The organism is Rhizobium sp. R693, from assembly GCF_002211315.1.
Taxonomy (GTDB): domain Bacteria; phylum Pseudomonadota; class Alphaproteobacteria; order Rhizobiales; family Rhizobiaceae; genus Rhizobium.
This window is the reverse complement of sequence record NZ_LOKY01000001.1, coordinates 55479-113149: the sequence shown is the minus strand read 5'-3', so window position 1 is coordinate 113149 and position 57671 is coordinate 55479. Positions and strand designations below refer to the sequence as shown.

Below are 57671 nucleotides of genomic sequence, written 5' to 3'. Positions count from 1 at the left end.
TGCCTGGGCTGATCCGGCCGGACTGGTGAACCGTTCGACCTATGAGGGGCTGCGCGACGAGATACTGGATCAGCTCAAAGCCGCGATGCCGGTCGATGCCGTCGTCCTCGGCCTGCATGGCGCCATGGTTGCGGCCGGCTACGAGGATACGGAAGGCGATGTGTTGGCGCGCGTGCGCGAGGTCGTCGGACCCGACATCCTCGTCTGCGCCGAGCTTGATCCGCATAGCCACCTGACGGCCAAGCGGCTCAAAGCCGCCGATTTCTTCGTCTATTTCAAGGAGTTCCCGCACACGGACTTCGTCGATCGAGCCGAGGATCTCTGGCGGATTGCGGTCGAGACACTGGAGGGCCGGCTGCGCCCGGTCATGTCCGTCTTCGATTGCCGGATGATCGACGTCTATCCGACGTCGCGCGATCCGATGCGCTCCTTTGTCGACAAGATCATGCGCCAGGAGAAGGAAGACGCTGACATCGTGTCAATCTCCGTCATCCATGGCTTCATGGCAGGCGACGTACCGGAAATGGGCACCAAGATGCTTGTCGTCACCAACGACAAGCCGGACAAGGGCGAGGCTTTGGCGCGTGAACTCGGGCTCGAGCTCTTTGCCAAACGCGGCACCTTCATCATGCCGCAAATTGACGAAGTCGAGGCCGTGACGCAGGCGGTTGCCGCGACCTCCTGGCCTGTCGTCATCGCCGACGTCTGGGACAATCCGGGCGGCGGCACGGCGGGCGATGCCACCGTCCTTCTGCGGGAGCTTCTGGATCGGAAGGTCAGTGGTGCTGCAATCGGCACGATCTGGGATCCAATGGCGGTGAAGATCTGCATGGCGGCGGGTGAGGGTGCTGAGATTCCATTGCGCTTCGGCGCAAAGTCTGCCCCAGGCACCGGCAACCCGATCGATGGCATCGTCAAGGTGGTGACGCTCGTCGAGAACGCAGAGATGCGGTTCGGCGAGAGCTTTGCGCCGTTCGGCGATGCCGTGCACATCACGCTCAACGGCATCGATATCATCCTGAATTCGACGCGCGCCCAGAGTTTCGATCCAAGCCTTTTTTCCGTCATGGGGATCGATCCGACGTCCAAGAAGATCCTGGTCATCAAATCGACCAATCATTTTTATGCGTCCTTCTCGAAAATCGCTGCCGAAATCATTTACTGCTCGGCTGGAACGCCTTATCCCAACAATCCAGCCAAGACACCCTACCGTCGGGCGCCGAACAATATCTGGCCGATGGTCGCCAACCCTCACGGCCGCTAACGCGGAGCAGCGTCACATGCAGGAAAATCCCTTCGCCGTCGTCGCCAAGCCGGGTGACAGGGTCGCTGATCTCTCGACACCGCGCCCGATCATCGATGAGGATCGGCTGGCGGCAAACATCGCCCGGACGCAGGCCTATATGGATCAGCATGGGTTGAACTTTCGGCCGCATATCAAGACGCACAAGATTCCTGCGCTTGCAGCCGAGCAGATCGCGGCCGGCGCCAAGGGCATCAATTGCCAGAAGATCAGCGAGGCGGAAGCCTTCGCTGCGGCCGGCTTTGAAGACATCCTCATTACCTTCAACATCCTCGGCCCACAAAAGCTCGAGCGGCTCGGCGCGCTGAACGAGCGGATCTCCAGTCTCAAGGTGGTCGCCGACAGCGCGGTGACGATCGATGGCCTGTCGTCTCACTTCGCATCCTTAAAACCATTGACCGTTCTCGTCGAGTGCGACACCGGCGGCGGGCGCTGCGGTGTCCAGACGCCTGAAGAAGCGCGACGCCTGGCAGGACGGATCAGCGACGCACCGGGGTTGACCTTCGGCGGTCTTCTCAACTACCCAAGACCCGGCTCCGCCGCGGCGGTTCAAGCGTTCTTCGAAAATGCACTTTCGCTCATCGAAAATGATGGGATTTCGTGTCCGGTCGTCAGTAATGGTGGCACGCCAAGCCTTTTTGAGGCGCATCTCGTCACTGCCGCGACCGAGCATCGCGCTGGGACATATATCTATAACGATCGCTCGATGGTGCGCGCCGGCCATTGCAGCGAAGCTGACTGTGCCATGCATGTGCTGGCAACCGTGGTGTCCCGTCCGACCGCCGATCGCGCGGTCATTGACGCCGGATCAAAGGCGCTGACCTCCGACCTGCTCGGTTTTGCCGATTTCGGAACCGTGGTCGGCTATCCCGAGGCGGTGATTACAGGACTGTCCGAGGAACACGGCGTCATCGACCTATCGAGATGCAAAGACAGCCGCCCCGAGATCGGCGAGAAGATCCGCATCATCCCCAACCACACCTGCGTCGTCTCCAATCTGTTCGACACGATGGTCTTTCATCGTGACGGCGTGGTAACGCGCGTCGAGGAGGTGGCCGCCCGCGGCCTCGTCTGGTAGGCAGCCAAGGGCGCTGCCCACTTTGAAAGCTCCGTCCCGCATTGTGTGAAGGTTTGCTCGCCGCAACCACCTTGTGGTGCGCCGATCGAGTGGCGCCCACGCCCTTCAATCTGGCGGCGAAAATGAAGATGTGCAATACTCGTATTGGACGACCGCAATCTTTGAGGCGGGCTCGTCGGCACGAGTGTTACATCGTCGCCACCGACCTCTTCGCTGGCGCGACAGCCATCGCCGCCTTACGGCGTCATTCGAGCAGCATTGACTTCCAACAAGCCCACGCCGGTGGGCATGCCACGCGAACCCTTGGATTTTATCCCGAGAGGCCGCCTCTTGCGTTGGGCGTCAATGAAGATTGAGGCAGATCAACGGAGGGTACATGCCATGAATAGCATGAGAAATCTTTGCTTTGGTCTATTGGCTTCCGCACTGACATCCGCGCTGGCTGGACCAACAGTTGCGCAGCAACAGCAGCCCAAACCCAATATCCTTGTAATCATGGGTGACGACATCGGCTGGTTCAACCTTGGTGCCTATCACCGGGGAATCATGTCCGGGAAGACGCCCAACCTCGACAAACTGGCATCCGAAGGCATGATGTTCACTGACTACTATGCAGAGGCGAGTTGCACAGCGGGCCGGGCGAGTTTTATCACCGGGGAAATTCCGCTGCGTACAGGCTTGACGACCGTTGGTCAGGCGGGAGCAGACGTTGGGATGCCCGACAAGGCAGCTACGCTCGCTGCCGTGCTCAAGGATGAGGGGTACACCACTGGTCAGTTCGGCAAGAACCATCTTGGTGATCTGAACAAGTATCTACCGACACTGCATGGGTTCGATGAGTTCTTCGGTTATCTCTATCATCTCGATGCGATGTCAGATCCCTACTGGTACTCGTTTCCGAATGACCAGTCGTACCGCGATAAGGTCGGGCCGCGGAATTTGGTCCACAGCTTTGCAACGGATACGGATGACACGAGCGAAGAGCCGCGTTGGGGTAAAATCGGCAAGCAGAGGATCGTGGACGAGGGCCCGCTGGCGCCATATCCAGATATGTCCAATGTGCCGAACATGCACGACGTGATGCCCAAGGCCAAGTACGATATGGGCACCTTCGACGAAGTGCTGGTCAAGGCTTCGTGCGACTTCATGGACAAAGCCAAGACCAACGGCAAACCGTTCTTCGTCTGGCACAACACGACGCGCATGCACGTCTGGACTTTTCTGTCGCCGAAATACCAGGCTCTCATGAACAGCGACAGCAACTTTGGTCTTGAAGAGGCCGGCGTGGCACAGCTCGATGACAGTGTCGGCGCGCTGCTGAAATGCGTGGAGGATTCCGGCGAGACCGGCAACACCATCGTTATCTTTACGACCGACAATGGGGCCGAAGTGTTCACCTGGCCCGACGGTGGGATGACCCCGTTCAAGGGCACTAAGGGTACGGCGATGGAAGGCGGCTTCCGCGCGCCAGCCATCATCCGTTGGCCGGGCAAGGTTAGACCGGGCACCGTCGAGAACGGCATATTTTCCGCTCTGGATTGGTTCCCGACACTGGCAGCAGCTGCTGGCAACACCGAGGTCATTGACCAGTTACTCAAAGGTGTGAAACTGGGCGACAGGACCTACAAGAACCATCTTGATGGCTACAACCAGATGGATCTTCTGCTCGGAAAATCGCCGTCCGCACGGCATGAATTCTTCTACTTCGCCGGCCCTGCTCTCGGGGCAATTCGCATCGATAACTTCAAGTTCCAGTTCCTGCAGCAGCCGCAAGGCTGGCCCGGTGCGAAGGTTACAACCGACATGCCGACCATGGTCAATATCCGCCAGGATCCATTCGAACGGACACCGTCAATTGGTCAGCAGAGCCTCAATGACCTCGGTGGCGGCTATATGAACGACTTCTTTGCTCGCGAGTTCTGGCGCTTTGTCAGCGTCCAGCAGGAAGTCGCAAAGCTTGCACTCACGGCGGTCGATTACCCGCCGATGCAGGACCCGGCCTCCTTCAATCTGGATGCGGTCAAGAGGCAGATCGACGCTGCGATCAAGAACAAGCCGGGCAATTGACAACCCGTGCTGAAGCTAGGGGCAGCCCCTGCAGGGGCTGCCCCAGCACCTTATGCCTTTGAGCCATCTGCCAGGTCAGTGTTGCCTGAGACGAGGCACAGTTCTCACCGGTTGCAATTCAAGACGTTAAGCAAGATGCCACGTCGCAATCGCACCGAGCGCCTTCCTTTGATGTAGGGCCCTTGACCTTACGCAATTGAAAAATATCTTCTTTTGCGCGGGCATTTGGCGCGCGGGGAGGTGACGTCGATGAGAATCTCGGTTGCATTGGGAGTAGCAGCAAGTCTGTTGGCGATCTCGGCGGCTGAATCGCCGGGGCAATGGCAGACCTATCATGGTGTGCGGATGGATTCCGATCCTGTGCTTTTGGCGCGGTTCGATAGGGTGTATCGCTATTGCGAGCCCGAAGCCGTCCGCCGCGGCTCGCCCTATCCGGCGAATGCTTGGCACGTGACGGCACTCAGGAGTTGCATGTACCGCTTCGGGGTCGTGGACCGGGGGGCCTATGCCTACCCAGCCAACAGGCTGTTTTATCCCTTGTATTGAAGAGGCGAGGCCGCTGGGTCGTGACCGGTCATGCGGCCGTCGGGTTGAGCAGGTTCATGTCGATGTCCGTCAGTTCCACACGACGCTCGAACGATATGCCCGCCGCGTCGAACAGATGGCAGTCTGCAACATTTATCCCGGCTGCCAACGGCTGATCGGGGCGAACTGCGGCGCTCCCAGGAAGCGTTGCGCAGAAATTCTCGCCTTCGCCGTTAAGCGCTGCATAGGCCACCGTCTGTGCCCCAAGCCGCTCGATGACCGTTGGCGTAACAGTCAGCGTGATGTCACCCTTCCCGACCTGGATATGCTCGGGGCGCACACCCAATACAAGCGGATTACCAACAACACCCTGGCGCGGCGTAACCGGGATCATTGCCGTCTGCCCCTTGTATTCAACTTCGACGCCGGTGTCGCTGACGCCCGTGCAGGTGACGGGCAGGAAGTTCATTTTCGGATTGCCGATGAAGCCGGCGACGAAGATATTGGCCGGCTTGTGGTAAAGCTCCAAGGGTGCACCGGTCTGAGCGATCTCGCCGGCATTCAGAACGACAATCCGGTCCGCCATGGTCATCGCCTCGATCTGGTCGTGCGTGACGTAAATCATCGTCGCCTTCAGCTGGCGATGCAGTTTTGCAAGCTCGATGCGCATGTCGGCGCGAAGGGCCGCGTCGAGGTTGGACAGTGGCTCGTCGAAGAGAAAGATTTTCGGCTCGCGCACAATCGCGCGGCCGATTGCGACGCGCTGACGCTGGCCACCAGAAAGCATCCCGGGCTTTTGCTGCAGGCGCTGATCCAGGTGAAGGATACGCGCGGCATGCTCTACCTTGGCTTTCAACTTCTCTTCTTCCATCTTCTCCACGCGCAGTGGGAAGGCGATGTTTTCGAAAACGCTCATATGCGGGTAAAGCGCATAGGACTGGAAGACCATGGCAATACCGCGCTTGACCGGGGGGAGGTCGTTCACTCTCAGACCGTCGATGACGATGTCACCCGCCGTCGTGGCATCGAGGCCGGCAATCATGCGCAGCAACGTCGACTTGCCGCAGCCGGACGGCCCGACGAAGACCACGAACTCGCCGTTCTTAACCTCAAGCTTGACGCTCTTTAAAACCTCGTAGTCGCCGTAGAATTTTTGAACGTTACTAAGAAGAAGCTGTCCCACGGTACTTTCCCCGGCCGCCTTAAAGGCGGCTTGCTGTTTGACGTGACAGACAAGGGGGCGCGCCGAAAGCGCGTCCCCTTGCTGAAGCAATGGCTTATTTGTACTGCTCGAGATCGGCCGCGGCCTTTTTCAGTGCGTCCGCCGGTTCGGCTTTGCCGGTAACGACCGACTGGACCATCTCGATCATGACGTTCTGGAAGCCCTTGTAATCCTTGAAGAGCGGCTCCGGCCCACCATAGGAGATGCCGTCGATCAGCGGCTTCCAATAGGGATCCTGCTTCACGAATTCATCAACCTTTGCGGACGGACGCAGTGGTGTCAGGCCCGCGCCGCCCTGGAGCTCGTATTCACCCTGCGGACCAGGCGCAGTGATAAACTTGGCGAACTCGACTGCTTTGTCCTCCACACCCGATCCCTTAAAGATCGCCAGGCTGTCGGTGATCAGAAGCGTACCTTCGCCCTTGGCTGACGGGCCAAGCGGTAGCGGTGCGATGCCCCAGTTGATCTTGGTATCCTTCAAACGGGTGGCAGCGCCCGAACCGGCCTGGATCATGCCGACCTTGCCATCGAGGAAAATGGCGCGGATTTCGTTCTGTTCGTAAGCGGTTGCACCCTCGACGGAATAGGGCGTGATGTCCTTGTAAGCCTTAAGGGCTGCAAGAACTTCGGGGCTGTCGGCCACGATCTTGTCGCCATCGATGATCTTGCCGTTGTTGCTATAAACCCAGTGCATGAACTGGTGCATGGTGTTGTCGAAGGTTTTTGCCGGCAGACCGTAGCCGGCAATTCCGGTCTTTTCCTTGATGGCCTTGGCGTCAGCGATTTCGTCAGCCCAGGTCTTCGGCGGCTTTTCGGGGTCAAGACCGGCCTGCTTGAAAAGATCCTTGTTCCAGTAAAGCGCCTTGGTGGAGAAGGCGATCGGTACACCCCATTGGGTGTCATTGAAGGTGACGGTATCGACAATGTTCGGATAGTAGCTCTTTTTCTCGTCCTCGCTCATCGGCACCGGAACGATGAGGTCGTTTTCGGCGAATTCCTTGAGCGTGCGTGAGCCGACATAGGCCATGGCGACTGGCGTACCGGCGGCAGCCAGCGTCGTTGCCTTGTCCTGGCACTGCTCCCAGCCGACAACCTCGGGCGTAACCTTCCAGCCGGGGTTCTTGCCTTCCCATTCCTTGATGTACTTCTCATGGATGGGGTCAATCTTGTCGCCGCAGTAGATCCAGCTGATCTCCTTGTCAGCGGCGTGGGCGCTCATGGTGCCCAGCGCGGTCGAGCCGAGCAGGGCAAGGGCGATCAGCCCGGTCTTAAATTGTATCGTCAATTTGTTAGCTCCCGTTTTTCTCTGGTGGTTGACTTACTGTTTCACCGCGCCCGCGGTCAGCCCGCTGACGAGATACCGTTGAAGGAAGAAAATCACGATCATGGCCGGCGCAATGCCGACGAAGCTCGCAGCCATCAGCTCATTCCAGACCACTTCCTGACGGCCGAAGTAGGCAAAGAGCCCGACCGGCAGAGGGGCAAATTCGGTCTTGGAGTTAAAGGTGAGCGCGAAGATGAACTGCTGGGCGTAGGAGCCGATGAAGGTGGTGATCGCAACCACCATGATGCCGGGCATCGCAATCGGCAGGATGACGCGGCGAAGCGTGTAGAATTGGCTGGCACCGTCAACGAAGGCAGCCTCGTCCAGTTCCCTCGGGATTCGGATCATGTAGGTTCTAAGCAGCCAGATCGCGGACGGAATAAGGAAGGCGACACCCGGAACCATGATCGCAAAATAGGTATTGAGCAGCCCGAGCGAGCGCATCAACCTGAAAAGCGGAATGAGGAGCACTGCCCCCGAAAACATGTTGACCGCCAGGAACGCGCCAAGCAATAGCCCGGCGCCCTTGAATTCAAAGCGGGCAAATGCGTAGGAAGCAGGGATGACGAGGACCAGAACGACAGCGGTCACGACGGTGGAGATAAAGAACGAGTTGAAGATGTAGCGCGCAAAGCCTGGCACGCTGACCCACATCGTCCGGTACGCCTCGAAGGAACCGTTCTCGGGAATGAACCGATAAGGCGAGGAGAAGAGCTGGCTGAGCGGTTTCAGTGATACGAGAAAGCCCTCGACGAAGGGAGAAAGCACGAAGGTGAGGAACACCAGGACGCCGGCATAGATGCCGATCATTTCATACCATTTGTACCGATTGATGAGCAGATGGGTTTGCATCATCGCTTGTCTCCGGAGGCAAGGCGGCTGGTCAGCCGGAAGTAGCAGACACAGAAGATCGACAGGAAAATGCAGATCAGCACGGCGCGTGCGGCACCTTCGCCATACTTGTTGGACCCAATCGCCGTGCGGTAGGTATCGATGATCATCGTCGTCGTTTCGCCGCTTGGACCGCCACGCGTCAGGATCCAGATGATGTCGAAGGAATTGAACGTGGCAATGAGCGACAGCATCGACATGGTGATCATCGAAGGGACGATCAGCGGCAGGGTAATGCGCCGGAAGCGATAGAAACGACCGGCACCGTCTGTCCAGGCAGCTTCATAGAGATCCTGAGGAATGGCCTGCATGGCCGCCAGCATATAGAGGGTGACCAGCGGAACCCCAATCCAGACATCCGTGATAATCGTCGCCCAGAACGCCGTCGAACCCTGTGCGAGAAAGGCCACCGGAGCATCCACCAGGCCGAAGCGCTGCAGCATGCCGGAAATCATCCCGAACTGGCCGTTATACATCCAGCCCCACATGAAGATGCCGATCGCCATCGGGACAATCCAGGGCGGCATGGTCAATACGCGAAAGAGTGCCCTGCCTGGCACTGCCGAATTCAGCATGGTGGCGCCGAAGACGCCGATGATCATCTTGATCGATACGGAAAAGAAGGTCCAGATGAAGGTGCGGATAATGACTTCCGCAAATGTGGCGTTGAAGATCTTCTCGTAGTTCACCCAGCCGACCCAGTTCGTCGTCTTCTTCAGCGATGCGTCGGTGAAGGATAAGATGAACGTGTCGACCAGCGGATAGGCAACGATCGCTAGCACATAGAGCACTGCCGGAAGGAGAAGGATCCAGGCGAAGATGACTGCGTTGCGTTGGACGCTCATCTTGCCGACCTCCTCAAGCCGCTCTTGCGTGCAGGGCCTCGTCGAACCTGTCCCAGACGGGACGCAGATCAACAACCGCCTTCTTCATGCGCGCCTCGTCCATCGACAGGGCGAGAATGCCCGCTTCGAGGGCGTTAAGCGTAGAAACGGGAAGCTCAGTGCCTGTGCGCACGCTATCGAGGAGGTCGGCGGCCATCTGCTCGTCGGCACCGTAATGCTGCGACAACTCGGTCGCCACGTACTTGTTCTCGACCACCTTCTTGCCGGTCAACTGCTCATGAACGTCGAGATAGCCGCGGACGAAATCGCCCTCCGCCATGCCGCGCGATCCCATGATGGCAAAGCGTCGAAATTGGTCAGGAACGTTGAGATTGGTATGGAAATTCATACCCACGCCGTTGGCATATTCGACAATGGCAACCTGATAATCGATGATGTCGGCGTCGCTGTCGAACACCTTGTCGGAGCCCATCCAGCCGCTCGGCTTGCGATGAAAGAGCTGCAGGTCGTTGATGCCTTCTCGTGCGGGGTCGTTTGCCGGCGTGAAGCTCTTGCGGCCGCCGAAGCTTGCAACGCGCTCCGGCCGGACACCGACGATGCCATTGTAGAGATCGAGATCATGGCAGCACTTTTCCAGCATGAAGCTGCCGGAATAGCGCTCATAACGGCGCCAGTCGCGCATGAAGAAGGCGCCGTGATAAGGCTCGATGTGCTCGGCCGCTTCGATCGACACGATCTGGCCGAGCTTGCCTGCGGCCTGAATGGCGCGCAGGTCCTTGTAGAGCGGCGAGTAGCGCAGCACGAGGCCAACCATCAAACGCTCATGGCCGAACTTTGCCATCAGACGCGCGAGCTCGATGCTCTCGGCGATCGTCGTGACGATCGGTTTTTCGCAAAACACCTTCAGGCCGCTTTCGAGACCCAGCCTGATGTGGTCGAGATGCATGTGGTTCGGGGAACCGATCATCAGAAGATCGAGCTTTTCGTGGGCGATCAGATCTTCGGGGGAAGCATAGGCAGTGCCGGCAGAAATGCCCTTTTCGACGAGACCTGGAAGACCCGCCGGATCGGGGTCGACATACCCGACGATCTCGAAGCTCTCATCGACAGACTTGAAGACATAGCCAAGGTAGCCGAGCCGGAAGCCGAGCCCGATAATTCCCACTTTCATGCTATTCTCGTTCCCACTTACGTAATTTATTTTCGTCAAGTTGGGACAAAAATTCGAACTCGTCAACACGAATCGCGCGAAAAGTTGAAGTGGTGAAATTAATTTTCATAGCGATCGATTTTCGAGGCTCCTGGGCCTTCAACTCAGAACACGGAAAACGTTTTCGCCGCCATCCAAGCGCGGCGACGAATCTCACCTGTTGTCTCGAGCCACGGCCGCAAGTGAGATCTAGCGGTTTCGACGCTTGCCTTCGAGTAGATCGAGAACCGAATTTGCCGCCTCCAGGACATTGGTGCCGGGGCCAAAGACAGCTGCCACACCATGGTCCATCAGGAAGTCATAATCCTGCCGCGGGATAACGCCGCCGACGACGACGATGACGTCCTCGGCGCCCCGAGCTTTCAGTTCCTCGACAAGTTGTGGTGCCAGTGTCTTGTGGCCTGCTGCAAGCGACGAGATGCCGACCACGTGCACTTTGCTGACAACGGCGAGATCGGCCGCTTCCTTTGGCGTCTGGAATAGTGGCCCCGCCAGGACGTCGAAGCCGATATCTCCAAACGCCGAGGCAATCACCTTGGCGCCGCGGTCGTGGCCATCCTGACCGAGTTTTGCAACCATGATCTTCGGCCTGTGTCCGAGAATCATGCCGATTGCGGTCATGCGGTCCTTCAGCACTGCGAGCTCTGGCTCATCACGATAGGCTTGACCATAGACATCCTTGATGACCTCAGGCTCAGCTGCGTGATCACCGAAGGCGCGACGCATGGCATCCGAGATCTCGCCAACGGTCGCGCGCGCGCGCGCCGCTTCGACGGCTGCCGCAAGCAGATTGCCGTGGCCGCGGCTTGCCACTTGCGCAAGCGCGTCGAGTGCTGCCTTGACAGCCGCCCCATCACGCCGGCGTTTCGTCTCGTCGATCCGCTTGATCTGGGCGGAGCGTACGGCGGCGTTGTCGATCGCCAGGATCTCGATCTCCTCTTCTGTCTCAAGACGGTACTTGTTGACGCCGACAATGACCTCGCAGCCCATGTCGACGGCCGCCTGGCGTCGTGTCGCGGCTTCCTCGATCAGCCGCTTGGGCAAGCCTTCGTTGACCGCCTTCGTCATGCCGCCGAGCGCCTCCACTTCCTCGATCAGATCCCACGCCTTGTCTGCAAGTTCCTTCGTCATGCTCTCGACGTAGTAGGAGCCTGCAAGCGGATCGACGACCTTTGTCACGCCCGTCTCGTGCTGCAGAATGAGCTGCGTATTGCGCGCGATGCGTGCCGAAAACTCAGTTGGCAGGGCAATCGCCTCATCGAACGAATTGGTATGGAGCGACTGTGTACCGCCAAGCACTGCCGACATTGCCTCAAAAGCGGTCCGGATGATGTTGTTGTAGGGATCCTGCTCCTGCAGCGATACGCCCGACGTCTGACAATGGGTGCGCAGCATCAGCGACGAGGCCTTCTTCGGCTTAAACTCCTCCATGATGCGCGTCCACAAGAGACGTGCAGCACGCAGCTTTGCCGCCTCCATGAAGAAATTCATGCCAATGGCGAAAAAGAAGGAAAGGCGACCGGCGAAATCGTCGACGTCCAACCCCTTGGCAAGTGCGGCGCGAACGTATTCGCGGCCATCGGCGAGCGTAAACGCAAGCTCCTGCACCAGCGTCGCACCGGCCTCCTGCATGTGGTAGCCGGAGATCGAGATGGAATTGAACTTCGGCATCTCCTTGGCTGCATATTCGATGATGTCGGCGACAATCCGCATCGAAGGTTCCGGCGGGTAGATGTAGGTGTTGCGGACCATGAACTCCTTCAAAATGTCATTCTGGATGGTCCCTGAAAGCGCGGCGCGAGGCACACCCTGTTCCTCGCCGGCAACGATAAAACTCGCCAGTATCGGGATGACCGCGCCGTTCATCGTCATCGAGACAGAGACTTTCTCCAGTGGGATGCCATCGAACAGGATCTTCATGTCCTCGACACTGTCGATCGCAACGCCTGCCTTGCCGACATCGCCGACAACGCGCGGATGATCGCTGTCATAGCCGCGATGTGTGGCAAGGTCGAAGGCGACGGAAACGCCCTGCTGGCCGGAGCCAAGCGCCTTGCGATAAAAGGCGTTGGAAGCTTCCGCAGTGGAGAAGCCGGCATATTGACGAATTGTCCATGGTCGGCCGGCATACATCGTGGCACGCGGTCCGCGGGTAAAGGGCGCAAAGCCCGGCAGCGTTCCGAGGTGCTCGGCGCCTTCGATGTCGGCCTCGGTATAAAGCGGCTTGACGTCTATCCCTTCGGGCGTGTTCCAGACGAGCGTTTCGGGCGCGGCCTTCAGCTCTTTCTCGGCTAGGGCCCGCCAATCGCCAAGCGTCTTCTTCGTCATCTCATCCTCCGGCATTCTTCTTTTGCCGCAGGCTAGCACTTTAGCAGCACGCGACGCGATAGAGCCCCAGGATATTTTATCAAGCGGCTTCTTCGCAGTTCTGAGCTCTAGTGAGCGACCCTGACGCGATGGGCTGCGAGGCCACGCCTTGACAGAGGTTCAACGAAGGGGTTAATGGGTAACCGATAACCCATGGGAGGAAGCGGGTTGACGGCATCGTTGTCTGACATCGCTGAAAGGGCAGGCGTCTCTGTAAAGACCGTCTCCGGCGCGCTCCACGGCGGCTCTGCCCGGATGTCGGACGAGACCCGCGCAAGAATCAAGGCGATTGCGGACGAGCTTGGCTATGTCACCAATCTTGCAGCACGCGGTGTTCGGCAAGGATGGCTGCCACTCATTGGCGTCGTCGCTGACGAACTCATTACCTCACCCTTCGCTACGGAAATCATCCGCGGCCTCGACGGCGCGGCCCGGAGCGCGGAAATGGCCGTCTTCGCGATGAATCTCAGCGGCAATCGCAACGTGGCATCAGTCCTGGAGGAAGTTCGCCGGTTCCGTCCGCGCGCTATCGCATTCGCCGCGATGTATCACAAAACAGTGGCCCTCGGCCCCGACCTTTCCAAAAGCGTCGGTGTCATGATCAATTGCCGCGAATCTGCAGGTCGCGTGGCGTCGCTGGTGCCGGACGAGGAGGGGGCGGCGGCAGAAATAACGCGCTATCTCCTTGCCGCCGGACGGCGGCGAATTGCCTTCGTCAATCTTCCCGGCATCCTGGCAGGGGAACTGCGTGAAAAGGGCTTCAGAAAGGCGCTGGAGGAAGCGGGGCTTGGTCCGGTTGCCGTCTTGCCGGCTGTCCGTCGAACGATCTATAGCGATCGCGCTCCAACTCTCGTCCTGTCGCATCTGACGGCGCTGATGGCGGCAGACACACGTCCCGATGCCATCTTGTGCGGCAACGATCGTGTCGCGATGGAGGTCTATGCCGCGCTACGTCGCCTGGGGGCTGCAATTCCGGATGACGTTGCCGTGGCGAGCTTCGACAATCAGGTCGAAATTGCCTCGCGTCTCGATCCACCGTTGACGACGATGGCGTTGCCACATCGCGCAATGGGTCGCCTTGCCGCCGAGATTCTGCTTTCAGCAGATAGCGGCCAGCCGACGCTGCGAAAACTGCCGTTCCAGCTCGTCGCGCGGTCATCCGTGTAAATGTCGTCGAACCACGTCTACCAAGGAGGAGACTATAATGGGTAATCGTTTACTGTATGCACTGCTTTTGACTTCGGCCTCACTTGCCGCGAGCGCCGGTTGGGCCGATGCAAAAACCGTCATTCACATGATGCACCAGGGCGATCCAGGTTGGGTCAAGGCATATGCGGACGTCGCCAAGCGCTTCGAGGAGGCCAATCCAGACGTCGATATCGAATTCATCTATGCGCCCCATGACGCCTACAATGAGAAGTTCAGCGCCGCCGTCATGTCCAAGCAGCTGCCGGACATTATGGAGCTGGATGCACCTTTCCTCGCCAACTATGTTTGGTCGGGCTATCTCCAGCCGATCAAGCCGCTGATCGACAAGGACATCGTCAGCGACATGACGGCATCGAACGTGTCTCAGGGGACATACCCGATCGACAAGGAGCTCTACGCAGTCGGCCTTACGGACTCCTCCGTCGTCCTATACGGTAACAAGAAGTACCTTGAAGCCATCGGCGCTCGCATCCCGAAGTCGGTTGACGAGGCCTGGACCAAGCAGGAATTTGAAGGCTATCTGGAAAAGCTCGCGAAGCTCGACGGCGTCAAATGGCCGATCGACACGTTCCGTGGCTACGGTATCAAGACAGAATGGATCACTTATGCCTACGGCCCGCTGCTCGAAAGCGCCGGGTGCGATCTGATCGACCGCAAGACCTGGAAGGCGTCCGGCACGCTCGATAGTGGCGCCTGCGTCGGGGCGCTGACCATGTTGCAAACCTGGGTAAAGAATGGCTGGGTCGTGCCGGGGTCGTCGGGCACCAATCAGTTCTATGCACAAGGCCGTCCGGCCGCACTCGCACTTGGGGGGCATTGGTTCTATGCCGAGGCGGCCGCAGCAATGAAGGACGATATCGTTGTCATGCCGCTGCCGAAGCTGGGCGACAAGGGCGTAAGCCCCAACGGTACCTGGATCTGGGGAATCACCAAGACATCCGAACATCCCGACATCGCCGGAAGATTCCTGAGCTTCCTGCTGAAGGACAAGGACTACCGTGAATATGCCAGGCAGGAGTCGGCCTTCCCAGGCCTGAAAAGCTTTGCTGCGGCCTCACCTTTATACGCTGAGGGCGGCCCGATGGCCGTTGCATTTGAGCAGGCGCAGAAAACTGCCATCGCTCGCCCCCCGCATCCAGCCTATCCCGCAATCACCGCAGCTTTCATGCAGGCTGCAGACAAGGCCTTCAACGGCGGCGACGTGAAAGAGGCTCTGTCCGAGGCTGCTCAGAAGATCGACGAGGACATCGAGGACAACGACGGCTATCCGCCATTCGACAGCCAGGAGTAACCGTCCTTGCTCAGGGCCGGAAGAAAGGCCGGCCCTGGAACATAAGGCACCGGCAAAATACCCGAGGAGGAGACAATGACGTTGCAACCATCCCCTGCGGCGGCCCGGCCGCGTGTGGGCCGACGTAGCGACCCCGGCCGGCTCATGCAGGAAATTTTGATGATCGCCCCTGCCGTTCTGCTTCTGGGTTGCTTCCTTATCGCGCCGTTCCTGCTGTCGTTCTGGACGTCGATGACCAATCAACCGCTGGTGCCGCGGCCGACGCCCGTCCGCTTCATCGGACTGCAGAATTTTGTCCGCATCTTCAGCGATCCACTGTTTTGGACTTCCTTATGGAATGTAACCAGGTTCACCATCTGGATACTTCCGGTCCAATGCGGAATGGCATTCGCCACAGCGCTATTGTTGCATCAGAAAATACCGTGCCGGAATCTGCTACGCGGCATGTTCTTTCTGCCCGCTATCACATCGATGGTCGTCGTCTGCGTTATCTGGGGCACGCTCTTCCAGTATCCCAGCGGGCCTTTGAACCAGATCGTCGGATTTCTTTCGGCCGGGCATATTCAACCGATCGACTGGCTCGGCGATCCCAACTGGGCGATGTTTTCGATCGTGCTTTTGTCTGCGTGGCAGGCCTACGGCTTCCAGATGATCGTCTATCTAGCCGGTCTTCAGGGAATCCCCGACGAACTCTACGATGCCGCAAGGATTGACGGAGCCGATGCAATCCAGCGCTTCTGGCACGTGACAATGCCCGGCTTGAGGCCAACGCATGTGTTCGTGCTGTTGATCACGACGATCCAGGCGTTCAAGCTCTATACACAGGTCGCCATCCTGACCCAGGGCGGTCCGAGGGGCAGCACCGAGACCGTCGTCCACTATATGGTGAGAACCGGATTCGAGCAGCAGAAACTGGGCTACGCCTCCGCCGTCTCGGTCATCCTCTTCACCATCGTTCTTGTGATCGCGCTCCTGCAGCGCCAAATGTTGAGGCGTTTTGATGTCTGACATCGCTCTTGCTCGGGTTGTGCCCGTTGAACGCTCCGGCAATATATCGTTGCGCCTCGTTCAGACCGCCTGCATCTTCATCATTGCACTCGTCGTGATTTCGCCGCTCTTCATGCTGTTGGTGGCGAGTCTCAAAGACGACCGCTTTCAGATCCTCGCCGACATGGGGAGCTTTCGAGCCTTTTGGGTTTCCAACCCAACGCTCGCCAATTTCCAGGAAATCGGGCATTTCTCTGGTGAACTTGCCTACGGCCGCTATCTCGTCAATTCGCTGCTGATACTCACCGTCACTGTGGCCTCGGGACTTGTCGTCAATTCCATGGCCGGGTTTGTTCTCGCCTGGGGATCGCTGCGCGGCAAGGCGGTGCTGTTGTCGCTCGTCGTCGCGCTCTACGTCATCCCGCAGGAGAGCATCATCATGCCGCTGGTCGTAATGATGTCGCGGGCCGGCATGACCGATACCTTCGCCGTTCAGATCCTGCCCTGGGTGGCAAGTCCGCTCTACATCTTCCTCTTCTACCAATTCTTCGCCCAGCTTCCGAAGGAGCTCTACGAAGCGGCGGAAATCGATGGTGCTTCGATCTTCCGCATTTACCGTTCGATCTATCTGCCGCTCAGTCTTCCAGCACTTGCCACGGTCTCCATCCTCATGGGGATCGAAAGCTGGAACCAGTATCTGTGGCCGACCCTCGTTACGCAGACCGATTACGCCCGGCCCATCGCTGTCGCTATCGCCACCTTCTTTGGCCAGGACAGCATCTACTGGGATCGCGCCATGGCTGCCTCGGTTTTGATGATGATCCCTATCCTTGCCCTCTATCTCGCGTTTCAACGCTGGTTCGTGAGCTCATTCGTCGGCTCTGCCGTGAAAGGTTGATTGATGATTTCCCAGGCAATGTCCATTCCCCCCGTATACATCGTGCAAGCAGACCTTGACGCTGGAGCAGTCATTCACCTCTGGCTGAAGTCGCGGCGAACGGATCATCCCGCCGATCTAAGGGTCAGTGTCGACGGCGTCGAGCTGGCCAATGTCGTTACGACCCGAACAGAGGAGTTTGAGTTCAGCGAAGTGGAATTGTCCCAAGGTGGAAAAGCCGAACTGAGCTACAACCCATCAGACGCCGCAGTCTCTCTCATTTACACGTTCCACCCGCTGACAGTTCGAAATGAGGGCATTTGCGTTCTGCACCATGCAGCAGAAAACGCGCCGCCGGAGGTGACGGACAACTACCATTTCCGCCCTCCCTTCGGCTGGATGAACGATCCAAACGGTTTCGGTCGCTTTGATGGTCAGGTGCATCTCTTCTACCAGCATTATCCCCATAGGCTTCGCTGGAATACGATGCATTGGGGGCACGCGATCACTAAAGACTATATCCGCTGGAAGCATCTGCCGGTTTTCCTGTTCCCATCGGACGAACTCTCAAAACGAGACGACGGACGCGGCGGCGCATTCTCGGGTTCAGCGATATCGGCAGCCGGGTCTGAGGGTGGCGTCCGCGTCTTCTTTACCGAGCAGATGCGCGACCGCCAGCCAGAGGAGCAGATCCAGCTGACTGCTTTGAGCGTTGATGGTCTTGTCGCAACGGCACCGTCGGTCATCTTGCCACAACGGCCCGACGGATTGGACCTGACGCTCGATTTCAGAGACCCCTACGTCTTCAAGGGGCCGGACGGATACTGGAAAATGCTTCTCGGCAGTCGCGATAAGTGCGGCGGCGTGGTTCTACTCTATGAGACGCTCGATCCAGAGGGGGAAAACGGCTGGACTTTCATCACCACATTGCACCGAGAGAACCGCTACGGCATGACGGCCGCGGAATGTCCCTGCATGGTGCCGCTGGGCGACATCAACAATCCGCAAACGCGCTGGGCGTTGATTTTCGGCCTCCTTACCAGCCGCGACGCGATAACTGGCCGCCGCAATATGACCAGCGTCACGGTTGGCCGGTTCAATGGCCGCGGCTTCGTGCCTGAAGTCGAGCAGGAGCTCGATTTTGGCTCCGATGCATATGCGTTCCAAGCTTTCGTTGACGACGGCGGACCAGTCGGAATTGCCTGGCTTGCAAACTGGACGGATGTCTCGAAGAAGGACGACTTTGCAACCGCCATGACCCTGCCACGCCGGGTCCTATGGGACGGAGCTGCGGTGCTAACGCCCCCCGTCGAAAGCGTCGTCAGCCTGCGCCATTTGGCGTTGGACGCAAGCCGTCTTGCGTCCGGCCAACAGTTGACATTGGAAAGTGGAGCCGTCGAGATCGAGCTCGATCTCGACGCACCTGGTGCACCGTTCGAGCTAGGTTTCGGCCATGCCGATATCGACCTTGGCGTGCGACTCGACGCCGATGGATTGGCAATCCTGTTCACCGATCGAAGTCGCAAGACCACACCACGCTATCTCGCGGCCGGTGCGCGACCGTCACAAGTGCGCATCTTCCTTGATGCCGGCTCGATCGAGGTCTTTGCCGACAACGGTCGCTGGACCGGAACGAAGCGCTTGCCGAGCTTTGCCGGCGTCCGCTCGGTGGCGCTTGTGGCCGGCTGCCGCGCGATTTCGGCTGCGCGTATCTGGCAACTCAAGATCTGATGCGAAAGGGACGGATTGCTATTACTGCATCGGTCGCAGTTGACAACGCCGGAAATTTGGACGCTTGCAGGAAGCAATCTTCTGCGCCGGTTGGGGGGTGGTAAGGCGTGAGGATATCCAGATCGCGCGACACTGTGATTCTGGCAACATTCAACTACTATGGCCTTCTCTTATTCCGAGGAAGAAACATGAGCCGCGCCGTCGTCATCGTCGATCCATTGCCACGGACCCTTGACCTCATCATGGAGCCCGACGTCCGCTCAAGGTTGGAGCGGCTGGGGGAGGTCGTCGTTTCCGAGGAACAACAGATGTCCGGGGAGCTCGTGGACGCGCTTCTGCCAGATACCGTGCTGATCTTCGGGCAGACGGACATGCCAAGGGAGCGCTTGGATCGAGCACCGAAATTGAAAGCGATTATCAACGTCGAATCCAACTTCTTGCCAAATATCGATTACAAGACTTGCGTGGAGCGCGGAATTTGGGTCATCACGCCAGCTGCGGCATTCGCCTCCCCGGTCGCCGAGGCGGCTTTGGCGATGGGCCTGGATCTCGCACGTGGCATCACTCAGGCGGACCGAGATTTCAGGGCAGGGGTCGAACAATATGGGTTGGCCGGAAACGCAACAACCTTCAGGTTCGCTGGAGCGCCTGTGGGTCTCATTGGCTTCGGCGACCTTGGGCGACAATTCAGAGAGCTGATCCGGCCGTTTAAAAACACTGTTCGGGTTTTCGATCCGTGGCTTCCTCGGGAGATCGTCACAAACGCAGACTGCGTTCCGAGTTCTATGGAAGAGGTGTTGACGGAAAGCCAGCTGGTTTTTGTCTTTGCCAGCGTGACGAGCGAAAACCAGTCATTCCTGGGCAGGCGCGAGTTCGCCATGATGAAGGAGGGCGCCGCTTTTCTTCTTATGAGCCGCGCCGCAGTGGTGGACTTTCCGGCTATGTTGGCCGCTGCTCAATCTGGTCACATCCGTGTCGCTACCGATGTCTTTCCTGAAGAGCCGGTGCACGCAAATGATCCGGTGCGATCTGCTCCAGGAATGCTTCTTTCGGCGCATCGCACCGGTGGAACGCGCGACGCGTTCTATGCTCTGGGCTCCATGGCCGTTGCCGATGCCGAATTGATAATGAGAGGGTTGCCTCCGCAACTTTGCCGGCGGGCAGATCTGGCAACGGTCAATCGGCTGCGGTCGAAACCTGTGACTGTCTCCTAATAGCCAGTCTGTACCGCTCCAGCAGCGGCCAGTCGCAAAGTTGGTCGATGATGGAGCCGAGCCCCTTCTTCGTCCCCGAGACGTCGCCTTTATGGTTGCTCATCTTACCTTCCGACAGAAGCAGGATGATCGGCCATCCGTCTCCGCCGCATACGGTGTGGAGCTTTGACTTCAGTCCGCCCTTTGGTTCGCTCGATACGACGGGGAACATCCCCTTTTTAAGGAGGCTCGCCGCAGTGCGGTGGGCTTTCCGACGCGTCGCGTCGATAATGATGCGCTCGGCTTCAGCCCTTCGCCAGCGAGCCGGTGAAGATGCGGTCGAACACGCCAGGCGGCTCCGGCATGAAACGGTTGTAGAGTGTCTTGTACGAACCCTAATTTAGCCCGCCGGCGCGTCCTTCCACTGGAGACCGTTGCGGATCACGTCGACGATCCCGCTCGCCACCCGCCGGTCGTCGAGGCGCGCAACACCATGTGAAAGCGGGAAATGCGGCCATATCCGTGCCATGTGGCACTCGGTCAGCAAAAACAAACCACCCATCACGGCCCCCTTCTCGGAAGCCGAGAATCCCATCTCAAGTCAAATTAATAGGTCCTGAGCCTAGCTCGGTACGCCTTTGGGAAGGCCCCCTCATTCCGCAGGCAAAACGAGCGACAGTCAGGCAGTGCCTTTCGCATAGTCTAGGTCAATCAATCTCACCTAATCGAGCAAGACCTCGATCTTTTTTGGAAGTAAAATTCGCGTATATTAGTAATATTGAATTGTGCCGAGACTTCCATTTCTTGCTGCAGACTGCTCGCGATTTGGCAGGAGCATGTTTGCAGTACACGTCATGCCTGGGAGAAGCATCGGCTGATGCTTTTCGCCATGGAACGCGTGCTCTCGTTTGCTTGGTGATCATACCCGTCAGGCTGGCTCTTTTGTTTGCGGCAGCGATGTCGCGGCGATCTGATCGAACGATGTCTACACAAACGCCGGGTAGTGGACCGATCTCGGTAGCAGTTTCTAACAGTCAGGGACTGCTTCAATTGGTGCCCGCATTCGTGAGCATCAGGAGTGACCCATCGAGGCATAATTTCAGCAAGTGTACGGGAGGAACGGAAATGAACATGAAAAAGCTGATTTCTCTGGCGTCGGCTGTTGCGGCCCTCGCTCTGACGGCCGGTTCAGCGTCCGCGCAGCAGACGACGGGGACGATGGGCACGCCGAGCGCGACAACCACAATCGACGGCCGGCAGCTACCGCCGCCGGACCCAAGCTTCGGCGGCGTCATCACCAATGACGCCGTGCTAACACTACACGAGCATCGCCACGGGACCTGACCATCGGTAGAGCCGATGGTCAGGCGGGGATGCGGCCGACAGGCTCTGCATCACTGAAATGGCAGCTAGGACCGTCCTGGGCGTCTAGCGAACGATGATGCGTTGCACGGTGTGGAGTCCCATAGCTACCGTTTGTTGCTAACTTTTCCCTTCAAGAGTTCCGCTGATCCATTTGAAATCGCTGTGCTGGCTGACAGAGGACGACCTCAAATCTCACGCATGTGAAAGGCATGCGACGATCGAATGCGGACGTATTTGCCAAATAGGCATCGCCACAGGGAAGTCTTGCGCGATTTCGAGGACGATGCTGATCTGATGCTGTCACCACATCGAAGGAGGGGTCATTCAGCGCAAAAACTGCTCGACCTTGGTTCGGGCAGGCGAGTACACACATGGTGCCGATGCCCGACGAGAACAGAGCAAATTGCCCGACGATTGCCCTTAACGCAGTTTCGATGGTTGTTCGCTCTGAGGAACGATGCTGGCGGGATTGCTGTTTTCAACAGACGAAGCGCACAGTTTCAGCGCAAGGTCGAGCTTGGTCGATGTTTTGTGACGGCGTCGGTCTTCGAACAGTCTCAGGATCTTCGTGAAAACGTCTCTGTCTGACGCACCAATATGTGACAAGGCCGCAAACAGCGAGGCCGGTAGATCGCGAAGGTCATCGTGCCCGTGGCTCTTGATCGGGTCCCATGCCTCGAAGTAGAGGCCCCGAAGCACGAGTGGCAGATCGTTGCCAACCTTGGCATTGTCGTCCACCGAAAGCCTGTCACGCACCGCGTGCAGGCTTATGCGCAACACTTCGTATGCGACGCGCTGCTCGCAGCCGAGTTGTTCTGAAAGCTCTCGGATCCAAACGGCTGCTTCCTGCGCGGCATCCGGAAAGGTGAGAACGGGACTGTAACGCATTCGCCCCCCTAACGTCGGTTCATTGCACACGTTGTGCTGCAATGGTGAACCTCTCGGTAACTGCTGTCCTTGACCTTCGTCAAACTATACTCGGCTCCCAGCCTGACGTGCGAGATACCCGCCACATCATGATCCTCGAAGTCACCGTCGCCTCAGCGCCGGTTGCGGCCCGCATGGTACATGACTTGACAGGTCCCGAACCTGAGGATGCCACACGAAACGCGCGGAATTCCTCCTGGCAGCCATACCGATCCGCAGCGCCGAAACCAAGTCTTGAGAGCAATCCGGGCTAGCTTGGCTCGACTATCCCCCCGAGCCACCCAGTCCCTGCGAATCCGGGGTCCGAGCCAGTATCAAATCCTCCGGAAAAACGTAGATCTTCTCCAGCATACGGTCTAGCAGATCCAGTTCACTGAGCAGGGCAGGCCGGCGCTCGTCGGGCAAAACCTGCGATGCGTACTCGATCACCGCGCGCAATCGACGGGCGATCTGGAAGTTTTCTGCGCCATACAGGCGGATCTCGCTGAAGGTCAACTGCACGAAATCCTCCCAGTTCGGCGTTCTGCGGATGAGCCGCAACTTGCCCGACGTGTTTCGGATCTCCTCGCCGAGCAGGTGCCTTCCACCCACGAAGCATAGGAGACGTTGAAGCTGGTCGATCGAAAGGACGGCCGTCGTGGGATCGTTGATGGCTTTTGATAAGGCCTTGATGCCGATATCAACGATGATCCTGAACGCAAACGTCGAATCCTGCTCGAGGGTCCGCTCCGGTCCGAGAGCGACCAAGGCTTTCAACCTCCGTTCGTCTGGCAAGCTTTGGCCGTACAGGCGGAAAAGAGGTTCGCCGGTTCCGACGAAATCGCCGACCCTCGGCACAAGTTCGATGATCGAGTCCGTCCGTTCGGCCAGGGCGACGAGGGCCTTCATATTGACAGCGACGACGATCGCAGGATTAGCCCGATGGAAGATGACTTTGTCAGGCACACCGACGAACGGAACGCGATCGTCATGCGAGCCTTCGTTACCTGCAAGATCGGGATACACCTCCTCGATGACCGAATGCCCCTGCTCACCGACCCTTGAGATGATGCTGACAGGACGCAGCAGCCGCGCCGCGTAGTCAATTAGGTAGAGAAAGGCTGCAATGGACAAAAAGCCCAGCAGGCCGGCCATCCCGGAAGCGCCGTGGGGCACAGTCGTATCGAGTCTCGAAAGGGCGCCGGTCGCGAAGAGTAGCGTAAAAATGAACAGACCGACGGTAAACCGGATGGCGTTGTCCCGAAGAAGTGTCGTCGCGATGATCCTGGGTGTCAACTGACCGCCGGCGACCTGAATCGCCACGAGTAGTGAGCCGAATGTGAAGACGACGAACGTCAAAGTCATCGTGATGATCGTCTCCAGCATCCTTTGTGTGCCCGCTACTCCCCAAGGCCATACGTCGACCCATGGGGTCCAATCTCCGAAAGCGTAGACCAGACGGATCGCGGCGACATAAAGGAGCAGGGCGATGAACGGAACGATCCACAAAGAGGATCGGACGTAGCTTCTGAAACTGTACCAGTGGTTCCAACCCATCGGCATATCTCGCAGTTGGAGGCTCAACGAACGTGTGTACGAGAATGCCTGATCGCCCGGAATGGACATTGACGCCGATCAACACGGGGACGTTTTTAGTTTGATCTAGCTCAATGTCTGCGAATGGTCTGCTGCTAGCCTGCATTCGTGACTTCCCGGCACCCGGTCGAGCCGAGGGCGGACGTCGCGATCGAAAATTCCGGAGAAGGCCGGGACCAAGGCCGAGGTCAGCAGCCATGGCGAACAAGCCGAGATACGTCTGCGTCCCCACACGTTACGGCCTCTTCAGCGTGGTTGATACTGCTAGCGGCTCGCCCGCCGAAGTGGGCGCCACGACGGTTCTCCTCACCCGAAAGGAGGCGCGCCGCCTTATCATGTGGTTGAACGGATGCGGCGTGGACACGAAATTCGGGCAGCGGACTATCGTACCGGACAGATCGAAATCGGATCGAGAGTACGAGGGGGAAACGCAATGGCCCACGCAGAAGACTTCGATGAAACTGTCAAGGCGCCTTCAAAGCCGGACGTGCAGGCTCAGCTAGAGCGGATTCTGGCGAGTGGTGATCTGTGCCTTCCCGAGCGCGCGAGAAGCTTTTTGCGATACGTCGTCGAGGAGACGCTCGCCGAGCGATCTGAGTATCTAAAGGCCTACACGATCGCTGAGGCCATTTTTGGAAGATCCAATTTCGACGCTCAAAACGATCCGGCCGTACGCATCGAGGCGGGCCGGATAAGGAGAGAGTTGGAGCGGTTCTATCTCCTGTCGCGGCAATCTGAACCTGTCCTGATCACAATTCCGAAAGGCGGCTACGTTCCCTCTTTCAGGGCCAATCCGGAGTGTAAGGGAAGGTCCGCCGCGCAACCTGCTAGGACAGAGGGCCGGTCGGCACTCTCTGCAAAGCCATCGGTTGGCTTTATGGCGACTGTCGTCGGCCTCTCGTTCATTGGGATTGCAACGATGTCCTTGCTCTTACGCCCTGGATTTTCGACCGAGACGGCACGCAATCTCGTCAACGAGCCGCCAGCGCCGACGGTCATCGTGGAACCCTTTGCCGCGAGCGGGAATGGCCAGACAGAAAAAGTGTCTCACTATCTGAGGGACGAGATCCTCGTCAAACTCGTCGCCGCAAAAGGATTGACCGTCATCGCGACGCCTGATGCGCTCAACATTTCGGTGGGTGAGCGTTATGTCCTGCAGGGGAGCGTAAGGGGAAGCGAAGCACTCGTTCGATTGACGGCTCGCCTTGTGCGACAGGCCGATGGAGCGGTCCTGTGGTCCGACGGCTACAATTTGGAGCAGCGCTCCGACGCCCCGATAGGGCCGGAGGAGGCGGTCGCAGTCCAAGTCGCGCGCGGTATCTCCGTGCCGCTCAAGATCGCTTCTCCTTCGCCGCTGCCCACAATGCCGCCGACAGATCATAAGACACCGCCTGCGATCAGTGGACCGCGGGTGTCGGCATTTACGGGCGCGGAGCCTAAGTCCCAGGCGGGCAACATGGAGGCTCGTGCTGCGATCGATGGCCCGTCCTTTTAGCCGGTCGATGCTATCGCTCCTCGGCATCGTTTCGCGAACGCTCATGTCCCCCAGACTGCGCTTTGCTCACCGCGCCTTTGCGTGCCGACGATACACATGAGGTCGTCCGGAGAGTGTTGGAGACGCGCCGATAGCCGTCGACGAGCCCGAGCGCCTGTCCGGCATCGTGATATCGTCTGCCATTGTTGCTCTCCTCAATGAAGTCCATGTCGGCTAATGACGGCGAGGGCCTCGTCTGCGATGACCTGCTCCTCGTCGCTGGGAATGACGAACGCTGCGATGGCACTGTCCTTGGCGTTCAGGACAGTCGCATTCATCCTGTTGGCGGCCTCGTTCAGCGAAAGTCCCATCCACGACAGGTGCCTTTCGATTCCTTTGCGGATTTCCGGCTGGTGTTCTCCGATGCCTCCAGTAAAGACCAGCGCATCGACGCCGCCTATCGAAACCGCCAGACGGCCGACCTCGCCAGCAATTCTGAAGCAGAACAGATCGAGAGCTTCCTTGGCAGCCGGGCGGAAGTCCTCCAGGAGCGCCTGGGTATCGCCACTTATTCCGGAAACCCCCAGGAGGCCGCATCGATTATAAAGGAAGTCCTCCAGTTTGTCGGCATCGGGAAACTCGGATCTGAGTAGATGGATCACCACGCCAGGATCGAGCGCTCCCGGCCGTGTTGCCATCGGGATGCCATCGAGCGCGGAAAATCCCATGCTGGTGTCGATGCTAACGCCATCGACCATGCCGCAAAGGCTTGCGCCGCATCCAAGGTGAGCGCAAACGACTCTCGCGCCGCCAATGTAAGGTGCAAATTTCTGAAGATAGGTGGCTATGTATTTGTAGGAAAGGCCATGGAAGCCGTATCGACGGATGCCCGCGTCGTGCAATGTGCCGGGGATGGCGAGCCTGGTCGCGAGGCTGCATTGCGAGGCGTGAAAAGCCGTGTCGAAGGACGCCGTCTGCACGACCGATGGATGCAAGGAGAAGACGGCGTCGATCACGTTTAGCGCCTTGGGTTGATGAAGAGGGGCAAGCGCCGTCAAACTTTCGATTTGTGACATCGTGCTGCCGCCGAGGAGTGTCGGCCCTTTGAAAATCAGGCCTCCATGGACGACGCGGTGGCCGACAAATCCGATGTGACAGTCACCGTGCAACAGGCGATCGAGAACGTCTGAGATCAAGTGGATGCCAATGCCGTCGGCGGCACCTGGCAGAGCGATCTCCCGGCAGTCTTCGCCCACCTGATACTTCAGCCGCGAGCGTTGTCCGAGAAACACTGTGCCCCGGGCAATGGGCTTTGCGCATCCGGAACTGATGTCGAAAACGCCGATCTTCAGGGTCGACGACCCGGCATTGAAGGCAACTCCAACTTCCCTGTTCATATTGAACCTCGCTTGCCCATAGCTATCGGGAGCCGGCCTCTGTCACGGCGGATGCCAAGATCTGCAGCGCGTAGTCTGCGGTCGCCTTCTCGTCGTCCGCGCAGAGCTTCAGAGAACGGCATCGATGCTTCAGGTCCCGCAGGATCCGGCTCCGAACTCTCTCCACGACAGGCGCATGTTCCTTCCTCAGAAGCTCCTTGAGGCAAGCGACGGCGACTAGCTCGGACACCAAGAGCTTGCCTTCAACTTCGCCCTGGCTGGGAACGGCGAAATGTTCGCCGCCTGGTTTGAAATCCCGCTCAGTTGACAACATTTGGATTCTCCTTTGCCTTGACGGGTTCTTCGTCTGGATCTAGCGCGCGCCTCATTTTTCGAAGGATGACGGCCCGACTTTTCTGATCGGCGGCTTTGTTCAGACACTCGGACAGATCGAGGACGAAGCTCTGGAAGTCGTTGTGCCAATCCGGGCGGCCAAGCTGCTCGGGTGCAAGCCGGATACGAGCCCTATCCTCGATCAGGCGAGCGCCATCCTTCGTGAGAACGAATCTATCATCGAGCCGAGGCTCCATCACGGGAACCTTCAGGATTTTCGCCAGTCGTCTCGTCAGAGCGCTCCGCGCTGCTGGCTCGCCGTGAACAAGGAACACTCCTTTTGCGATTGGCGCTCGCGCAAAAACCCATTCCTTAAGATCGCTGGCGTCTGCGTGCCCGCTATAGGCATCGAAGGCTATGATCCTCGCGTGCACCAGGATCTCGTCGCCCTGGATACGCACCACGCGGGCGCCGTCTTGGAGGATTCGGCCGAGGGTTCCTGCTGCCTGGAAGCCCACCAAGAGAACCGTGCACTCCGGTCGCCAGAGCCAGTTGCGTAGCCGGTGCCGGATGCGGCCTGCTTCGCACATGCCGCTCGCCGCAATGATGATATGGAAGCCGCGAACGAGATCGAGAGCCTTCGACTGCTCTGCCGACTCGGTGAACCTGACGTTCGGTGCGTCGAGTGCACGTATGAACGCGGCGGCGTTCACAAGCTCTCCGGCCTGAGCTTTAAACACTTCGGTCGCTCTGGAGGCTAGTGGCGAGTCGATCATGATCGGCGAACGAGGAATACTGCCGCCGTCCATCAACGCGATGAGATCGGTCAGCACCTCCTGCGTACGCTCCACAGCAAAAGACGGGATTAGCAGCGCGCCATTTGGGTTGTGGGCCTTGGCCACGATCTCTTTCAGCCGATTGCGGCGGGCGTCCTGCGTGTAATCCTCGCGCTCACGGTCGCCGTATGTACTCTCGCATATGAGATAGTCGATGCCCACGGGGGCTTGCGGCAGCCCTTCCAGCATCTTGTAGCGAGTGCCGATGTCACCCGAAAAGAGAAGACGCTGCGAACCGTCCGCTACGGCCACCTCGATCTCGATCGAGGCCGATCCGAGCAGGTGTCCGGCATTCCAGAAGCGGAACCTGATCCCGCCCACCGTTTCTCGCCACTGCTGGTACGGAACGAATACAAACTGCGGCATCAACATGCGGGCGTCGTCAGCCGTGTAAATGGGCTCGACGGGCTCTCGCGATCGTCTCCGGTTGCGGCGGTTGAGCTGCTTGACTTCGGATTCCTGGATGTGTCCGCTGTCCTGCAGCATGACGCCGCACAGTTCCATGGTTGGTCGTGTGGCATAGATCGGTCCGCCGAATCCTTCCTTCGCGAGTTTGGGGAGCAGGCCGGCATGATCGATGTGGGCGTGTGTCAGGAGAACGGCGTCGATCCCCGTCGGATCGAAGGGGAAGGGCCGGTAGTTGAGTTCCTTCTCGCTCTTAGAACCCTGGAACATCCCGCAGTCGATCAGAACTCGGCAATTCGCGACCTCGAGGAGGAAGCAGGAGCCGGTGACCGAACCGGCCGCGCCATGGAATGATAACTTTGGTTCCTGCATGTTCCACCTATGCGCTTAGCAGAGAGATCATAGGAGAGGAGGACAGGTCTTCCTTGACGGAGATCAATCTGTGAACGAGGTGTCGGACTAATCTCGGCTCTTAGAGGCGATCCTGTTCGCCGACCGGCGGCGGCAGTGCTACCCCGTAGTAGGGGTCGATCCAGGTCAGGTGATCCGTGATCGCTTTCACGCCTGGAGCATTCTCGGCGGCGACCTTCGCAGCGAGCCGCTCGCGTTCATCGAAGATTGTTCCGGCAAGTTCGGCCACGCCATTTCTGACCTGGCAGCGGATGAAGCCGTTTCTGCTCCAGCTTTGCTTTGCCAGCTCTGCTGCGACTGCCCGCTGGATCTGAGCATCCTCAATCGATGGCACCGAAGGTTCTCCCATTCTCGTGAGCGCACGAAGAAGGTCAGAACGAGAAATGATGCCGACAAGCCTGCCATCGGCGATTACCGGCAGTCGTTTGACATCGTTTCGCTCCATCAGCCGGACGGCATCGGAAAGTTGCGCCGTGGGGGCTACCACGACAACATGCGTGTTCATCACTTCCTCAACACGGCGCCCATGAGCACGCACGTATTCGTCGGCAATCCTGCCGGGGCTGGCAAGCCAGCTTTGCAGCCACGATCGCTTTCGGTCCGTGTCGAGCTCGTGCCGCCGCAAGAAATCGCCTTCAGTGATAATGCCGACGAGTACGCCTTTGTCGTCCACCACGGGCAGGCCGCTGATCCGATTGGCAAGCATGATATCGGCAGCCTCCAGCACTGTGGAGGATGCGCCGACGGTGATCGGGGAGGGTGTCATTGCATTCTCGACCAGCATTTCTGTTTCTCCTGAGTAGAGCCAATTCTTGGATCTGTCTCTCCCTCGCGACGCTCCGCGCAAGAGGGACGGCCGACACAGTCCTGCGTTTGCACGAGGCACGCATTGACGGAGGTCAAAGATCCGCCCGTGCCTCCCGGTGGGTCAGCCACATGCCTGGGAGCATCGGCATCCAGAACGACATTCCCCGGAAGATCAGCGTGGCTGCAAGAGCAGCTTCGATGCTCACTCCAAGCACGTGAAGGACTGCGATGCAGCCTCCTTCGAACGAGCCCAGGCCGAGCGGGATAGGTGAGACGGTTGCGACGACCGACGCGAGAACGAAGGCGAGAAATGCAGGGGAGGGACCAATGCTCACTCCGAGCGCTCGCACGGCAAACCAGAGGGTGGTCGCATCCAGAACGAAAATCGCCAGTTGAAAGAAGATTGTCGGACCCAGCACCCTCGGGTCGCTCGCCATGTCGGTCCGAACCTTCGCAAGGGCTTTTGCAAGACGCGCCACCAGCGGCCTTCCCAGGAGCGACCTTGGGATCCAACGCCCCTTTGTGATCGTGACAGCGACGAGGAGGACGGTGATCAAGATAATGATCGCTGCAAACATGATCGAGAGCCATTCCCAAGTGCCGCTGAGATCGCCGGTCGACCACAGCAGGACGAAGGCAAGCGCCGCCGTCAGGAAGTAGGCGGCATAATAGGAAAGGGCAGCTATCAACAAGGCGGTTACGGCGATGGAAGATGAAATGCTTCGCCGCACGAGGCCGCGGGCGACCAGCAGGCTTCCGCTCAGGCCGCCAGTGGGGATCGCCTGGTTTGCGAAAAGCTCCATGACAGCCAGTTTGAGAAGGTCCGGAAGATCAAGTCGATAGCCGGCACGCCTTGTGACCACCTGCCAGACGGCGGCGGCGCAGGCATAGGTCGCAAGTTGGCAGGATAAGGCGGCTGCTATCCAAAGCGGACTTGCTGCCTTCAGCACGGCCAGCAGTTCGGCGATGTCGGCGACGTGAAGCAAAAATCCCATCACGCCGGCAAATATCAGCGCGCCAGCGAACCAGCCCATGACGGTGCGTCTAGAGGACTGCCCAGGTTTCAGAAGCAGGTCGTCCGATCCAGCCGACTGTCCCTTCGCCTCAGCCAACGGTCACCTCCGTGGTCGTCGCCGTCTTGGGAGCTGTCGCCTTCCGTTTAAGTGGCGGAAAGTCCTCGGGCGTGATCGTCTCGCGCTCGAGCAGCAAGTTCGCACCGATGGTTAGGTCCTCCATTCTCGCCGACAAAAGCTTCTTGGCCTCTTCGAACGCACCATCGATCATCCCATGAATGGCGACGTCCACCTGACGGGCGGTGGCCTCCGAATAGTCCCTGTCGTAGGCGCCGGGGTGCCCGTCGTTCAGCCACGCCAGCCGACGAGGCTCCAGAACGGCTTGTCCGACCTCGCTCATGCCAAACCGTGTGACACATTCTCTGGCTATATCGGTCGCCTTTGCAAGATCGTCTGCAGCGCCCGTCGAGACCTCGTCGAAGACCAGGGCCTCCGCCGCCCTCCCGGCGAGCAGCGCGATGATCCGCTCCTTGAGTTCGCTCGTGGTGATCAAGAAGCGATCTTCGGTTGGCCGCTGCAGCGTATAGCCGAGAGCTCCGATCGACCTTGGGATGATCGACACCTTTTGAACCGGATCCGTCTTCGTAAGCGAGGCCGCAGCCAGCGCGTGGCCCATCTCGTGATAGGCGACCCGTCTGCGTTCGTCCGGCGTGAGCATTCGACTTCTGCGTTCGGTTCCGACGACGATCCGTTCGACCGCCTGTACGAAGTCCGCCATGGTAACCGCGGCCGCATTCCGGCGCGTCGCACATATCGCCGCCTCGTTGACGAGGTTTGCGAGATCCGCTCCCGTGAAGCCTGGTGTGACGCCAGCGACATCATCCATCTGCAAGCCGGGCTCGATTGTCACCTTCTTCGCATGCACCGACAGGATTGCCGCACGCCCCTTGCGATCGGGCCGCTCTACCACGACCTGCCTGTCGAAACGCCCTGCGCGAAGCAGTGCCCCGTCAAGAATCTCGGGGCGATTGGTTGCGGCCAACAGCACGATGCCCACGCGCGGGTCGAAGCCGTCGAGCTCAGACAGAAGCTGGTTGAGGGTCTGCTCCTTTTCATCGCTTCCGCCAAATCCACCGACTTGGCTTCGAGCACGCCCAAGCGCGTCAAGCTCGTCGATGAATATGATGCATGGCGCGGCCTGGCGAGCCTGCTGAAAGAGATCGCGCACCCGCGCGGCGCCCACGCCGACGAACAACTCGACAAACTCCGATCCGGAGATCGAGAAGAAGGGGACGTCGGCCTCTCCGGCGACAGCGCGAGCCAGAAGCGTCTTGCCCGTTCCAGGCGGCCCGACGAGCAGGATGCCCTTTGGAATGTGAGCGCCGAGACGCCCGTAGCGCTCCTTGTCTTTGAGAAAGGACACGATCTCCTGCAACTCGGTCTTTGCCTCGTCTGCACCGGCCACATCGTCGAAGGTGACGCCGGTTGCGCGTTCCATATACACCTTGGCCTTCGACTTCCCGATGCTGACCAGGCCTCCCATGCCTTGCTGTTCGGCGATCCCACGAAAGACAAAAAGCCAAAGACCGAACAGCAGGACGGTCGGGATTGCCCAGGAAAGCATTGCGGTGAACCAGTTGCCGTCGGTGCCACCGGAGACCTCGACGCCAGCCTTCTCGAAAACCTCCGCGGCGAGCGGGTCGACGCGAGCGGAGACGAAACGGGTCTTGCCGGACTGCGATTCCTTGAAGACGCCCTCGATCGTCGTTTCCGTCACTGTCACCGACCGAACCTTGCCTTCGGCGACCATTCGCATCGCGTCGCTGTAAGGCACATGCGCAACGTCACGCGAGGCCAGCCAGAATGCGACCGATCCCCAGATCGCCAGGGCGGCGACCAGATATCCGATCCGTATGGCCTTCTCGCGCTTCATCGCAGTTCTGCCTCGCTGTTTCATCAAAGGTTCTTTGCACATCCGCTCCCTGCATTCCTTGACCTTGGTCAAGGTAGGGCTGCCGATGAGCAATTGGCGAAAAGACGATGAGCGCAGTTTCCTCGCCGAATTTTGACAAGGATCAAAGACGCGAGACCGACCTGCCGTAGTATTTCGGTGAGGAGGAGGAATACTATGTTCGCAAAGATTCTCATTCCAACGGACGGATCCAGGCTTGCAGTCACGGCCGCCGAGAACGCCATTGCATTTGCCAGAGACGCGAACGCATCGGTCGTGTTCGTTTGCGTGATCGAACCGTTTCGCATCTTCACAACGGACAGCGATAAGCTGGCAGCCAGCCGAGAAGACTATGATCTGCTGTCGGATGAACAAGCCGTTCAATTCCTAAACGAGGTCGAGTTGCGCGCTCGTCATCAGGGAGTTGCCTGCCATACTGTCAAGCTCCGAAGCGATGAGGTGCACCAAGCCATCATCGAGGCAGCCGTTCTTCATGGATGCGATCTGATCGCAATGGGATCGCATGGTCGCGGAGGCGTCGCCGCGCTGATCCTCGGTAGCGTTACGAACAAAGTCCTCAGTCATTCGCGTATCCCCGTGCTCGTATATCGATGAAGGGGTCGGGGGATTTTACCCGCCAACGGGAGAACCGAAATGATCCAAAACACCGACAATATCTATCCCATCCCCTCGAGTCTCCCGGCTGTTGCAGCGGCGGAGAAGCTTCTGGAAGCAGGCGTCGGTTTTCAGGTCCTGGTTTTGAACGCGGCGTCGCTCCTCCAGATCGAGTCCTTCGATTTCCTGATGCGACGTTACCAGCAGCAGGTGAGGTTAGTTGGTGACCTCGTCCGCAGCGCAGGATACAACGACGCTCTCGACGCCATCGGCGACTTCGTTCGAGTTGCTAAAATCGACTACGCCGGCGAAGCGAGCAATATGCTCATGATTGGTTCGAAGTTGGCCTCTGAGGCAGCGCATCGCATGCGCGAGGAGGCCCGTACGACGTTGGAGGACAGCGCTGCGCGAACGGTCGCATAGCCCTCTGATGGCTGTTCCATATCCGTAGAATGCCGCTATTGGATTTGTTGGCGGGGCGATCTGGCTGGCTATCATCATCGACCGCCATCTCGGCATGAACGGCATCCTGAGCGCGTGGCCGATGACGCTCGACGAGTGCCTGATCAGCGTCCGGCGGTACGACAACCCTCTGCTGCGAAGGATCGAACCCGTGCTGCACGAGCAGCTCCAGCGCGAAGACGATCATCGAATCCCGACGCTAGCGAGCCGAGCGCCTTTGGATGGATCTCATCTACCGGGGAAGCCTTGCCGGTCACGAGATCGAGGAGGTCCTCCGGGTCGAGGACAAGATCCCCATCCCGACGCCGCAAACCCGAGCTCTCAACGCGGGTTGCGTGCTTGTCAAATTGCTTTCTTGCAAGATCATACGCCAAACGGATAAGTCTCATCCTCGCCGGTGGTTACCTGTGTCGGCAGTGGAACCACAGCACTTGTCTGATCGAACCACACAATCGCGTCGTACTGGCCGGGCATCGACGCATAACCGTAATGGCTCCAGCGCTCCGTATCTGGCCGATAGACAACGCCAATGTAGCGCTCAAGTCGTGGTTCAGCCATGACGCGGCGAAGATCTTCATGTTTCCCGGCGCGAAGATCCACAAGGAAACGCTCGGTGCCGACGTCATGGCATAGCGCTTCATAACTGTCGGGGCGAGACGGTCGGACGGCCTTGATTTCCATCGGTGCGTCCCATTCCGACGCCGCCGCAACGGTACCGGTATGCGTGCCAAAGCCGATCAGGGCTGCATCGTTTCCGTAGGTCTGTCTACACAACTGGCCAAGGTTCAGTTCACCCCGCTCCATACCCATATCGGTAAATCGGGCGTCTCCGATATGCGAGTTATGTGCCCAAACGACTGCTTTTCCATTTGTGCCTGTCTTCTCAAGGATGTTCTGCAACGTGTTGAACATGTGCTTGTCACGCTGATTCCATGACTCGTGGGCGCCGTAGTACATGGCGCGATAGTAGCGCTCCGCATCTGCTACAAGGAGAGCATTCTGCACGGCATCGAAGAAGTCCGCGCCATCCTGCCTGGCGTACTGAAGCTCCTTCTGCAAAAGATCGATCAGGATCCTTATTATCGGTCCCTCGCATAGGGCGTAGCCTTCACTCAGTGATGCGCGGCCATAGGCGGCCGGCTCTCGCGACCACGGCGAAAGACACGCGTATCGCCCACGCGCCAGTTTCGCGGCCTGAGGGTCGACGCGATCGAGATAGGCAAGCACAGCGGCCATCGATGCCGTCATGTTGTAGAGGTCGAGGCCATAAAATGCGACCTTCTCGCCTGGCGGTTTCAAGGCATTGTGGGCGCGTAGAAATCCAATGAAGGCATCAACATCCTTGTTGCGCCACATCCAGGTCGGAAAGCGGGTAAACGGCATCGGGTTCATCGGCCGATGCGGGCTCCGCCGCACGTAACGGTCGATTGCCGCGGCATCCGGCCAGTCAGCTTCGACTGCGACAATCATGAAGCCGTGTTTCTCGATCAGCCGGCGCGTGATGGCAGCGCGCGCCCGATAAAACTCCGAGGTTCCATGGGACGCTTCGCCGAGCAACACTACACGAGCCTGGCCGAACCGGTCGAAGGCGTCGGCGAAGGCCGGATCGTCCAGCGCGGGCAAAGGCTCGGCGGCGGACCGCAGTACTTCCGCTATCGATGCCTGCGATACTGGCTGCGTTGCTGCGGCCCCGGATCCGTGGCTGAGGGCTTTCGGGGCGAGGTAATGCTGGAACCAAGCAGTTGCCATCCCGGTCACAGCCTCAAGTGCCCCAGGTTCCTCGAACAGATGGGTGGCGCCGGGGACGACCCTCAACAGTTTCTCGCAGGTCAGGAGAGAAAGGGCTTCGCGGTTTAAAGCAAGAACTTGCTCATCATCGCCACCGACAATGAATAGCGTCGGCGCTTCGACCTCGGTCAGCCGTCGCCCGGCCAGATCTGGACGACCGCCACGCGAAACTACCGCCGACACCCGCTCCCGAAGCTCCGCCGATGCTAGCATTGCTGCTCCCGCTCCGGTGCTTGCTCCAAATAGGCCTAACGGCAAATCAGCGATGTCCGGCTCAGCACCGATCCAGATCGCAGCCTCGAGCAAGCGCTCCGCGAGAAGCGGGATATCAAAGACGTTGCGGCGGTCTCCTGCCTCATCCGCCGTCAGCAGATCCAAGAGAAGGGTTGCGAAGCCCGCGTCATTCAAGCTGTCGGCGACAGAAATGTTTCGCGGACTGAGCCGGCTCGACCCGCTGCCATGAGCAAACAGGATAATGCCGCGCGGGTCCGGCGGAACGCTCAAATCGCCGACAAGACCGAGTGGCGGGACAGCAATCTGCCGTTTGCCGGGGCTCGGCTCGGCTTTCTTGGATTCGGTCCATCCCTGCCTCAGAAGTCCAATCGTCTCTTCATCGGTGAGCTGGTGAAAATCCTCGTAAAAGGAGCCAACGCCCCAGAAATCCTTGGCGGGATGAAGGCATACGACCAGGTCGGCATATTGACGCATCTCGGCGAGCGATTCTTCCGGCGCGACTGGAATGGCGAGAACGATTTTTGACGCACCTTGGCCTCTCATGGCAATAAGCGCCGCTTTCGCCGTCGCCCCTGTGGCAAGTCCATCATCGACAATGATTGCGGTGCGACCCTTGGGGTCTACTCGCGCGCGATTGCCGAGGTACAGCGCGCGGCGGCGCTCGAGTTCGACAAGTTCGCGCTGTCGGGCGCGTTCAAGGTAGGCGTCGTCAGCACCACTCGCCAGCCGCACATTCTGGTTGATAACCGTCTCGGGGTTTTCACCATCCACAACGGCGCCCAGCGCGACTTCAGGCGCGCCTGGCGCGCCAATCTTACGGACAAGAACCAAATCGAGGGGAGCATTTAGGGCGCGCGCGATTTCCAGCGCCACCGGCACCCCACCGCGTGGCAAGGCATAGACAACTGGATGATCGAGCCTCGGCTTGACGAGCTTTGTTGCGAGCTGACGACCAGCATCTACCCTGTCCAGGAACTGAAAGTGTTGGTGATCCATCAAATAAATGTGCATGATTGCTAATTTGCTGCATTGAGCGAAATCAAACCACTTTCAAGATCGAGATCCGTTCGGCTTCTCGGCGACGGGTTTGGGATTGACAGTATCCCGACCACGCGATTTTCTACGGGCAGCGATCGAGCTTGATGTGCTTGCATCCGATGAATTGCTTCTTTGATCCTATCATCCGCATGACAAAAGTCCGCTTGCGGCGAGATGACGTGGCGACAGATCATCCATCTCATTTCAAAATCCCCGCGCTCCAAGTCCAGTGCGCGACACTTTGCGACGATGCGGTCGAGCACTACGACGGCTGAGTTTTGGAGGCATCCCCAACTGAGTTGCTGGTTTCACATAGGGCGACGCAGAGGTTTAGTGCGACATCGAGCTTGGTAGGCGTCTCGTCACGGAGACGACTTTCAAATAGACGCACGATCTTGGAGAACACGTTCGGGTCTGTGCAAACGGAGTGTGGCAATGCCGCACGGAGCGACGCCGGTAGATCGTGAAGATCATCATGTCCCTGGCTCTCCATCGGATTCCATGCCTCAAAGTAGAGCCCTCGAAGCAGCGTTGGCAGATCGTTGCCAACCTTGGCATTGTCAGGTGGCAAGCTCTGCGTCTGTGGATAGCCGCCATCGTCACCGGGACTATTGGGATCGGATGGTGGGCAGGTCATCAGCCAGAAAAGAATGTTCACGTGCAACAGAGCACGGCGAACGCCGCGACAGGCGCGATCATTAAGGCGCCGAAACACCCCAATCCTCAACGCGGAGACCAGGCACGCGATCGAATTCACGCCGGTTGTTTGTGACCAGGATAAGGCCTCTTGAGCGTGCGTGGCCGGCAATCAGTTGGTCGTAGGGCCCGATGGGAGTGCCATGGCGAGCAAGCTCGGCGCGCAACTGACCCGTATGGCTTGCCGCCATTTGGTCGTAGCTTAGGACCTCCAGGCGCGCAGAGAAACCTTCTACAACAGACAGGTTCCTTTCAGGCATGGCCGACCTTTCCGCGCCATAAATCAGCTCCATCAAACTGATCGAACTGATGCACAATTGGCCGTGGTGGCGGTTGAACGCTTCGCGAACTTGCTGCGGTCGGTTCTTCACCGTGAAGATGCAGATGTTCGTGTCGAGCATATATTTCAACATCAGAAGGCTTCGCGCTCCTGCGACGCTGGCTGACCCCGTTCGTTCATGAAGTCGGCTGTGGCAGCTTCGCCGTCAAACCAACTGTCCCAAGCCTCACCGGCCGGCGTTATGATCCGTGTACGCCCGACTGCAACAATATCGACACGCTTCACATCGTCAGGCAGGGCGACGGCCTTGGGCAGCCGAACGGCCTGACTCCGATTGCTCTGAAATACTGCGCCTCGCTCCATATTCACGACCTCCATGCGCTGGATATACAATCAGCATATCCCAGATAGTTACCTATATGGGATATGTCAACAGGATATACATGAGAGACATTTGGGCCGAGCCGTCAGCTGCTTGATGGTGATGATCCGGCCCATGGTCAATCACAAGTCCCAGGCGGTGGCCCTCCCGCTTCCCCTTCGGGCCGCTACGCCGAAGCTCGGCAAGAATTCCCGAAATCCGGCCGCAAGCCGGCGCTACGCTGATTTCTCCGACGCACTTCGTTGTTTCCGGATTGCGCCGGGCTTGTTTCACGTCGCGCTGGCGTGGTCGGTGGCGTCTTCCCGAACTTGCAGAATGCGGTCGATAAGGCCCCATTCCAATGCCTCTTCCGCCGTCATGAAGCGGTCGCGATCCATCGCTTGCTCGAATTCTTCGTAGGTGCGGCCGCAATGCTCGGCGTAGAGCCGCGTCATGCGATGCTTGGTCTTCTGCATTTCCTCGGCATGGATCAGCATGTCAGATGCCTGCCCTTGGAATCCGCCCAGCGGCTGGTGAATATGGATGCTGGCATTGGGAAGCGCGGTGCGTTCGCCTGGCTGGCCGGACATCAACAGGAACGAGCCCATCGAGCGGGCGGTTCCCATGCACAGCGTATGTACCGGGGCGTGAATATAACGCATCGTATCGTACATCGCGAGACCGCTGGTTACGACGCCCCCCGGCGAATTGATGTAGAGATGGATCGGCCTTTTCGGGTTTTCGGCTTCGAGAAACAGCAATTGTGCGCAGACAAGTGCCGAGACGGTGTCGTTTACTTCCCCGTTGAGGAAGATGATCCTCTCACGAAGCAGGCGAGAATAGATGTCGAAAGACCGCTCTCCCCTGCTGGATTGTTCGACGACCATAGGGACGAGTTGCATTGCTCCGCGCATCGGCGAACTCCAATCATTCGAGATTTTCGGGAAGGCTTGCCGCGTCAGGCGGCGAGCATGATAGTCGGGCTGTTGCCGTTGGCGACCGTTTTCGCCAGCCGCTCGAAGGTCGCGCCGGTCAGCTCGTGGACGATCCGCAGGGTGGTTCCGCCCGATCCATTCGGGGCGATCGTGAAGGTGACGGTGCTTTCGAGATGGGGCGGTGTATCGTCGCGCAATTTGTAGCGGATTTCCTTGCCCGGCGTTTCGGAGAGCGACTGTAGATTGGCAAGTGCGTCGCTCGGCAGCCATTTCTCCCGGAATTCCGCGATGCTGATCGCCCGCCAGACCTTCTCCGGCGACGCGTCCAGTTCGTATCTCTGCTCGAAACCGCTTTCCTGCACCTCGGCCTTCATGTCGTTCATTGATCCATATCCTTCAGCAAGAGCTTGAGGGCGTCGATGCGAGCCGGCCAGTAGGCGCGGTATTTCGCCAGCCATTGAGCGATAAGGGCTAGCCCGTCCGGATCGACTTCATAGTTCACGAAGCGGCCCTCCCTTTGTTCACGCACCAGCCTTGCCGCTCGCAATACGGCGAGATGCTGGGACATCGCCGGTTGGCTGATATCCATGCCCTGGCGCAGCGTGCTGGCATTCATGCTGCCGTTCGCCAGCTTTTCGAAAATCGTGCGGCGGGTCGAATCCGCCAGAGCGCGGAAAATATCATGTTCGATCATGACAACACATAAGCACACACTTATGCGATTCGCAAGCCTGCCTGAAAGCAAACCGGAATTTCGTGGTGGCCGGATTGCGATACTGCAGTCGTCGAGCGGGAAGCACAGCTGATCACCGAGCGCTTCCTGGAATTTACTAACGAGACCGAGATGAGAACGAAGCTGGGTCTCGCGCCGCCTATGCTGATCGGCCGAGGCCGCGCAGGTGAGACGATGTCATGAGCTCGCCGGGATGCGGGCGATGACCTTTATCTCAAGGGCAAACCCGGCGAGCCAGTTTACGCCAAGCGCAGTCCAATTCGGATAGGGGGGCTTGCTGAAAACCTGTTGCTTGGCTGCCATGATCGCTCCGAACTGGTTTTCAGGGTCGGTGTGGAACGTGGTGACGTCTATGATGTCGTCCATCGTGCAGCCCCCTGCGCTCAGCGTGGCCTGCAGGTTTTCAACGGCAAGGCCTACTTGGCGCTCGAAATCGGGCTCGGGGGTTCCGTCGGAACGGCTGCCGACCTGTCCGGACACAACAGCAGGTCACCGGATCGGATAGCGGCGGAATAGCCGTGCTCTTCACAAAGGTTGTGCCTGTTGGCAGGAAAGATTGCTTCGCGTTGAGTCATTTTGATCTGTCTTGTTGCTGGTGAGCTGCGGGCAGCGCTTCACAAGCTCATGCCAGATTGATATAGCGGCGTATGTGAAATATCACGCGCGGCGTATGTCAATTCCATGTACGCGTCGTATGTAAATTCGAGTGATTGCATGGCGAAGACACGCACCGAAACGATGTAGGAAAACCGCGTGAAGTTGATCGAGGCGGCGCGAAAGGCATTTGCGGAAAAGGGCTATGCCGCAGCGTCAATGGACGATTTGACCGCCGACGCCGGTCTCACACGGGGTGCGCTTTACCACAACTTTGGAGACAAGCGCGGGCTCCTGGCGGCGGTTGTCGATCAGATCGACACGGAAATGGCGGCGCGCGCTAAAGAGATCGGGGCTCAGGCCACTAGCGATTCGCAGGGTCTTCTCGCTGAGGGCGCGGCCTATATCGAGATGGCGCTGAATCCGGAAGTCCAACGCATCGTCCTGCTCGACGGACCTGCGGTGTTGGGTGATCCCTCGCAGTGGCCCAGCCAGAACAGCTGTCTACAGGTGACCGGGAGCACTGTTGAAGGCCTCGTTGCACGCGGCGTCCTCAAGTCGCTTGATCGGAAGCCTCCGCCCGATGGCTGAGCGGCGCGGCTCTCAATGCTGCGCTCTGGATCGCCGCGAGCGAAAACCCGCAAAGCGAGTTGCCGAAAGCGGTCGAGGCTTTTCATGCCATGGCGGCAGGTCTGCTTTTGGAGCCGTTATGATCGACTTAGGCAAGCGGCGAACTTCCGGACTGGAATGTTCAGTTGAAGCTGCCGCTTTCAAGGCAGTGAAGGGCTGCGACTGGAGCAACTTCCGCTTTTGGTACAATCCTGCCCTCACGACGACGGTGAAGCACCGGGGTCTTCAGTTCGGATCCCAACTGTTGCGGTAAGTCTTTGCGTGATCTCTGCTGACAGGTTCGTGGCTCCAATCCCATCAAGCATTTGCCATTGCTGTTCAGGTGCTCAGATCGCCACCAATGCCAATCGGACCATGGCGATCACCAGGTTTCCCCAGCAGTCACCTCCTTTGCCAGTTCACCTATCACCGAACGCAACCACCTGTGGGCCGGGTCGTGGCGGTAGCGAACATGCCAAGCCATCTCGACCGGAAAAGTTCCGAGATCGACGGGGGCAGGAAGCTCGATATCGACGACTGTAGCCGTTGGCGGAACTTTTCGAGCACATTGCCTCTTCTGGCAAAATGTTTTCGTGTGCCACGATGGTGGTAAAAGAAGGCATCAACAGGTTTGATTTCGGGCGAAGCGGCCTGTTCGCTCGAAGCGATCTCCAGATCACGGATCTGCTCCCATGAGTTAGGTCGTTGCGGCTAGATGGCTACCGCACCGTTGGGGCCGGCGTACTCGGTTTTGAACTTTCAGGCCCCGCGAACGCGTTCTCGGCCGATAGATCCATACGTCTTCTTTCGTCGCAAAGCTCGAAACCGAATACCGTATCTGTCAGGAGGCGGCAATCTTCCTTGCTGTATCCTCGACAAGACGGAGCCGCTCAAGCTCGAGGAGTGCATCAGGAAGAGCGCGATGAGCCGGGTTGGCGGGCTCCGACCGTGCGATGACATTGGCGACCAAAGCCGGAACGTCGACTGTAGTGCCCGTATTGAGGATAGCTAATGCCACCTCGGTAAAGAGATCGTCGGATTTCCGCAGTCGCAACGCATGACGTGGCATTCCTCCTCCTCGAAGCAGCGTGCTGAGCCACTTCCCGTCCCACGAAGGCGAACTGGCATAAAGCTCGTTTCCTGAGAGTTCCGCCATGAGTTCCTTGGCGACGAGTTCGACGTCGCTTCCTTCCTCTTGCAAGCGATCGCGCGAGATACCGTGGACCTTTTCTGCATCTGCGGACCAGTCCGTCCATCCGGGCTTTGGCTTGATCAGGAGCGACCGCGAGCGACCGTCCTCGAAGACCCAGGCAATTTCGATGGGGTAGCTGTGCTTGCTAAGGGAGGAGGCTTCGAAGTCAAGGAATACGATCATGGCCAGTAGGTAGAGCGGGACCGACTTGGTCGCAACGCCCGATCGAAACCCACCGAGGAAAAGATCACAATCGGATCCCGTTCTCTTTGAGCTCTTGATGGGCCAGCCCAGCTCGAGCGCGTCAACGTCGGCCACGACCATCAGATCGAGGAGGCGGCGGAAAATCGCGCCTGTGGACGGTCACCGCGGGGGAGGGGGTCGGCGACGAATCTTTAAAAGCAGTGCGATTTCGCGATCCTGCGTCAACAAGCAATCGGGCCCAAAATTGGATGGAGCCTGTGAGCTGGCACCGGTCGTGGCGACATTTGCGTCGCTACCGGGGCGGGGTGTTTGCGAGGCAAATCCACCGCAAAGTTCTCGCGGTCGCCGACGCGCAGGGGCGCTGTTCTGGGTGCGGGAGCGACCGCAGGCCCATAGACGAGACTGCGCGCGGAACGGTGGCCGTTCCCCGGTTTTCCTGGATTTCTGCACGCCGAGTTCTCGTCGCACAGACCCGCTCCGACCGGACTCTTCGAGTGCTTGCGATCCGGGGCGTCGTCACCACCCTGAGGTGCCGCAGAGCGTTGCCGGCTTTTCCGAGCGCCGATATGCGGGTTCCGTCAACCCGATGGTGCGATGCCCGTGGAGGGATACCACCTCTGTTCATATCGGTTGCCGCCACCGCGACTCGGTGGCAGACAACGTCCTGAACATCCGGACTGTCAGGTGGGTTGGCCCAAAGTTTGCAGCGCGACACTTGGTTGGCGCGAGTCCGGCGTGCTGGCGTCGCGTATCAGCTCGTACTTCACTTGCGTGACCCTCAAGTCGCGGTACCAGTCTACAAGCGCCCCCCATGGGTCCGACACTTTGTTGAGGCCCGCAATGAAGGCGACGACTGTCCCAATCTCGATCTTGCCGGTTATGACATAATAGCCGCCAAGCGCGAATATTCCGGCAAAGCCGAGCTGAAACATCAGGTTCATAAGAAAGTTGAGCGCATATTTGAGTTTGTAGATGCTCATGTTTGTCGAAAACAACCGCTGGACGCGGGCGGCCTGGTGCTGCGGCGATTTTGGAGAGGTGTGGTCGACCATCTCCTCGCTAAGGTGGCGCATGACGGTGATCTTCGTCTTGACGCGCTGATTGATCAGCCCCTGTAGAATAGGGACCAGGACGGACTGCGGGACGAACACGGCAATGACGGCCAGAGCGAGGAGTGGCTGAAGGTAGATCATGTAGCTACCGACTGCCAGGAGGATGCCCGCCTGTAGGATTGGCTCTGACAAACTGGTGCCGACAAACGCGCCCACAGGTTCAGCCTCCGCAAGCACGATCGACATTTCGACGCCTTCGGCCAAGGTCGTAAGGTCATCGGGATGATGCTCTTTCACATCGATGACTTTCATGCGAAGCCACCGGATGGCCACTTCCCCGATCCAGCCGCGGTAGATGTTCAACACGAGCTTGATGCAACCTTCGCTGAGGGCGAGCGCCAGGTAGGTAACCACGAGCACGAGGATCGTGGTCAGAGTTGCTCCCTGCGTCGCGCCGTTTACGATGCGTCGTTGAACCTCGAGCGGCAGAATTCCCACGGCAAACAAAAGAACCGACAGCAACACCAACAGCGCCTGATGGCCCTGTCCCATCATCAAGATGAAACCGGAAAGCCTGTGCGGCATGGCCTCTTCCTTGCGAATTTGCATGTCCGCCTCCGTGTCTTCCTGAGTGGATGCCTCGCGTCGTCTGCCCTCAAATCCCATCGCGCGTCCTCCTGCAAAGACATTCAGCCAGATCCTGGGCCATCCTTCATTGACACACCGCAATTTGGCTGCCGCCATGGTGGGGGTGGGGCCAGCCTTTCCTACAAGCCCCATCTTCGGACAAACCATACCTTCGCCAGATGTGCGAGGATTGCATAGAGAAGGAGGATTGCCGCCAGCATTGGCCAATACAGAAGAGGCAGGGACACGAAGCCCAGCGCGGTACCGATGCCAATGAAAGGCAGGCAAATGCCGGCGCCTGCGATCAGCAGGCTCGTTGTCACGAGGGCTGGGCTGGCTGAGCTTTCGATGAAGGGAATGCGGCCAGTCCGTATAACGTGTATGATTAATGTCTGCGTCAGTAGGGACTCCACAAACCATCCCGTCTGGAAAAGGGCAGGGTTCGTCCACGCCTTGAACACGAACAGCATCATGGCGAACGTCAGATAGTCGAAGATTGAACTAACCGGCCCGAGCACCAGCATGAACCTGAAGATGCCAGCTATGTCCCAACGGCGCGGCGATGCGATGTATTCCTCGTCGACCGTATCGGTCGGAATGGCCGTTTGCGAGAGGTCGTAGAGCAGGTTGTTGGTGAGAACCTGAATTGCTGTCAGGGGAATGAACGGCAGGAGGATGCTCGCACCGAGGACGCTGAACATGTTTCCGAAATTCGAGCTCGCGCCCATTCTGATGTACTTGGTGATGTTCGCAAACACCTTGCGCCCCTCGATGACGCCCTCTCGCAGCACCAGCAGGTTCTTTTCCAAAAGGATGATGTCGGCTGAATCCCGGGCTATATCCGCGGCGCTATCGACCGAGACGCCGACGTCCGCGCTCTTGAGTGCCGGGCCGTCGTTGATGCCGTCACCGAGGAACCCGACCACATGCCCGCTCGCCCGTAGAAGTCGCACGATGCGCTCCTTCTGACCTGGAGTGAGTTTCGCAAAAACCGTGGCAGACGCTGCCGTGCTCGCAAGCTCGACGTCAGTCATTGCCTCGAGGTGCGGGCCGAGAAGGACGTCCTGGGCCACCTGGATTCCGACATCACCGCAGATCTTCCGTGTGATGACCTCGTTGTCTCCAGTAAGAATCTTTACGCGGACGCCGCTGGCTTGCAGTGCGGCGATGGCCTTCCGGGCGCTCTCTTTTGGCGGGTCGAGGAACGAGATGTAGCCGAGCAGAACGAGGTCGTTTTCGTCTTCGACGCCGTAGTCCGGCTTCGTCCCGCTCATCTCCTTGTAGGCGACTGCGACGACCCTGAAGCCGCTCTTATTCAGCAGTACGGTCTCCTCCTTGGCCGTCTTAAGATGTCGGGCGTCCAGGGTCTTGATGGTCCCGGCATCTTCGTACCTCGTCGAGACCGCGAAGATCTCCTCGACGGCGCCTTTGCAGATGAGAATGTGCCTGTCGTGTCCGCCGGAGACGATCACAGACAGCCGCCGACGGGAGAAGTCGAACGGAATCTCGCCGATCTTTTGGAAATGCTCGTCGACTCCAAGAGCTTCATGGACGTCGCCGTGCTCCAGAACAGCGACATCAAGGAGGTTCTTCAGTCCTGATTGAAAGTAGCTGTTGAGGTAAGCGTAGTGCAACACGCGCGGCGAATCCGCGCCATGGATATCGACGTGCTGCTTGAGGATGATCTTGTCCTGCGTCAGCGTCCCGGTCTTGTCGGTGCACAAAATATCCATCGCACCAAGGTTCTGGATCGCGTCCAGACGCTTGACGATCACCTTGGACCTGGCCATCGCCAAGGCGCCTTTGGCGAGATTGACGGTCACTGCCATCGGGAGCATCTCGGGTGTCAGCCCAACGGCGATCGCCACGGCAAACAACAGAGCCTGCAGCCAGTCCCCCTTGGTGATTCCATTGATGAGGAATACCGAGGGGCCGAGAACGAGAGTCACGCCAACCATCAGCCAGGTAAACCGCTTGATCCCGCGATCGAATGCCGTCTCTTCCTGCTGCGCCACGACCTTTTCGGCCAATGCTCCAAAGAAGGTGTCTGCCCCTGTTCGAATCACCAAGCCTCGAGCGAATCCGCTGACGACGTTCGAACCCATGAAGCAGAGATTGCTCCTGTCCAAGGCATCCTCAATGAAATTGCGAGGAGGAGCTGCCTGCTTTTCGACGGGCATTGCCTCGCCGGAAAGCGCCGACTGGTTCACGTAGAGGTCCGTGGCATCGAGGAGGCGGAGATCGGCGGGAATGAGGTCGCCCGCCGACAGCGCCACGACATCACCGGGCACGAGATCGTCGACGGCGATATCCTCAGTTCTCGGATGCGTCTCGCCAGGACGGCAAACGCTTGCAGTTGTCCTTACCATCGCACGGAGCTTCGCGGCAGCCTGGCTGGAGCGATGCTCCTGGAGGAATGCCATCCCGACGGAAAGAACGACGATAGCAGATATGACGATCGCAGCCCGAATATCTCCGAGGGCGTAGGACACGAGCGAAAGCGCCAGCAGTAGGGCGTTCAGAGGGCTTCTGGCACGTGACCAGATCTCGCGCAGCAGGGGCACGCGCTGCTCGCGACTGACCACGTTCGGACCGTATTGCCCTCGCCGAAGGCGAGATTCAGCCGAAGAAATGCCAGAATGGCTTGAACGAAGCAGCTCACAAGCTTTGTCCTGCGAGCACTCGCTCATCGTCCCGAGGTCTAAGAGAGGAGATGTGGGCGAGGAGATGGCCTCCGCAATCCGCGTTCCAGCTCTTATGTTCATCATGCCGTTCGAACTCCAATTTTCGTCGGGAGACCAGTAGCTGGAATGCCCTTCAAAGAAGGCCCCAACTACGCAAACGTCATGAGCTGATGTCTGTCCCCGTCGTCGATAATTTCGATGGCGAAGATTTTTCCATTGTCATCCTGTATCGAGATCTTCTGCGGGCGATCGACGACGTGCGTCATGCCCTTGAATGATATTTCGAGAGCGTCTTCCTTCGGCTCATAGGTGGCACCGAGCAGGGGCGCCGATCTCACCAGGACCTGATCACCGATCGTTGCGCCCAGCACTTCGATCTTGATTTCCCTCCCTTCCAATTCCTTGTGAAGGCGCGAGAAATAAGCAGTCCATTCGGATTTTGGCAGCACCGTAACACTCATCTTTTCATCTCCTTCTGTTAGGTATCCTGCCCCCGAGAGCAGGGCTTCTGTCGTGCGCGATGTGTGAAGGGGCATCATCCTACTCCTGCCTCGGGCGATGCCCGCATTCTGAGAAAGCAAAAACGCCTGAAAGAACGACAATGAAGGCACCCACGACAATGGCGGCCCAGGTTGCGGCAGCCGGCTCCACGAACGGCTCGACGATCCAAGGCAACACCATGAGCCAGATGCCGAGCACAAATTCGACAAGAGCTTGCCAATGCCCAGGAAGCACAATGCCTGCCACTGCGATCGCCCCGGTTGCCAGGCCTGTCAGAACAAAGGCCCACGCCATCGTGTCGCCCGCCATGGGATCCCCGAAAGTAGCCGGTAGCAACCATGGGGCTGCAAACACTGATGTTCCCAGAGTAACCATTATCGGATCCTGCGGGCCTGGTTCGTTCATTGCCTCCTCCCACGGCCGAGTTCGTGACGGAGACAGAATAGAATTCTTGGTTCAGGGCACATTGCGCTCGATCAAAATGAGTGATCGGCGAACGAAATTCCGGGCGTGCCAGGGCGCTGCGCCATCCAAACAGCCAACACATAAGCCAGTCGCCCCGAGATCATCGTGAATTCCGTCACCATCCGCCTGGAAGGAGGCGCTTCTGTCGCCCGGATCGCACTGTGGCCCTTGCCTGCGCGGTTCCGGCATGACCTTTCCATCGAACCGGCTTCGGATCATGGAACGGTCTTCGTATTACGTCGCGCAAAGCAGAACCCGATTGAAGCTGATCTACTGGATGCCAGTCGGCCAAACTGCGCCCGCTCTTCGATGCGCTGCCGAGCGCTCAATCGGAAGAACAAGTTACTGCCGGACATGACGCTGGAGCTGAGAACTGGGCGATCATCGCCACTTATCGAGACCAGAGGGCTGTCGCACTTGTGAGCGCTGCAAACCCATCTGCGCCGCCGGGGCAGACCTCCCGAAGAAACCGATGTGACAGAAGCCTGTGGCTCCCCCTTTGTCGAGGACGTGCGAAAAAAGCCCCGCAGGCGCGGGGCTGGGTTTATTTGGACATAGGGAAAGGCACCGCGTCATGACATATCGAACGCAAGCGTACCAACCGACATCAAAGCCGTCGGCTCGATCTGGTTCCAACACCAAGAGGCAGGTTGCTTTTCAACCCGCTGTGATCTCGATCTTCCGATCGTTTCTCTTCGCATTGGAGGTCTTGGGCAGTGTCACCTTAAGGACGCCCTTCGCGAAGGCGGCGCTCACCTTCTCCGTATCGACGTAGTCCGGAAGCCGGAACGAGCGCTGAAAGGAGCCGTAATGACGTTCAGAAACGTGATACGATTTATCCTTCTCCTCCTTCTCCTCGGTCTTCTCGCCGCGGATGGTCAGTGTGCCGTTCGCGAGCTTGACCTCGATGTTCTTCTCATCAAGGCCGGGGACTTCCGCCGTGATTTCAAAGGCGTCGTCCTTTTCTACGACATCAACGGCTGGTGACACCATCCATCCAACGGTCGATCCTCCAGATATGCTTCCCAGCAAAGGCCGGGCTAGAGGACGCCATGAAGCGGGACCAAAGTCGTCGAACAGACGGTCAATTTCCGTGCGAAGGGACTCGAACGGTGACCAGAAGCCGCCTTGCGCCGGAGCGGGGGTCTTGGGTTCTTTCTTAACGGGGAACTTATCGGGCATGATCATCTCCTGTTTTCCAAGGAGGTCCGGAAGCCGGATCCCATACAGTTACTTGTGCTCGAGATTGAGCCGGATGATCAAAGCACGTTCAACACCTTCGAACTTTGATTCCGGTCAAAGAACGAGTCTCCGCTGACCATACCGTCGCGTCCAAACCAGATGGGTGCGACCGCAATGCTTGGCCCGTGCTCGCAGCGACGACAGATCAAGCCAAGCTCTTCGTCAACCCTGCCGAGGTGAAGCGCAGAAAGTCGTGGGGGCCATCGATTGGCTCCTTGCGCGCTGATACCTGTCAACGACAGCCAACCGGAACGCGATAAGTCCTACGATCCTTTTCGCAGCGCTTGATCGTCACTGCCTTCAGGAGCATCCGGCCCGTTGAACATTGATGCATGTCAATGCGCACGTTCCCAATGATCAGTAATGGTTCTTGTCAAAGGAGTTGGGACCTTGGCTGATGATCGGACCTACCATGACGATTGGAGGACAAAATCATGGATTGCGAGGATAGACGAAGATTACTCGAGGATCGATACATCTTGGATTTTGAACGGTCGCTCGAAACGCGGTCGCGTCGAAATTGCCTCTTGGCGCAGTGGGTATGTTCTTTGATCGGACGAAATGACAGGGATGCTTATGTTGCCGAAGTCATGGATGCGGGCAGGTCCGCGCCGGGAGACGAAGTCATTCTGCGAAAGGTCCTGAAAGACCTCCAGGATGCTGGCGAGGACGTCGATGGCGCGACGCTACAGAAAGAGATGCACGAACTCATGTTCATGGCCGCCGAAGATATGGCGCGCGAAAGCGCAAAGACTGAAGGCCACGGAAAACTTCACCAGGGCTTCTAGCGCGGTTCGACCATCTCTCCAGGCGCTGGAGTTGGTCTTTGCCCTTTGCGATTTTCCGGGAAGTATATCCGCGTCTTGGAGCGTACGTCAGCCGACCCAAAAGGCACATGCATGGCAGCAGGCATCCAGGAGCAATTTGCAGGCAACCTGGCATTTGTCGTTCTCGCTGTCTTTACGTTGGCACATCATTTGATCTGGTCTCGACGTTTCATCGGCGCCTACGAACGGCTTGTCTTGGGATCTGTCGCGGGTGTACCTCGGCCGGTGCGATGTTGCTCGCGTTCGATTCCATTCGGAAATCTATCTCGACTTTCGCTTTGTTCCGCTTGCCCTTGCGGCGGCTTTGGGGGGCAGTGTCGGCCGAGGCCGCCATGATACTGGCCTGAGCGTAGGGCGGCGGTGCTATCCTCAGCCGTAGTCGTGTTGCGCCTCGTTGGGGTCACCATCCGCTCCGGGTCGGTGAGATCTTTCTTGGACAGGCCAAAGCGAAGTCTAAGCTTTCATGGTCACTCGTGATACTTTTGCGAACGAGTGTGGCGAGCGAAATCGGCAAGAGCATCTGGTGGAACCTCGGCGTTTGAGAGCCGCCTCATCGCCCAGTCGGCACCTTGGCTCAACACACCTCACTGAACGCAATCTGGGGAGTTGACGTTGTCATTCATTGATCGGTCCGATGCGGGAAGGCAGCTAGCGTTGGCGCTCGAAAAATACCGAGGCAAAGACATCGTGGTGCTCGCTCTACCGCGCGGCGGAGTGCCCGTGGCAGTCGAGGTGGCAAAGCATCTCGACGCGCCACTTGGTGTGCTCTTGGTACGGAAGATCGGGCTGCCAAACCGGCCCGAGGTAGCAATGGGCGCCATTGTGGATGGTTCCGAGCCGATCACCGTGCGCAATGAAGAGATCATCCGCCTCGCTCAAGTTTCCCCGACTGAATTCGATACCCTGCGGCAACGAGAGCTAGCAGAAATCGCACGGAGGCGGCGAACCTATTTGGTCGAAAGATGCCTCCAGGATGCTTCCGGCAGGGTCGCAATCATCGTGGACGATGGCATTGCCACGGGAGCGACGATGCTGGCAGCCGTCCGGGGGCTGAGGCAGAGGAAGCCTGACAAGATAATCATAGCCGTGCCGGTTGCACCATCGGACGAACTACCTCGGCTGAAGGCAGCGGCTGATGACGTCGTCTGCCTTGAAATTCCTCCTGTTTTTAATGCGGTAAGCTTGCAGTATGAGAATTTCCCGCAATTGACTGACGCGGAGGTTGTTGAGCTACTTGAGCGGTGTTGAGCATCAATCTGACGACGGGGCCTGTGCAGTTGGAGTGAGCCGCAAAACGTGAAGGCAACAGCTGAGGGTGGGAGCCCTTGGACACGATCGCGGCGGGCTCCCAAAGCGATCTTGTCCAGTCCTTAATCATCGAGACCGAGGCGCCACCACAAGCAGTCATTAGGCCGCATCGCTTGGCAGTCTACGCGACTGCTTCGGGCTGTTGCGACGGGGGAGGTTCGGGAATTTCCGTCATTGTTGCCTCCGTCAGAAGAAGCACGCCGGCAACCGACACTGCATTTTCCAAGGCGACACGCACGACCTTCGTCGGATCAATGATACCTTCCTGAAGCATATCAACATAGCGATTGCGCGCTGCGTCGAAACCGATCATTCCTTGGCTTTCCAGCATCCGAGCAACGACAACTCCGCCATCGACAGCGGAATTCTCGGCGATTTGGCGCGCCGGCGCCTCCAGTGCCCGCCGGAGGATCTGAACGCCAGTTCGCTCGTCACCGTCGCAGAGCGCTTCCGCTGCCGCGACGGCACTGACGCACCGCAGGAGTGCTAATCCGCCCCCGGGGACCACCCCTTCCTGAACGGCAGCCTTGGTCGCGTTTATTGCGTCGTCGAGGGCCTCTTTCTTTGCCCTCATCTCGGCTTCGGCCGGCGCGCCGACCCGGATAACGGCAACCCCACCGGAAAGCTTCGCCAAGCGCTCCTGCATCTTCTCACGATCGTAGTCGCTGGTGCTCTTTTCAATGTCTCTACGGAGCTGGTCGGCGCGTCCCTTTATTTCCGACGGCTTGCCGCTGCCGCCAATAATCGTCGTCGTATCCTTGTCGACAATCACACGCGAGGCAGTTCCGAGATGCTCGAGCGTGATATTCTCGAGCTTGAAACCAAGATCCTGGGAGATGAGCTGACCGCCCGTCAGAATGGCGATGTCTCGCAGCATCTCCTTTCGACGATCACCGAAGCCGGGTGCCTTGACGGCGCAGTTATGCAAAGTGCCACGAATCTGGTTTACAATGAGGGTGGCGAGGGCTTCCCCATCGATCTCCTCGGCGATCACCAAAAGCGCCTTGCCTGATTTCGCGATCGCCTCCAGAACGCCGACGAGATCATTGAGGGCAGAGATCTTTCGATCGAAGATCAGAATCCGGACATCTTCCAAGACGGTTTCCATCTTTTCGGTTTCGGTGGCGAAGTAGGGTGAGATATAGCCCCGGTCGAATTGCATACCCTCGACAACATCGAGCTGGGTCTCCATCGTTTTTGATTCCTCGACGGTAATTACACCGTCCTTCCCGACCTTTGCCATCGCAGTGGCAACGAGCTTGCCGATCATTTCATTGTTGTGGGCGGAGATCGCTGCCACCTGCTCCTTTTCCCTGTCCGTCGTCACCGGGCGGGAGAGCTCGCCAAGGGCCTTGATTGCTGCGGCCGCGCCTCGGTCAAGACCGCGCTTAAGATCAATTGCATTGGCGCCTGCTACGACATTGCGATGACCATCGGCCAACATCGCATGCGCAAGAATTGTTGATGTGCTCGTGCCGTCTCCCACGACCTCGCCCGTTTTCTCGGCCGCCGTGCGCAACATTCTGGCGCCGAGGTTCTCCTCGGGATCCCTTAGGCTGAATTCCTTCGCGATCGTAACCCCGTCGTTGCAGACGATCGGCGTACCCCATTTCTTTTCGATGAGGACGGACTTCGATTTCGGTCCAAGTGTAAGGCGGATGGCGTCCGCGAGCTTCGTAGCTCCTTGCAACACCTTGCCGCGAGCTTCGGTTCTGAAAAGGACTTGCTTGTATGGCATCACAGCCTCCCAACGCGTGGCGGGCTTGTCGAAAGCCACCCGTCTTGCGCCATTCAGGATGGCGCATTTTAGGCCGAGATTGTTTGACCAGTATCAAATTGGTGTCATGTGATCAGATAGACAGGCCGTCGACTTATTTCGCCGCGTGGAACGGGGCGGGGACAAGCCTGGTTGCAAGGCCGGGCTGCCCGATCACAAACGGTCCGTCAATCCTGCGCTCAGAAACATTGTTCATACCGGAGGGAACGGCCACCGGGGTGCTGAGGGGCAGGCACATGCAGTTTGGCCCGCTCGCAAATGCACTGAGAAACGGTTCGCATTGACCCCGGTCAATGCGGGACGAGAGCACGCCGACCAGGATTTCTCCTCTGAAGAAGGAGGATCTCCATGCTCGTCCAGGATCAATCCGCAATCGTGGCCTTTTTGAAGGAAGCCTTGCGCAGGGATGAGCTTCCTGTCGAAGTCATAAGCACGCATATATCGATCATTTTTCTGTCAGGCGACCGCGCTTATAAAATGAAGCGTGCCGTCAAACTTCCTTATGTGGATTTCTCTTCGATCGAGGCCCGGTTGGCTGCTTGCCACAAGGAGGTCGAGTTCAACGGCGTCACCGCGCCGGAAACCTACCTTGGCGTTAGATTGATCACAGAAGAGGCAGCGGGCCATTACAATATCGACGGCAGTGGCCCGTTACGCGAAGCGCTCGTCGAAATGCGTCGTTTCGACCAGTCGGCGTTGCTCGACAACGTTGCCAGGTCGGGCGGCTTGACGCGTCAAATGATCAACTCATTGGCATACGCAATCGCGCGCTATCATCGTGGCGCAAAACCTGACGACACGGTTTCAGGGAGAAGAGCCGTCTCGTCGGTTCTGGAGATCAACGAAGCTGGATTTGCAACAAGCAATGTCTTTTCTCGAGAGGAGGTGCTAGGGCTCACATCCAGCTTCTATCAGTCTCTTGCGGGTCTCGCCGATCTCCTTGAACAACGCGGTCAGCAGGGAAAAATACGAAGGTGTCACGGCGATCTTCACCTCAGGAACATCTTCCTGCTGAACGGCGAGCCACGTCTGTTCGACTGCATCGAATTCAATGACCGGATAGCCACGAGCGACGTACTCTATGATCTTGCGTTCTTGCTGATGGATCTATGGCATCGCAGAGAGTTCGGGCTGGCGAACAGCTTGATGAATCGCTACCTTGATGAGATGGACGACGAGGAGGGCTTCGAGGCGCTGCCGTTTTTCCTGGCCCTTCGCGCTGCAGTTCGCGCCCACGTTCTTGCAACCAATGCGACGGATGTGCAGCCGCAGCAGCGCGACCATCTCATCAAAGAGGCAAGATCATACTTCCGGCTCGCAGGTTCGATGCTGCGTGCGAAACCGCCCCGTCTGTTGGCGATAGGGGGCCTTAGCGGCTCAGGCAAGACGACACTTGCGGAAGCCCTGGCACCGCTTGTCGGCGCCCCACCGGGTGCCCGAATAATTGAGAGCGACAGGCTCCGAAAGGCAATGCACGGTGTTCCTTCCGAGACAAAGCTGCCGGCGGCAGCTTACCGACCAGAAATCTCGGCTAAGGTTTACCGGGAGATGGCTTGGCGTGCGCGCCTCCACGTGAAGGCGGGCGGTTGCGTGATCGTCGACGGCGTCTTCGACAAGCCGCGGAATCGCAAGTCAATTGAAGAGTCGTGCAACGGGGATGAACGATTTTTTCAGGGCGTCTGGCTTGACGCTGATCCAGCACTTCTTAGGCGGCGTGTAGTCGACCGATTAAAGGGCGTGTCGGACGCCGGAATTGAGGTCTTGGAGCGACAGCTTGATCACGAGCTAGGCGTTATAGCATGGCAGCGGTTTGACGCAGGAAAGCCCATCAGTATTCTGATTGATGAGATACTTCACCCGTGCGACGCGACAAAAGAAAACTTCGATGTTTCGATCTAGAAATGCGGCGCGCTGGAGGCCGTCGCCACAGACAGGCGGGGGCCGCTGAACATGCGCGGTTCAGTGGCAGTTTCATCACCTGGTTCTGGATTCCTGTAAGACTTCCCAATCACTACGCCGAAGGGCGCCTGATCCATCGGCTTCACCATGTGCTGCAAAATACGATCAAGCGCCAGAGCTGAGCTTAACGTATTCGAGACGCGAACTCTAAACCTTTCGCGCCTCTAAACCTTTCGAGCTTTAGCTTAGACGCAGATGATCCTCGACGGACTTCACGCCAGCGGCGGACCCACGCGGCATGTTCCGCAGCCTGGAGCTCAGACCAGCGCTTGACGGTTCCATCAAGGGTGACCTTGCCGTCAAGCACAGTTACTCGAATGGATTGAGCCTCGAGTTCTGCGTCGCGCCGAAACGCTTCTTCGATCCGCCGCTTGAGGTTGGGCGAGGCGCAATGGCAATAAGGTTGGAGATACCGACGACGCCGGCCAGATCACGAACGGCGGTCGCAGCCGCGCTTTTCTGGTACTGCCATCCGACTTTACCTTTCGAGCGTTACCCAGCCGTTCTGCACCCTGGCGGTGACCGCATCCCTTGGTACGGTTGTGCGCCATGCAAGCGCGCTGATGGGGCGCTTCGCGATCTCGTTGTGCGCGGTGATATGCGTGCCATATGGGTTTTTCAGCGTCGGTGGCAACGTGGCGGTCAATATGATCACACCACCTTCTGCCGTGACACCTATATGGGCCGCATCGATGCTCGGCTCCAGTACGCTCCAGTACATACTGTCTTAGCGTAACGTCTGTCAGGGGAATGCCTCCTTCCATGCTTCGACGAAGATCGATTTTGACGACGAACGGAAACGTGAACTTTGACCTGGCTCAACACGGCGCCCGCGGCACCAGCTGTCGCACAATTTCGTCTCAATTGATCAAGCGCAATGTAGGTCAGCCAAAAGGGACGGATTATGAACGCAAGTTCTTCCCTCGATGAGCTTTGGTCAATGGAGGAACGTCATGAACGATCTCGCACTGCGCCAAAGCATTATCGATGAACTCGGGTGTGAACCGAGCGTCGATGCAGCCAATATCGGCGTCGCGGTGGAGGAGGGCGTTGTCACCCTGTCAGGCCATGTCGGGTGGCGTCACCGGTTGGCGGGAACGCAATGCTGCGGAGCGGCGGCATGGTCGATTCCTGGGGTTGTCAGTGTCACCAACAATCTTGCGGTCAACGGTTGATCCTGGATGGCGCGAACAGAATTGACAAGGCTGAATCCGGCCTGGCTAAACAAGTAGGATTGCCAACATGCACGCCCAAGACGGTTACAAATGGTTGCGCTGGTTGGTTCTTGGCCATGCGTTGCTGCTCGTTCTCATGGTGATGATCGCGACCGTGTTCAGCGTGCTCTTGTATCGTGCAAACAGCGATGTCACCCGGTCGGATTTTCGTCTGCAACGATCGATCGAGGATCGCCTTTGAGGAAGGGAGCGATTGAAATGTCAATGGCATTGAAAAACATGACGCATGCGGAATGCCTGGAAATGCTGAAAGGAGGGCACTACGGCCATCTCGCTTGCAGCAACGACGGGCAACCTTACGTCGTTCCGATCTACTTCGCGTTTCAGTCAAGAGTGGCCTACAGCTTCGCCATGCCTGGACGCAAAGTCGAGTGGATGCGACACAATCCGAAGGTATGCCTTCAGGTCGAGGAATGGCCATCGAAGGGCAGCTGGAGAAGCGTCGTGCTCACTGGCAGTTTCCAGGAGTTTCCCGACGACGAAGTCTGGCACGAAGAACGTCTTCACGCTTGGTCTTTGCTGCAGAAACACATCGATTGGTGGGAGATCGGCTCGCTGAAGCCCGACGAGGTTCCGCCAGCGCACGCCTACACACATATCTTTTACGGCATTTATATGAACGACGTCTCCGGCCGAGCCGCGATGCAGATTGGCTAAATGTGCAGGCAACGATGTCCTTCGTCGCCCATAAGCATAAAGGCCTTCCGTAGGTCCAGCCACCCAACGGTTGTCTCTGATGGACCCCAAGGCATTGAAGAGATGAAGAGATTGGTGGCAGGCGCCGTCAATGGCTGCTCTGCTCCATCGGAAACGCTCCCCCAAATCTCAAGGCGGATCTACTAAAGCGTGTCGCAGCTTACGTGATTCAGGATTCCGTTTTGACGATTCACTTGGCCATGGAAGGGGGAGGCGACCATGGACAAGCCGCATCCAATAGAGTTGCGTGAGCGAGTGGTTGCGTTCGTAGAGGAAGGCAATAGTCATCGCGAAGCATCCCGGCATTTCCGGGTTTCGCCTCGGTTCGTCAACAATATGATGATCCTGCACCGATTGAAGCGCTCGGTCGCGCGGGGCAAGCAGGGTCATCCACCAGGCGGCGGCGAATTGATTGCGCACAGCGATTGGATTGCCACGCGTATTGCCGGGAATGGTGACGTAACGTTGGACGAGTTGTGTGTCGAACTGGCCGAACGCTGTGTGAGGGTCTGTTCCGGCTGGGGGCGAAAGGACACGTTAAGCTCTTGACCCGGACGGCCGCTTGGCGAATCGCCAATTGATAGGCTTGCTTGCCTTACGCTTCCGGTCTCCCCAGGCGTAGCGCTTCCGTCGTCACAAGCCCGGCAATCTTCTCCGATAGCGCAGGATCCGATACAGCCCGAGCGAGAGTGACACCACCGGTAAGCAGGGCGAGCAATAGAATGGCCCGATCTTCTCGCGAAGTATCTTCACGATCACCTGGCGCACCCTCTGGGAGGCCAGCAGCGATTTCCGTGATGAGGCGCTGCAATTCTTCGGTATAGGCATCTCGGGTTTCGTTGCCGGTGCGCATGACGTCGGCCGACAAGCTTGGCAACGCGCAGCTTTCACCGAGATCGCATGTCCGCTTGTACCCCAAATAATAGGTGACGAAGTTTTTCAGCCAGCGCTGTTGGTGTTCGGC

49 protein-coding genes and 5 pseudogenes (2 of these 54 cut by a window edge) are annotated in these 57671 nt (G+C 58.4%); 22 read left to right on the top strand and 32 right to left on the bottom strand.

Annotated features, from left to right (window positions below):
- The 4 genes from ATY79_RS00565 to ATY79_RS00550 form a co-directional block, all read left to right on the top strand.
- A protein-coding gene (locus ATY79_RS00565) for a M81 family metallopeptidase (RefSeq protein WP_088702599.1) crosses the window boundary here: on the top strand, window positions 1-1264 show its 3' portion. It extends 197 nt beyond the left edge of the window; only the last 1264 of its 1461 coding nucleotides appear in the window; its start codon lies off the left edge, out of view; the stop codon is at window positions 1262-1264.
- A 16-nt stretch (window positions 1265-1280) separates the two neighbouring features.
- The gene (locus tag ATY79_RS00560; RefSeq protein ID WP_088702598.1) at window positions 1281-2381 is read left to right on the top strand and encodes a D-TA family PLP-dependent enzyme; all 1101 of its coding nucleotides are present in this window, start codon (window positions 1281-1283) and stop codon (window positions 2379-2381) included.
- Window positions 2382-2762: 381 nt separating this feature from the next.
- On the top strand, window positions 2763-4448 hold the full coding sequence (locus tag ATY79_RS00555) for an arylsulfatase (protein ID WP_088702597.1): 1686 nt from the start codon (window positions 2763-2765) through the stop codon (window positions 4446-4448).
- A gap of 249 nt (window positions 4449-4697) precedes the next feature.
- Window positions 4698-4994, top strand: coding sequence for a hypothetical protein (locus tag ATY79_RS00550; protein ID WP_088702596.1), 297 nt, complete (start codon window positions 4698-4700; stop codon window positions 4992-4994).
- Window positions 4995-5022: 28 nt separating this feature from the next.
- On the opposite strand, the gene ugpC is transcribed toward ATY79_RS00550, so the two are convergent.
- The 6 genes from ugpC to scpA form a co-directional block, all read right to left on the bottom strand.
- Entirely contained in the window at window positions 5023-6156 is a 1134-nt protein-coding gene (gene ugpC, locus ATY79_RS00545) for a sn-glycerol-3-phosphate ABC transporter ATP-binding protein UgpC (protein WP_088702595.1), read from the bottom strand.
- A 94-nt stretch (window positions 6157-6250) separates the two neighbouring features.
- Window positions 6251-7480: an ABC transporter substrate-binding protein gene (locus ATY79_RS00540; protein WP_088702594.1), complete on the bottom strand. Its 1230-nt coding sequence runs from the start codon at window positions 7478-7480 to the stop codon at window positions 6251-6253.
- A 33-nt stretch (window positions 7481-7513) separates the two neighbouring features.
- Window positions 7514-8371, bottom strand: coding sequence for a carbohydrate ABC transporter permease (locus tag ATY79_RS00535; RefSeq protein ID WP_189637947.1), 858 nt, complete (start codon window positions 8369-8371; stop codon window positions 7514-7516).
- Window positions 8371-9255 carry a sugar ABC transporter permease gene (locus ATY79_RS00530; protein ID WP_088702592.1) on the bottom strand — a complete coding sequence of 295 codons (885 nt, stop codon included), beginning with the start codon at window positions 9253-9255 and terminating at the stop codon, window positions 8371-8373. Before ATY79_RS00530 ends, ATY79_RS00535 begins: the two co-directional genes overlap by 1 nt.
- A gap of 13 nt (window positions 9256-9268) precedes the next feature.
- Entirely contained in the window at window positions 9269-10426 is a 1158-nt protein-coding gene (locus ATY79_RS00525; protein WP_088702591.1) for a Gfo/Idh/MocA family oxidoreductase, read from the bottom strand.
- A 228-nt stretch (window positions 10427-10654) separates the two neighbouring features.
- Complete coding sequence (gene scpA / locus ATY79_RS00520; protein ID WP_088702992.1) at window positions 10655-12793, bottom strand: methylmalonyl-CoA mutase; 2139 nt, start codon at window positions 12791-12793, stop codon at window positions 10655-10657.
- A 192-nt stretch (window positions 12794-12985) separates the two neighbouring features.
- On the opposite strand from scpA, the gene ATY79_RS00515 reads away from it, so the two are divergent.
- The 6 genes from ATY79_RS00515 (at window position 12986) to ATY79_RS00490 (ending at window position 20141) form a co-directional block, all read left to right on the top strand.
- Entirely contained in the window at window positions 12986-13999 is a 1014-nt protein-coding gene (locus tag ATY79_RS00515) for a LacI family DNA-binding transcriptional regulator (RefSeq protein WP_189637934.1), read from the top strand.
- A 37-nt stretch (window positions 14000-14036) separates the two neighbouring features.
- Window positions 14037-15332 carry a sugar ABC transporter substrate-binding protein gene (locus tag ATY79_RS00510; protein ID WP_088702589.1) on the top strand — a complete coding sequence of 432 codons (1296 nt, stop codon included), beginning with the start codon at window positions 14037-14039 and terminating at the stop codon, window positions 15330-15332.
- 75 nt (window positions 15333-15407) lie between these two features.
- A complete protein-coding gene (locus ATY79_RS00505) occupies window positions 15408-16340 on the top strand; it encodes a sugar ABC transporter permease (protein ID WP_088702588.1) in 933 nt (310 codons plus the stop codon).
- On the top strand, window positions 16333-17217 hold the full coding sequence (locus ATY79_RS00500) for a carbohydrate ABC transporter permease (RefSeq protein ID WP_088702587.1): 885 nt from the start codon (window positions 16333-16335) through the stop codon (window positions 17215-17217). Before ATY79_RS00505 ends, ATY79_RS00500 begins: the two co-directional genes overlap by 8 nt.
- Window positions 17218-17220: 3 nt before the next feature.
- Window positions 17221-18927 (top strand): beta-fructofuranosidase, encoded by a 1707-nt coding sequence (locus ATY79_RS00495; RefSeq protein WP_088702991.1) that lies wholly within the window; start codon window positions 17221-17223, stop codon window positions 18925-18927.
- A gap of 188 nt (window positions 18928-19115) precedes the next feature.
- On the top strand, window positions 19116-20141 hold the full coding sequence (locus ATY79_RS00490) for a hydroxyacid dehydrogenase (protein WP_088702586.1): 1026 nt from the start codon (window positions 19116-19118) through the stop codon (window positions 20139-20141).
- A 379-nt stretch (window positions 20142-20520) separates the two neighbouring features.
- On the opposite strand, the gene ATY79_RS00485 is transcribed toward ATY79_RS00490, so the two are convergent.
- A complete protein-coding gene (locus ATY79_RS00485) occupies window positions 20521-20682 on the bottom strand; it encodes a transposase (RefSeq protein WP_189637933.1) in 162 nt (53 codons plus the stop codon).
- Between the two features lie 569 nt (window positions 20683-21251).
- On the opposite strand from ATY79_RS00485, the gene ATY79_RS00480 reads away from it, so the two are divergent.
- The gene (locus ATY79_RS00480; protein ID WP_189637950.1) at window positions 21252-21464 is read left to right on the top strand and encodes a hypothetical protein; all 213 of its coding nucleotides are present in this window, start codon (window positions 21252-21254) and stop codon (window positions 21462-21464) included.
- 441 nt (window positions 21465-21905) lie between these two features.
- Here the strand turns inward: ATY79_RS00480 and ATY79_RS00475 are convergent, their stop codons facing one another.
- A complete protein-coding gene (locus ATY79_RS00475) occupies window positions 21906-22373 on the bottom strand; it encodes a DUF2267 domain-containing protein (protein ID WP_088702583.1) in 468 nt (155 codons plus the stop codon).
- Between the two features lie 303 nt (window positions 22374-22676).
- On the bottom strand, window positions 22677-23948 hold the full coding sequence (locus ATY79_RS00470; protein WP_088702582.1) for a DUF2254 domain-containing protein: 1272 nt from the start codon (window positions 23946-23948) through the stop codon (window positions 22677-22679).
- 472 nt (window positions 23949-24420) lie between these two features.
- Between ATY79_RS00470 and ATY79_RS00465 the strand changes: the two genes are divergently transcribed.
- Window positions 24421-25482, top strand: coding sequence for a hypothetical protein (locus ATY79_RS00465; RefSeq protein ID WP_088702581.1), 1062 nt, complete (start codon window positions 24421-24423; stop codon window positions 25480-25482).
- A 194-nt stretch (window positions 25483-25676) separates the two neighbouring features.
- Here ATY79_RS00465 and ATY79_RS00460 read toward each other — a convergent pair whose 3' ends face one another.
- The 6 genes from ATY79_RS00460 to ftsH form a co-directional block, all read right to left on the bottom strand.
- Entirely contained in the window at window positions 25677-26858 is a 1182-nt protein-coding gene (locus tag ATY79_RS00460) for an acetate/propionate family kinase (protein WP_088702580.1), read from the bottom strand.
- 22 nt (window positions 26859-26880) lie between these two features.
- The gene (locus ATY79_RS00455; RefSeq protein WP_088702579.1) at window positions 26881-27171 is read right to left on the bottom strand and encodes a hypothetical protein; all 291 of its coding nucleotides are present in this window, start codon (window positions 27169-27171) and stop codon (window positions 26881-26883) included.
- Complete coding sequence (locus ATY79_RS00450; RefSeq protein WP_088702578.1) at window positions 27158-28783, bottom strand: MBL fold metallo-hydrolase; 1626 nt, start codon at window positions 28781-28783, stop codon at window positions 27158-27160. Before ATY79_RS00450 ends, ATY79_RS00455 begins: the two co-directional genes overlap by 14 nt.
- Before the next feature lie 100 nt (window positions 28784-28883).
- Complete coding sequence (locus ATY79_RS00445; protein ID WP_088702577.1) at window positions 28884-29606, bottom strand: CBS domain-containing protein; 723 nt, start codon at window positions 29604-29606, stop codon at window positions 28884-28886.
- Window positions 29607-29721: 115 nt separating this feature from the next.
- The gene (locus ATY79_RS00440) at window positions 29722-30741 is read right to left on the bottom strand and encodes a lysylphosphatidylglycerol synthase transmembrane domain-containing protein (RefSeq protein ID WP_245312284.1); all 1020 of its coding nucleotides are present in this window, start codon (window positions 30739-30741) and stop codon (window positions 29722-29724) included.
- A complete protein-coding gene (gene ftsH, locus ATY79_RS00435; protein WP_088702575.1) occupies window positions 30734-32575 on the bottom strand; it encodes an ATP-dependent zinc metalloprotease FtsH in 1842 nt (613 codons plus the stop codon). Before ftsH ends, ATY79_RS00440 begins: the two co-directional genes overlap by 8 nt.
- 195 nt (window positions 32576-32770) lie before the next feature.
- Here ftsH and ATY79_RS00430 point away from each other — a divergent pair, with 195 nt between their 5' ends.
- Window positions 32771-33208, top strand: coding sequence for a universal stress protein (locus ATY79_RS00430; RefSeq protein WP_088702574.1), 438 nt, complete (start codon window positions 32771-32773; stop codon window positions 33206-33208).
- Window positions 33209-33247: 39 nt separating this feature from the next.
- On the top strand, window positions 33248-33631 hold the full coding sequence (locus ATY79_RS00425; RefSeq protein ID WP_088702573.1) for a hypothetical protein: 384 nt from the start codon (window positions 33248-33250) through the stop codon (window positions 33629-33631).
- Window positions 33632-34033: 402 nt separating this feature from the next.
- On the opposite strand, the gene ATY79_RS00420 is transcribed toward ATY79_RS00425, so the two are convergent.
- The 7 genes and pseudogenes from ATY79_RS00420 to ATY79_RS00385 all read right to left on the bottom strand — a co-directional run bounded on the left by ATY79_RS00420 (window position 34034) and on the right by ATY79_RS00385 (window position 40310).
- On the bottom strand, window positions 34034-36703 hold the full coding sequence (locus ATY79_RS00420; protein ID WP_245312283.1) for an erythromycin esterase family protein: 2670 nt from the start codon (window positions 36701-36703) through the stop codon (window positions 34034-34036).
- 725 nt (window positions 36704-37428) lie between these two features.
- Window positions 37429-37839, bottom strand: a complete 411-nt coding sequence (gene vapC, locus ATY79_RS00410; RefSeq protein ID WP_088702572.1) for a tRNA(fMet)-specific endonuclease VapC — start codon at window positions 37837-37839, stop codon at window positions 37429-37431.
- Window positions 37839-38069, bottom strand: coding sequence for a type II toxin-antitoxin system VapB family antitoxin (gene vapB, locus ATY79_RS00405; protein ID WP_088702989.1), 231 nt, complete (start codon window positions 38067-38069; stop codon window positions 37839-37841). Before vapB ends, vapC begins: the two co-directional genes overlap by 1 nt.
- A 288-nt stretch (window positions 38070-38357) precedes the next feature.
- On the bottom strand, window positions 38358-38981 hold the full coding sequence (locus ATY79_RS00400) for an ATP-dependent Clp protease proteolytic subunit (RefSeq protein ID WP_088702571.1): 624 nt from the start codon (window positions 38979-38981) through the stop codon (window positions 38358-38360).
- 44 nt (window positions 38982-39025) lie between these two features.
- A complete protein-coding gene (locus ATY79_RS00395; RefSeq protein ID WP_088702570.1) occupies window positions 39026-39385 on the bottom strand; it encodes an SRPBCC domain-containing protein in 360 nt (119 codons plus the stop codon).
- Window positions 39382-39696, bottom strand: coding sequence for a metalloregulator ArsR/SmtB family transcription factor (locus ATY79_RS00390; protein ID WP_088702569.1), 315 nt, complete (start codon window positions 39694-39696; stop codon window positions 39382-39384). The genes ATY79_RS00395 and ATY79_RS00390 overlap by 4 nt, the downstream gene beginning before the upstream one ends.
- A 216-nt stretch (window positions 39697-39912) precedes the next feature.
- Window positions 39913-40310, bottom strand: a pseudogene (locus tag ATY79_RS00385) (RidA family protein).
- 178 nt (window positions 40311-40488) lie between these two features.
- Between ATY79_RS00385 and ATY79_RS00380 the strand changes: the two are divergent.
- Window positions 40489-41042 (top strand): annotated as a pseudogene (locus ATY79_RS00380) (TetR/AcrR family transcriptional regulator).
- Window positions 41043-41320: 278 nt separating this feature from the next.
- On the opposite strand, the pseudogene ATY79_RS31195 reads toward ATY79_RS00380, so the two are convergent.
- The 7 genes and pseudogenes from ATY79_RS31195 to ATY79_RS00350 form a co-directional block, all read right to left on the bottom strand.
- A pseudogene (locus ATY79_RS31195) lies at window positions 41321-41461 on the bottom strand (LysR family transcriptional regulator); the annotation flags it as partial.
- A gap of 318 nt (window positions 41462-41779) precedes the next feature.
- A complete protein-coding gene (locus tag ATY79_RS00375; RefSeq protein WP_088702988.1) occupies window positions 41780-42313 on the bottom strand; it encodes a transcriptional regulator in 534 nt (177 codons plus the stop codon).
- Window positions 42314-43014: 701 nt separating this feature from the next.
- The gene (locus tag ATY79_RS00370; RefSeq protein ID WP_245312301.1) at window positions 43015-43971 is read right to left on the bottom strand and encodes an ABC transporter ATP-binding protein; all 957 of its coding nucleotides are present in this window, start codon (window positions 43969-43971) and stop codon (window positions 43015-43017) included.
- 182 nt (window positions 43972-44153) lie between these two features.
- Window positions 44154-46781, bottom strand: coding sequence for a magnesium-translocating P-type ATPase (gene mgtA / locus ATY79_RS00365; RefSeq protein ID WP_088702568.1), 2628 nt, complete (start codon window positions 46779-46781; stop codon window positions 44154-44156).
- Window positions 46782-46846: 65 nt separating this feature from the next.
- Window positions 46847-47158, bottom strand: a complete 312-nt coding sequence (locus ATY79_RS00360) for a DUF5335 family protein (RefSeq protein ID WP_088702567.1) — start codon at window positions 47156-47158, stop codon at window positions 46847-46849.
- Window positions 47159-47237: 79 nt separating this feature from the next.
- Window positions 47238-47603 (bottom strand): SPW repeat protein, encoded by a 366-nt coding sequence (locus ATY79_RS00355; protein ID WP_088702566.1) that lies wholly within the window; start codon window positions 47601-47603, stop codon window positions 47238-47240.
- Window positions 47604-48320: 717 nt separating this feature from the next.
- Window positions 48321-48845, bottom strand: coding sequence for an Hsp20/alpha crystallin family protein (locus ATY79_RS00350; RefSeq protein ID WP_088702986.1), 525 nt, complete (start codon window positions 48843-48845; stop codon window positions 48321-48323).
- 494 nt (window positions 48846-49339) lie between these two features.
- On the opposite strand from ATY79_RS00350, the gene ATY79_RS00345 reads away from it, so the two are divergent.
- Both ATY79_RS00345 and ATY79_RS00340 read left to right on the top strand, forming a co-directional pair.
- On the top strand, window positions 49340-49693 hold the full coding sequence (locus tag ATY79_RS00345; protein WP_088702565.1) for an ATPase inhibitor subunit zeta: 354 nt from the start codon (window positions 49340-49342) through the stop codon (window positions 49691-49693).
- Window positions 49694-50386: 693 nt separating this feature from the next.
- The gene (locus ATY79_RS00340; RefSeq protein WP_245312282.1) at window positions 50387-50980 is read left to right on the top strand and encodes a phosphoribosyltransferase family protein; all 594 of its coding nucleotides are present in this window, start codon (window positions 50387-50389) and stop codon (window positions 50978-50980) included.
- Window positions 50981-51161: 181 nt separating this feature from the next.
- Here the strand turns inward: ATY79_RS00340 and groL are convergent, their stop codons facing one another.
- On the bottom strand, window positions 51162-52778 hold the full coding sequence (gene groL / locus ATY79_RS00335; RefSeq protein WP_088702563.1) for a chaperonin GroEL: 1617 nt from the start codon (window positions 52776-52778) through the stop codon (window positions 51162-51164).
- Window positions 52779-53165: 387 nt separating this feature from the next.
- On the opposite strand from groL, the gene ATY79_RS00330 reads away from it, so the two are divergent.
- Window positions 53166-54716, top strand: coding sequence for a bifunctional aminoglycoside phosphotransferase/ATP-binding protein (locus tag ATY79_RS00330; protein ID WP_088702562.1), 1551 nt, complete (start codon window positions 53166-53168; stop codon window positions 54714-54716).
- Window positions 54717-54956: 240 nt separating this feature from the next.
- Here the strand turns inward: ATY79_RS00330 and ATY79_RS00325 are convergent.
- Window positions 54957-55522, bottom strand: a pseudogene (locus tag ATY79_RS00325) (BON domain-containing protein).
- Between the two features lie 207 nt (window positions 55523-55729).
- Here ATY79_RS00325 and ATY79_RS00320 point away from each other — a divergent pair.
- From ATY79_RS00320 to ATY79_RS00310, 4 genes and pseudogenes are all read left to right on the top strand, one after another.
- A pseudogene (locus tag ATY79_RS00320) lies at window positions 55730-55849 on the top strand (BON domain-containing protein); the annotation flags it as partial.
- 169 nt (window positions 55850-56018) lie between these two features.
- A complete protein-coding gene (locus ATY79_RS30705; RefSeq protein WP_189637931.1) occupies window positions 56019-56192 on the top strand; it encodes a hypothetical protein in 174 nt (57 codons plus the stop codon).
- A 17-nt stretch (window positions 56193-56209) separates the two neighbouring features.
- A complete protein-coding gene (locus ATY79_RS00315; protein WP_088702561.1) occupies window positions 56210-56668 on the top strand; it encodes a pyridoxamine 5'-phosphate oxidase family protein in 459 nt (152 codons plus the stop codon).
- Window positions 56669-56926: 258 nt separating this feature from the next.
- Entirely contained in the window at window positions 56927-57256 is a 330-nt protein-coding gene (locus tag ATY79_RS00310) for a transposase (protein WP_189637930.1), read from the top strand.
- A gap of 46 nt (window positions 57257-57302) precedes the next feature.
- Here ATY79_RS00310 and ATY79_RS00305 read toward each other — a convergent pair whose 3' ends face one another.
- Window positions 57303-57671 carry the 3' portion of a TetR/AcrR family transcriptional regulator gene (locus ATY79_RS00305; protein WP_088702560.1) on the bottom strand. The gene runs 231 nt beyond the window's last position, so only the last 369 of its 600 coding nucleotides appear in the window; its start codon lies beyond the right edge, outside the window — the gene reads right to left on this strand; the stop codon is at window positions 57303-57305.

Bases quoted from the DNA above. Each gene is read 5' to 3' on its own strand.
- ATY79_RS00560 (WP_088702598.1), top strand. From the start codon at position 1,281: ATGCAGGAAAATCCCTTCGCCGTCGTCGCCAAGCCGGGTGACAGGGTC.
- ATY79_RS00555 (WP_088702597.1), top strand. From the start codon at position 2,763: ATGAATAGCATGAGAAATCTTTGCTTTGGTCTATTGGCTTCCGCACTG.
- ATY79_RS00550 (WP_088702596.1), top strand. From the start codon at position 4,698: ATGAGAATCTCGGTTGCATTGGGAGTAGCAGCAAGTCTGTTGGCGATC.
- ATY79_RS00535 (WP_189637947.1), bottom strand. From the start codon at position 8,371: ATGCAAACCCATCTGCTCATCAATCGGTACAAATGGTATGAAATGATC.
- ATY79_RS00530 (WP_088702592.1), bottom strand. From the start codon at position 9,255: ATGAGCGTCCAACGCAACGCAGTCATCTTCGCCTGGATCCTTCTCCTT.
- ATY79_RS00525 (WP_088702591.1), bottom strand. From the start codon at position 10,426: ATGAAAGTGGGAATTATCGGGCTCGGCTTCCGGCTCGGCTACCTTGGC.
- scpA (WP_088702992.1), bottom strand. From the start codon at position 12,793: ATGACGAAGAAGACGCTTGGCGATTGGCGGGCCCTAGCCGAGAAAGAG.
- ATY79_RS00515 (WP_189637934.1), top strand. From the start codon at position 12,986: ATGGGAGGAAGCGGGTTGACGGCATCGTTGTCTGACATCGCTGAAAGG.
- ATY79_RS00510 (WP_088702589.1), top strand. From the start codon at position 14,037: ATGGGTAATCGTTTACTGTATGCACTGCTTTTGACTTCGGCCTCACTT.
- ATY79_RS00505 (WP_088702588.1), top strand. From the start codon at position 15,408: ATGACGTTGCAACCATCCCCTGCGGCGGCCCGGCCGCGTGTGGGCCGA.
- ATY79_RS00500 (WP_088702587.1), top strand. From the start codon at position 16,333: ATGTCTGACATCGCTCTTGCTCGGGTTGTGCCCGTTGAACGCTCCGGC.
- ATY79_RS00495 (WP_088702991.1), top strand. From the start codon at position 17,221: ATGATTTCCCAGGCAATGTCCATTCCCCCCGTATACATCGTGCAAGCA.
- ATY79_RS00490 (WP_088702586.1), top strand. From the start codon at position 19,116: ATGAGCCGCGCCGTCGTCATCGTCGATCCATTGCCACGGACCCTTGAC.
- ATY79_RS00485 (WP_189637933.1), bottom strand. From the start codon at position 20,682: ATGGGTGGTTTGTTTTTGCTGACCGAGTGCCACATGGCACGGATATGG.
- ATY79_RS00480 (WP_189637950.1), top strand. From the start codon at position 21,252: ATGAAAAAGCTGATTTCTCTGGCGTCGGCTGTTGCGGCCCTCGCTCTG.
- ATY79_RS00475 (WP_088702583.1), bottom strand. From the start codon at position 22,373: ATGCGTTACAGTCCCGTTCTCACCTTTCCGGATGCCGCGCAGGAAGCA.
- ATY79_RS00470 (WP_088702582.1), bottom strand. From the start codon at position 23,948: ATGGGTTGGAACCACTGGTACAGTTTCAGAAGCTACGTCCGATCCTCT.
- ATY79_RS00465 (WP_088702581.1), top strand. From the start codon at position 24,421: ATGGCCCACGCAGAAGACTTCGATGAAACTGTCAAGGCGCCTTCAAAG.
- ATY79_RS00460 (WP_088702580.1), bottom strand. From the start codon at position 26,858: ATGAACAGGGAAGTTGGAGTTGCCTTCAATGCCGGGTCGTCGACCCTG.
- ATY79_RS00455 (WP_088702579.1), bottom strand. From the start codon at position 27,171: ATGTTGTCAACTGAGCGGGATTTCAAACCAGGCGGCGAACATTTCGCC.
- ATY79_RS00450 (WP_088702578.1), bottom strand. From the start codon at position 28,783: ATGCAGGAACCAAAGTTATCATTCCATGGCGCGGCCGGTTCGGTCACC.
- ATY79_RS00445 (WP_088702577.1), bottom strand. From the start codon at position 29,606: ATGCTGGTCGAGAATGCAATGACACCCTCCCCGATCACCGTCGGCGCA.
- ftsH (WP_088702575.1), bottom strand. From the start codon at position 32,575: ATGAAGCGCGAGAAGGCCATACGGATCGGATATCTGGTCGCCGCCCTG.
- ATY79_RS00430 (WP_088702574.1), top strand. From the start codon at position 32,771: ATGTTCGCAAAGATTCTCATTCCAACGGACGGATCCAGGCTTGCAGTC.
- ATY79_RS00425 (WP_088702573.1), top strand. From the start codon at position 33,248: ATGATCCAAAACACCGACAATATCTATCCCATCCCCTCGAGTCTCCCG.
- ATY79_RS00420 (WP_245312283.1), bottom strand. From the start codon at position 36,703: ATGCACATTTATTTGATGGATCACCAACACTTTCAGTTCCTGGACAGG.
- vapC (WP_088702572.1), bottom strand. From the start codon at position 37,839: ATGTTGAAATATATGCTCGACACGAACATCTGCATCTTCACGGTGAAG.
- vapB (WP_088702989.1), bottom strand. From the start codon at position 38,069: ATGGAGCGAGGCGCAGTATTTCAGAGCAATCGGAGTCAGGCCGTTCGG.
- ATY79_RS00400 (WP_088702571.1), bottom strand. From the start codon at position 38,981: ATGCGCGGAGCAATGCAACTCGTCCCTATGGTCGTCGAACAATCCAGC.
- ATY79_RS00395 (WP_088702570.1), bottom strand. From the start codon at position 39,385: ATGAACGACATGAAGGCCGAGGTGCAGGAAAGCGGTTTCGAGCAGAGA.
- ATY79_RS00390 (WP_088702569.1), bottom strand. From the start codon at position 39,696: ATGATCGAACATGATATTTTCCGCGCTCTGGCGGATTCGACCCGCCGC.
- ATY79_RS00375 (WP_088702988.1), bottom strand. From the start codon at position 42,313: ATGATCGTATTCCTTGACTTCGAAGCCTCCTCCCTTAGCAAGCACAGC.
- ATY79_RS00370 (WP_245312301.1), bottom strand. From the start codon at position 43,971: ATGCCGCACAGGCTTTCCGGTTTCATCTTGATGATGGGACAGGGCCAT.
- mgtA (WP_088702568.1), bottom strand. From the start codon at position 46,781: ATGATGAACATAAGAGCTGGAACGCGGATTGCGGAGGCCATCTCCTCG.
- ATY79_RS00360 (WP_088702567.1), bottom strand. From the start codon at position 47,158: ATGAGTGTTACGGTGCTGCCAAAATCCGAATGGACTGCTTATTTCTCG.
- ATY79_RS00355 (WP_088702566.1), bottom strand. From the start codon at position 47,603: ATGAACGAACCAGGCCCGCAGGATCCGATAATGGTTACTCTGGGAACA.
- ATY79_RS00350 (WP_088702986.1), bottom strand. From the start codon at position 48,845: ATGCCCGATAAGTTCCCCGTTAAGAAAGAACCCAAGACCCCCGCTCCG.
- ATY79_RS00345 (WP_088702565.1), top strand. From the start codon at position 49,340: ATGGATTGCGAGGATAGACGAAGATTACTCGAGGATCGATACATCTTG.
- groL (WP_088702563.1), bottom strand. From the start codon at position 52,778: ATGCCATACAAGCAAGTCCTTTTCAGAACCGAAGCTCGCGGCAAGGTG.
- ATY79_RS00330 (WP_088702562.1), top strand. From the start codon at position 53,166: ATGCTCGTCCAGGATCAATCCGCAATCGTGGCCTTTTTGAAGGAAGCC.
- ATY79_RS30705 (WP_189637931.1), top strand. From the start codon at position 56,019: ATGCACGCCCAAGACGGTTACAAATGGTTGCGCTGGTTGGTTCTTGGC.
- ATY79_RS00315 (WP_088702561.1), top strand. From the start codon at position 56,210: ATGTCAATGGCATTGAAAAACATGACGCATGCGGAATGCCTGGAAATG.
- ATY79_RS00310 (WP_189637930.1), top strand. From the start codon at position 56,927: ATGGACAAGCCGCATCCAATAGAGTTGCGTGAGCGAGTGGTTGCGTTC.